The sequence below is a fragment of the Bradyrhizobium sp. MV1.5 genome, assembly GCF_055807615.1.
Window position 1 is genome coordinate 65,220 of sequence record NZ_JBVVPL010000024.1, and the last position, 51,967, is coordinate 117,186.

At 64.1% G+C, this 51,967-nt stretch carries 45 protein-coding genes and 1 pseudogene; 13 read left to right on the forward strand and 33 right to left on the reverse strand.

Annotated elements, in window-relative coordinates; genetic code table 11:
• Window positions 1-91: 91 nt before the first annotated feature.
• The 9 genes and pseudogenes from AC0L2J_RS22000 to AC0L2J_RS22040 form a co-directional block, all read right to left on the reverse strand.
• Window positions 92-538 carry a c-type cytochrome gene (locus AC0L2J_RS22000; RefSeq protein WP_473394242.1) on the reverse strand — a complete coding sequence of 149 codons (447 nt, stop codon included), beginning with the start codon at window positions 536-538 and terminating at the stop codon, window positions 92-94.
• Between the two features lie 89 nt (window positions 539-627).
• Window positions 628-2,937 carry a xanthine dehydrogenase family protein molybdopterin-binding subunit gene (locus AC0L2J_RS22005; RefSeq protein ID WP_473394247.1) on the reverse strand — a complete coding sequence of 770 codons (2,310 nt, stop codon included), beginning with the start codon at window positions 2,935-2,937 and terminating at the stop codon, window positions 628-630.
• Between the two features lie 321 nt (window positions 2,938-3,258).
• Window positions 3,259-3,537, reverse strand: a complete 279-nt coding sequence (locus AC0L2J_RS22010) for a DUF1127 domain-containing protein (RefSeq protein ID WP_473394251.1) — start codon at window positions 3,535-3,537, stop codon at window positions 3,259-3,261.
• A 300-nt stretch (window positions 3,538-3,837) separates the two neighbouring features.
• Window positions 3,838-4,254: an SRPBCC family protein gene (locus AC0L2J_RS22015; protein WP_473394256.1), complete on the reverse strand. Its 417-nt coding sequence runs from the start codon at window positions 4,252-4,254 to the stop codon at window positions 3,838-3,840.
• A gap of 163 nt (window positions 4,255-4,417) precedes the next feature.
• Complete coding sequence (murJ, locus tag AC0L2J_RS22020) at window positions 4,418-5,944, reverse strand: murein biosynthesis integral membrane protein MurJ (protein WP_473394261.1); 1,527 nt, start codon at window positions 5,942-5,944, stop codon at window positions 4,418-4,420.
• A 276-nt stretch (window positions 5,945-6,220) separates the two neighbouring features.
• Window positions 6,221-7,408 (reverse strand): DegT/DnrJ/EryC1/StrS family aminotransferase, encoded by a 1,188-nt coding sequence (locus AC0L2J_RS22025; protein ID WP_473394263.1) that lies wholly within the window; start codon window positions 7,406-7,408, stop codon window positions 6,221-6,223.
• Window positions 7,409-7,417: 9 nt separating this feature from the next.
• Window positions 7,418-8,422, reverse strand: coding sequence for a Gfo/Idh/MocA family protein (locus AC0L2J_RS22030; protein WP_007612455.1), 1,005 nt, complete (start codon window positions 8,420-8,422; stop codon window positions 7,418-7,420).
• Between the two features lie 184 nt (window positions 8,423-8,606).
• The gene (locus AC0L2J_RS22035) at window positions 8,607-10,019 is read right to left on the reverse strand and encodes a mannose-1-phosphate guanylyltransferase/mannose-6-phosphate isomerase (protein ID WP_473394267.1); all 1,413 of its coding nucleotides are present in this window, start codon (window positions 10,017-10,019) and stop codon (window positions 8,607-8,609) included.
• 7 nt (window positions 10,020-10,026) lie between these two features.
• Window positions 10,027-10,305 (reverse strand): annotated as a pseudogene (locus AC0L2J_RS22040) (UDP-glucuronate 5-epimerase); the annotation flags it as partial.
• Between the two features lie 266 nt (window positions 10,306-10,571).
• Here AC0L2J_RS22040 and AC0L2J_RS22045 point away from each other — a divergent pair.
• Together AC0L2J_RS22045 and AC0L2J_RS22050 are read left to right on the forward strand one after the other, a co-directional pair.
• The gene (locus AC0L2J_RS22045) at window positions 10,572-11,531 is read left to right on the forward strand and encodes a lysylphosphatidylglycerol synthase transmembrane domain-containing protein (protein ID WP_473394270.1); all 960 of its coding nucleotides are present in this window, start codon (window positions 10,572-10,574) and stop codon (window positions 11,529-11,531) included.
• Window positions 11,528-12,547, forward strand: a complete 1,020-nt coding sequence (locus AC0L2J_RS22050; RefSeq protein WP_473394274.1) for an MraY family glycosyltransferase — start codon at window positions 11,528-11,530, stop codon at window positions 12,545-12,547. The genes AC0L2J_RS22045 and AC0L2J_RS22050 overlap by 4 nt, the downstream gene beginning before the upstream one ends.
• Here the strand turns inward: AC0L2J_RS22050 and AC0L2J_RS22055 are convergent.
• The 6 genes from AC0L2J_RS22055 to rfaD all read right to left on the reverse strand — a co-directional run bounded on the left by AC0L2J_RS22055 (window position 12,535) and on the right by rfaD (window position 20,476).
• Window positions 12,535-13,482, reverse strand: a complete 948-nt coding sequence (locus AC0L2J_RS22055) for an NAD-dependent epimerase/dehydratase family protein (protein WP_473394278.1) — start codon at window positions 13,480-13,482, stop codon at window positions 12,535-12,537. The two genes, AC0L2J_RS22050 and AC0L2J_RS22055, sit on opposite strands and share 13 nt — an antisense overlap.
• Window positions 13,479-14,699 carry a glycosyltransferase family 4 protein gene (locus tag AC0L2J_RS22060; protein ID WP_473394281.1) on the reverse strand — a complete coding sequence of 407 codons (1,221 nt, stop codon included), beginning with the start codon at window positions 14,697-14,699 and terminating at the stop codon, window positions 13,479-13,481. Before AC0L2J_RS22060 ends, AC0L2J_RS22055 begins: the two co-directional genes overlap by 4 nt.
• A gap of 2 nt (window positions 14,700-14,701) precedes the next feature.
• A complete protein-coding gene (locus AC0L2J_RS22065; protein WP_473394285.1) occupies window positions 14,702-16,615 on the reverse strand; it encodes an SDR family NAD(P)-dependent oxidoreductase in 1,914 nt (637 codons plus the stop codon).
• An 83-nt stretch (window positions 16,616-16,698) separates the two neighbouring features.
• A complete protein-coding gene (locus AC0L2J_RS22070) occupies window positions 16,699-18,003 on the reverse strand; it encodes an O-antigen ligase family protein (protein ID WP_473394289.1) in 1,305 nt (434 codons plus the stop codon).
• The gene (gene rfaE1, locus AC0L2J_RS22075) at window positions 18,000-19,484 is read right to left on the reverse strand and encodes a D-glycero-beta-D-manno-heptose-7-phosphate kinase (protein WP_473394293.1); all 1,485 of its coding nucleotides are present in this window, start codon (window positions 19,482-19,484) and stop codon (window positions 18,000-18,002) included. The genes AC0L2J_RS22070 and rfaE1 overlap by 4 nt, the downstream gene beginning before the upstream one ends.
• Window positions 19,485-19,495: 11 nt before the next feature.
• Window positions 19,496-20,476 (reverse strand): ADP-glyceromanno-heptose 6-epimerase, encoded by a 981-nt coding sequence (gene rfaD, locus AC0L2J_RS22080; protein ID WP_473394297.1) that lies wholly within the window; start codon window positions 20,474-20,476, stop codon window positions 19,496-19,498.
• Between the two features lie 173 nt (window positions 20,477-20,649).
• On the opposite strand from rfaD, the gene waaF reads away from it, so the two are divergent.
• A complete protein-coding gene (gene waaF / locus AC0L2J_RS22085) occupies window positions 20,650-21,738 on the forward strand; it encodes a lipopolysaccharide heptosyltransferase II (RefSeq protein ID WP_473394301.1) in 1,089 nt (362 codons plus the stop codon).
• A gap of 9 nt (window positions 21,739-21,747) precedes the next feature.
• Here waaF and AC0L2J_RS22090 read toward each other — a convergent pair whose 3' ends face one another.
• The 3 genes from AC0L2J_RS22090 to AC0L2J_RS22100 all read right to left on the reverse strand — a co-directional run bounded on the left by AC0L2J_RS22090 (window position 21,748) and on the right by AC0L2J_RS22100 (window position 23,640).
• Window positions 21,748-21,942, reverse strand: a complete 195-nt coding sequence (locus AC0L2J_RS22090) for a type II toxin-antitoxin system HicA family toxin (RefSeq protein ID WP_007612469.1) — start codon at window positions 21,940-21,942, stop codon at window positions 21,748-21,750.
• A complete protein-coding gene (locus tag AC0L2J_RS22095) occupies window positions 21,939-22,220 on the reverse strand; it encodes a DUF1902 domain-containing protein (RefSeq protein ID WP_007612471.1) in 282 nt (93 codons plus the stop codon). Before AC0L2J_RS22095 ends, AC0L2J_RS22090 begins: the two co-directional genes overlap by 4 nt.
• A gap of 382 nt (window positions 22,221-22,602) precedes the next feature.
• A complete protein-coding gene (locus AC0L2J_RS22100) occupies window positions 22,603-23,640 on the reverse strand; it encodes a glycosyltransferase family 4 protein (protein ID WP_007612472.1) in 1,038 nt (345 codons plus the stop codon).
• Window positions 23,641-23,765: 125 nt separating this feature from the next.
• Between AC0L2J_RS22100 and galE the strand changes: the two genes are divergently transcribed.
• The 3 genes from galE (at window position 23,766) to AC0L2J_RS22115 (ending at window position 27,437) form a co-directional block, all read left to right on the forward strand.
• On the forward strand, window positions 23,766-24,779 hold the full coding sequence (galE, locus tag AC0L2J_RS22105; RefSeq protein WP_007612473.1) for a UDP-glucose 4-epimerase GalE: 1,014 nt from the start codon (window positions 23,766-23,768) through the stop codon (window positions 24,777-24,779).
• Window positions 24,780-24,897: 118 nt separating this feature from the next.
• A complete protein-coding gene (locus AC0L2J_RS22110) occupies window positions 24,898-26,700 on the forward strand; it encodes an ABC transporter ATP-binding protein (RefSeq protein ID WP_007612475.1) in 1,803 nt (600 codons plus the stop codon).
• A gap of 35 nt (window positions 26,701-26,735) precedes the next feature.
• A complete protein-coding gene (locus tag AC0L2J_RS22115) occupies window positions 26,736-27,437 on the forward strand; it encodes a fumarylacetoacetate hydrolase family protein (RefSeq protein WP_007612477.1) in 702 nt (233 codons plus the stop codon).
• A 77-nt stretch (window positions 27,438-27,514) separates the two neighbouring features.
• Here the strand turns inward: AC0L2J_RS22115 and AC0L2J_RS22120 are convergent, their stop codons facing one another.
• Window positions 27,515-27,973, reverse strand: a complete 459-nt coding sequence (locus AC0L2J_RS22120) for a YybH family protein (RefSeq protein WP_473394311.1) — start codon at window positions 27,971-27,973, stop codon at window positions 27,515-27,517.
• An 82-nt stretch (window positions 27,974-28,055) separates the two neighbouring features.
• Between AC0L2J_RS22120 and AC0L2J_RS22125 the strand changes: the two genes are divergently transcribed.
• Window positions 28,056-28,643 (forward strand): Spy/CpxP family protein refolding chaperone, encoded by a 588-nt coding sequence (locus tag AC0L2J_RS22125; protein WP_473394315.1) that lies wholly within the window; start codon window positions 28,056-28,058, stop codon window positions 28,641-28,643.
• A 6-nt stretch (window positions 28,644-28,649) separates the two neighbouring features.
• On the opposite strand, the gene AC0L2J_RS22130 is transcribed toward AC0L2J_RS22125, so the two are convergent.
• From AC0L2J_RS22130 to AC0L2J_RS22155, 6 genes are all read right to left on the reverse strand, one after another.
• Window positions 28,650-29,579 (reverse strand): aspartyl/asparaginyl beta-hydroxylase domain-containing protein, encoded by a 930-nt coding sequence (locus AC0L2J_RS22130; protein WP_007612485.1) that lies wholly within the window; start codon window positions 29,577-29,579, stop codon window positions 28,650-28,652.
• Between the two features lie 132 nt (window positions 29,580-29,711).
• A complete protein-coding gene (locus tag AC0L2J_RS22135; RefSeq protein WP_007612486.1) occupies window positions 29,712-29,867 on the reverse strand; it encodes a hypothetical protein in 156 nt (51 codons plus the stop codon).
• Window positions 29,868-30,180: 313 nt separating this feature from the next.
• Window positions 30,181-31,641 carry a flavin-containing monooxygenase gene (locus AC0L2J_RS22140; protein ID WP_473394321.1) on the reverse strand — a complete coding sequence of 487 codons (1,461 nt, stop codon included), beginning with the start codon at window positions 31,639-31,641 and terminating at the stop codon, window positions 30,181-30,183.
• 158 nt (window positions 31,642-31,799) lie between these two features.
• The gene (gene ahcY / locus AC0L2J_RS22145; protein WP_007601979.1) at window positions 31,800-33,221 is read right to left on the reverse strand and encodes an adenosylhomocysteinase; all 1,422 of its coding nucleotides are present in this window, start codon (window positions 33,219-33,221) and stop codon (window positions 31,800-31,802) included.
• 125 nt (window positions 33,222-33,346) lie between these two features.
• Window positions 33,347-34,543 carry a methionine adenosyltransferase gene (gene metK, locus AC0L2J_RS22150; protein ID WP_007612488.1) on the reverse strand — a complete coding sequence of 399 codons (1,197 nt, stop codon included), beginning with the start codon at window positions 34,541-34,543 and terminating at the stop codon, window positions 33,347-33,349.
• A 61-nt stretch (window positions 34,544-34,604) separates the two neighbouring features.
• Window positions 34,605-35,960: a hypothetical protein gene (locus tag AC0L2J_RS22155; protein WP_007612489.1), complete on the reverse strand. Its 1,356-nt coding sequence runs from the start codon at window positions 35,958-35,960 to the stop codon at window positions 34,605-34,607.
• 174 nt (window positions 35,961-36,134) lie between these two features.
• Here AC0L2J_RS22155 and AC0L2J_RS22160 point away from each other — a divergent pair, with 174 nt between their 5' ends.
• On the forward strand, window positions 36,135-37,853 hold the full coding sequence (locus tag AC0L2J_RS22160) for a caspase family protein (protein ID WP_473394325.1): 1,719 nt from the start codon (window positions 36,135-36,137) through the stop codon (window positions 37,851-37,853).
• Window positions 37,854-37,996: 143 nt separating this feature from the next.
• Here the strand turns inward: AC0L2J_RS22160 and AC0L2J_RS22165 are convergent, their stop codons facing one another.
• The 6 genes from AC0L2J_RS22165 to AC0L2J_RS22190 all read right to left on the reverse strand — a co-directional run bounded on the left by AC0L2J_RS22165 (window position 37,997) and on the right by AC0L2J_RS22190 (window position 43,860).
• Window positions 37,997-39,115 carry a cobalamin-independent methionine synthase II family protein gene (locus AC0L2J_RS22165; RefSeq protein WP_473394329.1) on the reverse strand — a complete coding sequence of 373 codons (1,119 nt, stop codon included), beginning with the start codon at window positions 39,113-39,115 and terminating at the stop codon, window positions 37,997-37,999.
• Window positions 39,116-39,135: 20 nt separating this feature from the next.
• Entirely contained in the window at window positions 39,136-39,852 is a 717-nt protein-coding gene (locus AC0L2J_RS22170; protein WP_473394333.1) for an ABC transporter ATP-binding protein, read from the reverse strand.
• Window positions 39,845-40,600, reverse strand: a complete 756-nt coding sequence (locus AC0L2J_RS22175; protein ID WP_007612502.1) for an ABC transporter ATP-binding protein — start codon at window positions 40,598-40,600, stop codon at window positions 39,845-39,847. Before AC0L2J_RS22175 ends, AC0L2J_RS22170 begins: the two co-directional genes overlap by 8 nt.
• Window positions 40,597-41,625: a branched-chain amino acid ABC transporter permease gene (locus tag AC0L2J_RS22180; RefSeq protein WP_473394335.1), complete on the reverse strand. Its 1,029-nt coding sequence runs from the start codon at window positions 41,623-41,625 to the stop codon at window positions 40,597-40,599. The genes AC0L2J_RS22175 and AC0L2J_RS22180 overlap by 4 nt, the downstream gene beginning before the upstream one ends.
• A gap of 8 nt (window positions 41,626-41,633) precedes the next feature.
• Window positions 41,634-42,503, reverse strand: coding sequence for a branched-chain amino acid ABC transporter permease (locus AC0L2J_RS22185; RefSeq protein ID WP_063995650.1), 870 nt, complete (start codon window positions 42,501-42,503; stop codon window positions 41,634-41,636).
• Window positions 42,504-42,669: 166 nt separating this feature from the next.
• The gene (locus tag AC0L2J_RS22190; protein ID WP_473394341.1) at window positions 42,670-43,860 is read right to left on the reverse strand and encodes an ABC transporter substrate-binding protein; all 1,191 of its coding nucleotides are present in this window, start codon (window positions 43,858-43,860) and stop codon (window positions 42,670-42,672) included.
• Between the two features lie 523 nt (window positions 43,861-44,383).
• Here AC0L2J_RS22190 and AC0L2J_RS22195 point away from each other — a divergent pair.
• Window positions 44,384-44,668, forward strand: coding sequence for a hypothetical protein (locus AC0L2J_RS22195; protein ID WP_473251048.1), 285 nt, complete (start codon window positions 44,384-44,386; stop codon window positions 44,666-44,668).
• A 39-nt stretch (window positions 44,669-44,707) separates the two neighbouring features.
• On the opposite strand, the gene purU is transcribed toward AC0L2J_RS22195, so the two are convergent.
• Entirely contained in the window at window positions 44,708-45,571 is an 864-nt protein-coding gene (purU, locus tag AC0L2J_RS22200) for a formyltetrahydrofolate deformylase (RefSeq protein WP_473394345.1), read from the reverse strand.
• A gap of 156 nt (window positions 45,572-45,727) precedes the next feature.
• On the opposite strand from purU, the gene AC0L2J_RS22205 reads away from it, so the two are divergent.
• Together AC0L2J_RS22205 and AC0L2J_RS22210 are read left to right on the forward strand one after the other, a co-directional pair.
• Window positions 45,728-46,567 carry a uroporphyrinogen-III synthase gene (locus AC0L2J_RS22205; protein WP_473394349.1) on the forward strand — a complete coding sequence of 280 codons (840 nt, stop codon included), beginning with the start codon at window positions 45,728-45,730 and terminating at the stop codon, window positions 46,565-46,567.
• Window positions 46,568-46,696: 129 nt separating this feature from the next.
• Window positions 46,697-47,959 (forward strand): MFS transporter, encoded by a 1,263-nt coding sequence (locus AC0L2J_RS22210; RefSeq protein ID WP_473394352.1) that lies wholly within the window; start codon window positions 46,697-46,699, stop codon window positions 47,957-47,959.
• 13 nt (window positions 47,960-47,972) lie between these two features.
• On the opposite strand, the gene AC0L2J_RS22215 is transcribed toward AC0L2J_RS22210, so the two are convergent.
• Window positions 47,973-48,647: a Crp/Fnr family transcriptional regulator gene (locus tag AC0L2J_RS22215; protein ID WP_035975127.1), complete on the reverse strand. Its 675-nt coding sequence runs from the start codon at window positions 48,645-48,647 to the stop codon at window positions 47,973-47,975.
• A gap of 332 nt (window positions 48,648-48,979) precedes the next feature.
• Between AC0L2J_RS22215 and AC0L2J_RS22220 the strand changes: the two genes are divergently transcribed.
• On the forward strand, window positions 48,980-49,801 hold the full coding sequence (locus tag AC0L2J_RS22220; protein WP_473394356.1) for an ABC transporter ATP-binding protein: 822 nt from the start codon (window positions 48,980-48,982) through the stop codon (window positions 49,799-49,801).
• Window positions 49,798-51,729, forward strand: coding sequence for an AMP-binding protein (locus tag AC0L2J_RS22225; protein ID WP_473394360.1), 1,932 nt, complete (start codon window positions 49,798-49,800; stop codon window positions 51,727-51,729). The genes AC0L2J_RS22220 and AC0L2J_RS22225 overlap by 4 nt, the downstream gene beginning before the upstream one ends.
• Window positions 51,730-51,967: the final 238 nt, after the last annotated feature.

Sequence of the window (51,967 nt, forward strand, 5' to 3'; positions counted from 1 at the left end):
ATGGAGCGCAGCGCAATCCGGGGCAGTCTGTCAGCTCGATAGGTCCCGGATTGCGCTGCGCTCCATCCGGGCTACGAATCTTTTTCTTCCGTCAGCCGTTCTTCACGCGAAACGTCTCGTGGCAGCCGCCGCATTCCTTGCCGATCGCGGGGAAATTCGCCTTGAGCGAGTCGATATCCTTGATCTTGCCCTTGGCCTCGCCAACGACCTTCGCGAAGCTCGCGACCTTGGCATCGAACCCGGCCTTGTCCTCCCAGACCTTCGGCGAGGCGCTGTAGTCGCCCTCGGGCTTCATGCCCTTTGCGCTCGCCGGAAACAGGTTCGGCAGCTTCTTGGCGGTGTCCTCGAACTGCGCCAGCGCGTTGTCCACCGTGGCCTGATCGTAGGGCTTCTCGCCCTTGACGATCGCCGCCACCGCGCCGGCGTTCTTGCCGTTGGCCTTCATCAGCATCTGGACCTCCTTGACGGAGTCCTGCTGCGCCCAAACCGCGCCCATACCGAGCAAAAGCGCGCCCCCAACAACCAACACTCGCTTCATTCGCAAAATCCCTTTCGTTGATACAGGATCGTGCCGACCCCTCAATGGGGCCAACACCGCCCGGCAGATTTCATTCCCGTGGAAGATTGTCACAGGCTGTGACGGCGATGGTGCTCGTTGACGGCGATCCACACCCGCTCCGGGGTTGCCGGCATGTCGATGTGGTCGATCTTGTACTCGCGCCAGAGCCCGTCAACGATGGCGTTGACGACGGCCGGGCAGGACCCGATCGCACCGGCCTCGCCCGCGCCCTTCACCCCCAACGGATTGGTCTTGCAGGGAACGTTGGCCGTCTCGAACACGAAGGCCGGTCCGTCCGCCGCGCGCGGTAGCGCGTAGTCCATGAAGGTCGCGGTGACGAGCTGGCCGTCGCCCGCGCCATAGACAACCTGCTCCATCAACGCCTGCCCGATGCCCTGCATGGCGCCGCCATGGACCTGGCCGGCCAGCAGCAGCGGATTGAGCGTCATGCCGAAATCATCGACGATCACGTAGTTGACGATTTTGATGATGCCGGTGGCCGGATCGATCTCGACCTCCGCGACATGGGTGCCGTTCGGATAGGTGCCGTCGGCGCTGGCGAAGGTCGCGCTCGCATTGAGCTTCGACGGATCGACGCCGGGACGCTTGGCGAGATCGGCGAACGAGATCGAACGGTCGGTGCCGGCGATGCGCACCAGGCCATCGGTAATCTCGAGGTCGCCGGCACTGGCTTCCAGCGCCTGCGCGGCGATCTCCTTGAGCCGCGCGCCGAGCTCGCGGGTCGCACGCTCGACGCTGACACCGCCTGACGGGATCGAAGCCGAGCCGCCGGTGCCGAGGCCCGTGGCGATCATGTCGGTGTCGCCCTGATGGACGTGCACGCGCTCGGGCGCCACGCCGAACTGCTCGGCAACGATCTGCGCGTAAGCGGTCTGATGGCCCTGCCCGCTCGACTGGGTGCCGATCAGGACGGTGATATCGCCATTGGGGTCCATCCGCACATTGGCGGTCTCCTCGCCCATGGTGCCGCAGACCTCGACATAGCTCGCAAGTCCGATGCCGCGGATCAGGCCGTTCTTCTTGGCCGCCTTGGCGCGCTTGCCAAACTCCTTCCACTCGGCGATCTCCATCGCGCGCTTCAGATGCGCGGCGAAGTCGCCGGAATCGTAGACCTTGCCGGTCGCGGTCTTGTAGGGCAGCGCCTTCGGCTGAATGAAATTCTTGCGGCGGATGGCATCCACCGTCATGTCGAGTTTCCGCGCGCAGGCATCCACAAGACGTTCGATGACGTAAGCAGCCTCGGGTCGCCCCGCACCGCGATAGGCATCGACCGGCACGCTGTTGGTGAAGATGGTGCGCACCCGGCAGTGGAACGCCTGGATGTCGTAGAGGCCCGGCAGCATGCCGGCGCCGCCATGCGGGATATAGGGTCCGAAGGTCGACAGATACGCGCCCATGTCGCCCATCAGGTCGCAATCCATCGCGAGGAACTTGCCGTCCTCGGCCAGCGCCATCTTCGCGGTGGTGACGTTGTCGCGGCCCTGCGCGTCGCCCATGAAATGCTCGGTGCGGTCGGCCGCCCATTTCACCGCCTTCTTCAGCTTTCGCGCGGCGACTGCCAACAGGGCGTATTCCCGATAGGGAAACAGCTTCGTGCCGAAGCCGCCGCCGACGTCGGGGCAGATCACCCGCATCTTGTCGGTCGGGATGTTGAGCACGTTCTGACAGAGGATGTCGCGCAGGCGATGGCTGCCCTGGCTGCCGACCGTCAGCGTCAGATGGTCGCGCTTGGCGTCGTATTCGCACACTGCCGCGCGCGTCTCCATGAAGTTCGCGACCACGCGCGGATTGACGATCGAGATCTCGGCCACCGCATGCGCTTTGGCAAACGCCGCTTCGGTCGCTTTCTTGTCGCCGATCGAGACGTCGAACAGGACGTTGCCGGGCTTGTCCGGCCAGACCAAGGCTGCGCCCTTCTTCACGGCGTTGACGACGCCGGTCACTGCCGGCAGCGGGCTCCATTTGACCTCGATCGCCTCGATCGCGTCGCGGGCCTGGTCGATGGTTTCGGCGACGACGAAGGCGATGGAATCGCCGACATGGCGCACTTCGTCCTTGGCGAGGATCGGGTAAGGCGGGCCCTTGAACGGGTCGGTCTCGAGATTGAACAGGCACGGCAGGTCGCCGAGATCGGCGACGTCGACCGCGGTCAGGATCAGCGCAACACCGGGCAAGCCGCGGGCGCGGCTCGCATCGATGGTGTATTTGGCATGCGCATGCGGCGAGCGCAGCATCAGGCAGCGCAAAGCGGCCTGCGGCGCATAATCGTCGGTATAGCGGCCCTTGCCGCGGATGAGCGCGTCATCCTCCTTGCGCAACACACTTTGGCCGACGCCGAACTTGATTGGGGCTGCCATTTTCTCATCCCGTTTCGCATGGTTGTTTTGCCGGCATATTGCCGTGGAAAAACTGGCAAGGCAAACGGGTTTAGGCGGTGGCACGTGATTGCAGGCAGGGGAACGCGCCGCGCCCGGTCACCCACCGGACTATCGCATATGGCAACCAGTGACCGTAGAACGAACTCGGCCTGCATGGTTCGAGACGCCCGCTTTGGCGGGCTCCTCACCATGAGGGTTTAACATCTCGCCGCAAAACGCGACCTCATCCTGAGGGCCCACCATAGGCGGGCGTCTCGAAGGATGGGCCGCGAAGAAGCAGTCAGCCAAGCTCCTCAAAACCTACATCCCTCCGCGGCTCCATAGATAGGTTGCGCTATTTCTCAACGTATCGATCGCTCGCTGAGGCGAGATATAGTCGACCTCGCCACGCGTCAGGCCCATATCCATCAGCTCCCTGTCACTCAGGTCCTGCAAGGCGATTTGTGGCCGCTGCCGCCAGCGCCACTCCTGGAGCGCACGCCAGTATTGCGCGAGCAAGCCTGGGATGCTGCGCGTCGATGCAAGTTCGAGCGGCAGCCTCTCAGTCTCGGAAGTGATGTTCGTCTGTTGGGGTGGCATCGGACGCTCCTGCAGTTGTGCCGGCAGGGAAGCGTGGCCAAACAAAAGGCCCCGTCCGATGCCGGCGGGGCCTGGTGAAAAGATGTCGTCGTCGAATTCTTAGCGCGCGACTCCTTCCACGGCCCAGCCGAAGCGGGTCACGTGAATGCAGTTGAGTTTGCGCACGGATTTGATCATGCGCTGCGATTACCACAGCAATCGCGCAAAATCAAGAGATGTGTAGAGGTTCGCTGCATCCTGGGGGCGAGTCCCTACCTGAGGGTGCCGGGCGCCGAAGCCGACGACGCCCGTCAACGCCCTTCAAGACTTCGTCTGCTTCGCTTCCAGGTATCGTGCGAAATTGTCGAGGATGGCCCGCCAACCGCCTTGCTGCTGCTCGACCGAGTGCGTCGATTCGCCATCGAAGACAACCCGGACCAGAACGCCCTTCGGGCCGGGCACAAACTCGACTTCGGCTTTTCGCTCACCGAACGCGTACTCGATCCGCTTGTGCTCGATGATTTTCGTGTAGGTACCGGCGAAGTCAAAGCCCATGCTGCCGTCCTTGGCCTCCATGCGCGATGAGAAGACACCGCCTTCTCGCAGGTCGACGGTCGCCTTGGTCGTATGCCAGTCGTCGGACGCGGCGTTCCACTTCATGATGTCGGCGGGCGTCGTATAAGCGCGCCAGACCTGATCGATGGCGGCTGCGACGTTGGTTTCGACGGTGATCCTCATAAACAGTGCTCCTGGTTCGATTTTTGCCGGCTCGAGGTGACGGCATCACGTCAATTGTGCAGGGTCCATCCACCGCACTTCCGAGATGTGTCCATCCAAGGACGATCGAGATTGGCCCGTGCCGACAAGGTCGAGCCGTCCATGCGTTGAAAATATGAAAAAGCTAGCCGCGCACCAGCGAGACCAGCCAGCGGCGGCCGAACAGCACAAGGATGGCGAGCGCATAGACGATGCTGCCCCCGCCGGCCAGCAGAAGCAGCGTCAATTCATCCCGGAAGTGCATCGCGCCCAACGAAGGACCACCGAAGCGCGCGATGAGCCAGAAGGCGGCGGCCAGGATGAGCCCCGTCACCAGGAATTTGACGAGCGACAACAGCCAGGCGCGGTCCAGCACGAGAAAACCTCGCCGCACCGCGAAGAACAGCACCAGCAGCAGGTTGGTCCAGACACCGACGGCCGTTGCCAACGCAAGGCCGATCTGGGCCAGCGATCCCATCAAGGCGACCTTGAGGGCGACGTTGACCGCGATGCCGGTCAGCGACGCCCGCACCGGCGTCGCCGTGTCCTTGCGCGCATAAAACGTCGCGACGGCACTGCGGATCAGCACGAAGGGGATCAGACCGATGGCATAGGCCGCGAGCGTGGCGCCGGCGGCGGCGGCATCGGTTTTCGAGAATGCCCCGCGGGCGAACAGCGCGCGCATGATTGCGTCGGGCACGGTGAGGAAGGCGGCGACGAACGGCACCGAGAACAGCAGCGTGAAATCGAACGCACGGCGCTGCGCCTTCATCGCGCCATCATGATCGTTCGCCGTGATCCGCCGCGACATCTCCGGCAGCAGCACCGTGCCGATGGCAATGCCGATCACGCCGATCGGGAGCTGGTTGAGGCGGTCGGCATAGTAAAGCGCCGACAGGGCGCCGGCGGGCAGGAAAGTCGCGATGATGGTGTCGGCAAACAGCGCGAGCTGCGTGCCCATCGAGCCCAGCGTCGCCGGCCCGAGTGCCCTGAAGAATGCGCGGACGTCTTCGTCGAGCTTGAGCGGCGCAAAGCGCGGCAGGCCGCCATGGCGGGCGAGATCGCCGGCGAGCAGGACATATTGCAGGAAGCCGGAGATCAGGACACCCCAGGCGGCGGCGTGGCCCGCGCTGGGAAACCAGGCGGCAAGCGCCAGCGTCATCATCATCGAGATGTTGAGGAAGATCGACGCGGCTGCGGCGCTGGCGAAGCGCTGCATCACGTTGAGCATGCCGCCATAGAGCGTCACCAGCGTGATCAGCAGCAGATAGGGAAAGGTGATCCGGGTCAGCTCGATCGCGAGCTTGCGTTGCTCGGCGTCCTCGGAAAATCCGGGCGCCAAAATGCTCATGGCCTGCGGCATGAACAGCCAGGCGACGATCAGCAGCACCACCTGGGAGGCCAGCAGCAGCGTGAAGATGCGGTCGGCGAACAGCCTTGCCGCCCCCTCCCCGCGCTCGCCATGGACGTGCGCATAGGCCGGCACCCAGGCGGCGTTGAAGGCCCCCTCGGCGAAGATCGCACGGAAATGATTGGGCAGCCGCAGCGCCACGAAAAAGGCGTCGGCCACAGGGCCGGCGCCGAGGATCGCCGCGAGCATGATGTCGCGGGCAAATCCCGTCAGCCGCGAGAGCAGCGTGTAACCACCAACCGTGAAGATACGTCCGAGCATGCGACTGTTTTAGAGACTTATCGAACAGAGGTCGATTGCATCTTGCGATGCGCATTGCTGTGCCCTCTCCCCTTGTGGGAGAGGGCAGCGCCGCAAGTAGACACAAACTCGATAGGGTGAGGGGTCTCTCTCCCAGCTTTCGATGCGGAGAGAGACCCCTCACCCGTCTCGCCGCTTTGCGATAGCCGATGCGATGCATCGGCGTCCTTAAGAACGGCGGCCGAAAGCCGCCTCTGCCACCCTCTCCCACAAGGGGAGAGGGTAAGAACGGCGAAATCAGGTTGAAAGCGCGCCGCGCACGGCCGCGATGATTCGCTCCTGATCGGCTTCGGTCAGATAGGCATGCATCGGCAGGCTGATGACGTCCTGCGAGAGGCTCTCGCAGCCCGACAGGCCGCCTTCTGCGACCGGGTACTGCTTGTAGGCGGTCTGCTGATGCATCGACTTGCCGTAATAGATCGCCGTCGGCACGCCCTGGGCCTTCAGCGCGGCGGCAAAGCCGTCGCGGTCGGTGCCCTCAGGAAGGCGGATCGTGTACTGCGCCCACACCGAAGTGTTGCCGGGAGCCACGCGCGGCACGGTGACCACATTGCTGAGACCGCGCGCGTAGCGCTCGGCGACTTTGTTGCGGGCGGCGATCTCGTCGTCGAAGATCTTCAGCTTCTCGATCAGGATCGCGGCCTGCATGGTGTCAAGCCGGGCGGTCAGGCCGAGGCGGACGTTGTCGTATTTGTCGACGCCCTGTCCGTGCACGCGGATGCTGCGCAGCGTCGCCGCGAGCTCGTCGTCATCGGTGAAGATCGCGCCGCCGTCCCCGAAGCAGCCGAGCGGCTTTGCGGGAAAGAAGCTGGTCGCGGTGGCGAGCCCAAAGGTGCCGAGCTTGCGGCCCTTGTAGCTTGCGCCAAAACCTTGCGCTGCGTCGTCGAGCACGAACAGGCCTTCGGCCTTGGCGATCTCGGCGATGGCGTCATGATCGGCGGGCTGTCCGAACAAATCGACCGGAATGACCGCGACAGGCTTGAGGCCGGCCTTGCGGGCGGTTGCGATGCCGCGCTTGAGCGATTCCGGGCTCATGTTGAAGGTGGCTTCGTCGACGTCGACATAAACCGGCGTCGCGCCGGTCCGCGCCACCGGCGAAGCCGTCGCGATGAAGGTGAAGGACGGACACAACACGGCGTCGCCCGGCCCGACATTCTTCGCCATCATCACCATCAGGATCGCGTCGGTGCCGCTGGCGCAGCCGATGACGTGCTTGGCGCCGCAATAGGCCGCAAGCTGCTTCTCGAGCTCGGCGACTTCAGGGCCGTTGACGAACTGACAATGATCGAGAACCCGCTTCACGGCGGCATCGAGCGAATCGCCGAGCCGGCGGCGCTGCGAGGCGACGTCGATGAAGGGAATGGGTTCGGAACGCAGATGCTGGTTCATGGCCTGGTTCTTGGAGCCTTCTTGGCTAGTCGACATGGAAAGTGTTCAGCCCGCGACGCGGCGCGGACCCTTGCGGGCAGACGACGTGGCCGCGGGCCGCGACGGCGTTTCCAGGCACTGCGTCGCGATCTCGAGGCTGGCGACGCCTTCGTCGCCGGTGACCGCCGGCGTCTCGCCGTGACGCACGGCCTTGAGGAACGCGATCAGTTCGGCGCGGAGCGGCTCGTCATGGCCGACCGGCAGATGCCGCATCGAATAGCTGCCGTCAGGCTTGAAGCCGAAACATTCGGTGACCTGGCGCGTCAGGAGATCGCCCATCACGTATTTGCCGCGGGTCGCGACCGTGACGCTGCGCGCCTTGAACGGCGTCAGCCAGTTGGTGTTGATGTGCGCGAGCACGCCGTTGGCAGTCCGGAACTGCAAGAGCGCGATGTCCTCGCGCTCGGCGACCGCGCTCGACAATTGCGGCTGCACCTCGACGATGTCGGACTCGGTGAACCAGCGGATCAGATCGATATCGTGCACGGCAAGATCGATGACGACGCCGACATTGGACATGCGCGGCGGGAACGGGCCGACGCGCGTGATCGCGATCGACAGAATGTCCTCGCCCGCGATCGCCTGCTTGACGGCGGCGACCGCCGGATTGAAGCGCTCGACATGGCCGACCATCAGCGTCACGCCGGCCTTTTGCGCAGCAGTGACGATCTCGCGGCCTTCCGCGACCGTGGACGCAATCGGCTTCTCGACCATCACGTGGATGTTCTTCGCGATGCAGGCGAGCGAGACCTCGTGATGCAGATGGGTCGGCGCCGCGATGGTGACCGCGTCGACGCCTTCGGCCAGCAGCTGGTCGAGCGTCTCGAAGCTCGCGCAATTGGCAAGCTCCATCGCCCGGGTGCGATGTGCCGGCGAAGGATCGACGACGCCGACGAGGCTGACGCCGGGAAGACCCGCGAGCACGCGCGCGTGGTTGCTGCCCATCACGCCGGCGCCAATGACGCCGACGCGCAAGCCGGCCTTTGCCGGTGCAGATCCTGTGGAACTCATTTGAGCAAACCCCGATTCAACGCAAATCCCCGGGGCGCTTCTAGCACGGACGCCACATTTGTGGCGAATGCGGAGCTAGCGGTCCGGACACGATTTGATTCAAAAAGTTACACGTTCCCCGGGCCTTAAGCCTCTGAAAGAGACCACTCTTTTGGCCCGGGTCGCGTGATTCGGAGTGTGCTGGTTACGACCTTTGGTAGTCGTCTTCAATCCGGATGATGTCGTCTTCCCCGAGATAGCTTCCAGTCTGGACCTCGATCAGCTCCAGCATGATTTTACCGGGGTTCTCCATCCGGTGCACCGCGCCCATCGGGATGTAGATCGACTCGTTCTCGTGCACGCTTTTGACGGTCTCGTTGACGGTGACGCGGGCCGTGCCGCGGACCACGATCCAGTGCTCGGCACGATGATGGTGCTTCTGCAGCGACAGCCGCCCGCCGGGCTTGACCACGATGCGCTTGACCTGGTGGCGCTCGCCATTGTCGACCGATTGGTAGCTGCCCCAGGGCCGATGCACCCTAAGGTGCTCCTCGGTGACCTTCGGTGCGACCGCCTTCAGTTTCGTGACCAGCCGCTTCAGCCCGTTGGCATCCTTCTGGCGCGAGACCAGCACCGCGTCCGCAGTCGCAACCACAATGAGATCGTCGACGCCTTCGAGCGCGACCAGCGCGGCATCGGTGGTGACGTTGCAGTTGCGGGAATCCTCGAACACGGCGGTGCCGTGTGCGGCATTGCCTTGCGCATCCTTGTCCGACAATTCCCACACCGCGTGCCAGGAGCCGACGTCGGACCAGCCGCACGACACCGGCACCACCGCGGCGCGCGCGGTCTTCTCCATCACCGCATAGTCGATCGAGATCGCCTTGGCCGCGCCGAACGCCTCGGGCTCCAGCGTCACGAAGCCGAGATCGCGGCCGGCATTGCTCACGGCATTGGAAATCGCCTCGACGCTCGCCGCGTCGACCTTGCGGTATTCGTCAAGCAACACAGTGGCGGGGAACATGAAGTTGCCGCTGTTCCAGAGATAGCCGGAATTGACGTAGTCGGCCGCCTTCACCGCATCCGGCTTCTCGACGAAGCGCGCGACCGCGTGCACCTCGCCGGAGATGACCTCGCCCGGGCTGATATAGCCGTATTCGGTCGCCGGCCGTTCCGGCTTGACGCCGAAGGTGACGATGCGCCCGGCGCTCGCGGCGGTGAGGCCTTCGCGGCACGCCGCGACGAAGGCGGCATTGTCCTGCACCACGTGGTCGGCGGCGAGCGCGAGCACGATCGCCTCACTCGAGCGGTTCTGCGCGAACACCGCGCCGGCTGCGATCGCCGGGCCGGAATCGCGCCGCATCGGCTCGAGGATCACGTCGGCCTCGATGCCGATTTCCGCGAGCTGCTCCAGCACCATGAAGCGATAGGACGCATTGGTGATGACGATCGGGCGATCGAACAGCGAGGCCTCCGAGACGCGCAACAGCGTGTCCTGGAAGGTCGAGCGCGTGCCGAACAACGGCAGGAACTGCTTGGGGCGCACCTCGCGCGAAGCCGGCCACAGCCGCGTTCCGGCGCCGCCGCACATGATCAGGGGGATAATGCGTTTGTCCATCGTCATTTCAAACCTTGAAGTCGTCCCGATACCAGGTGACAAAATTATGAACTCCGTGCGCGATCGGCGTTGACGGTGCAACGCCGGCGTCGCGCGTCAGATCATCGACATCCGCGAACGTTTCCAAGAGGTCTTCCGGCCGCATCGGCAGCAATTCTTTGATCGCCGTCCGACCCAGCTCCGGCTCCAGAACTCCGACGACGTGCGTCAGCTCTTCCGGATGGTGGTTGCCGACATTGTAGAGCTTAGACGGCGCATTTGCGGCAGCCGGGTCATCCGCGGGCACCAGGCCGGTGAAATCGGCGGCACCCGTGACCAAATCACCTGATCTCTCATCCTGTTCCCAAGGACTGCTTCGCCCGATCCGTCGCTCGATCTTTCACCCGCGGCGCCTCTTTAGCCTCCGCGTCGACGGGGTCGCAATAGCCCCGCCGCCCTGCATTCGGGCTCCTGATCACCGCTATTGCAAGATCGACGCCAAAACCATACCAAAGCGGCCGAATTCGGCGCCCTGCGTCGGGTTGCTCCAAAACCCTTGTTCATGCGGGCGAAATGCGCCGAATCCTGCTGTCGACGGCCAAGATCCTGATTTCCGGAGCGCTGCTCTACCTGGCGCTCCGCAAGGTCGATCTGTCCGAACTGTTTTCGCGCTTCACCGTGACCAGCCTGTTCTGGATCGGCTCGGCGATCGCCATTGCATTCCTGCAAATCTTCGTCGGCGTGTTGCGCTGGCGCGAGGTCAGCGCCGCATGCGGCGCCCCGCTCGAGCTCGGCCGGGCCATACGCTACAACGTGATCGGATCGTTTTTCAACCAGACCCTGCCGTCGGCGATCGGCGGCGATGCGGTCCGGCTGTGGCTCGTCGCGCGCGCCGGCGCCGGCTGGCGCGCTGCGACCTACTCGATCTTCGTCGATCGCGCGATCGGCTTGATCGCGCTCGCGATCATCATCGTCGCGAGCCTGCCCTGGAGCTACAGCCTCATCGCCGATCCGCACGGGCGCTCGGCGCTGCTGCTCGTCGACCTCGCGGCGCTCGCGGGTGGTCTCGGCTTCCTGGTCTTCGGCGCGCTGAAATGGCACTGGCTGAGAACCTGGTGGGCCACGCATCACATCCATGCCTGTGCCGTGATCGCCAACCGCGTGATCTTCAGCCGCTCGCGCGGACCGGCCGTCGTGATCCTGTCGCTCGCCGTGCATGTGCTGGCGGTCGTGGTCGCCTGGTGCGTCGTGCAGTCGATCGCTGCGCCGGTCGGATTCAGCGACGTCTTTATGCTCGTGCCGCCGGTGATGCTGATCACGATGATGCCGATCTCGATCGCCGGCTGGGGCGTGCGTGAAGCCACCATGGGCCTCGCGTTCGGCTTCGCGGGGCTGGCCGCCAACGAGGGGGTCAACGTCTCGCTGCTGTTCGGCGCCGTGTACTTCATCGTCGGCGCGATCGGCGGCCTGGTCTGGATCCTCAGCGCCGAGAAAGCCGCGCAGGGATCGGCGCCGCTCGGGGTGCCGGAGTGAACGCGGCCATCGATGCGCTCGGCGCCGTACCCTCGCTGCTTGCCGTTGCGATTGCCGCGTTGGTGTCGGGCGTCATCACCTGGACCAGCCGCCCCCTGCTCCAGCGTTACGCATTGGCGCGGCCCAACGCGCGGTCCTCTCATCGCATCCCGACCCCGCAGGGTGCGGGTATCGCCGTGATATCAGCGACGCTGCTGGTCGCATCAGCCTGGGCAGTCTGGGCGAACGTCGCGATTCCGCCGACGCTGATCGCTGCGACGGTGTTGATCGCCGTGGTCGGATTTGCCGACGACATCGTGTCGCTGCCGGTGCTGGTACGGCTCGTGCTGCAGGCCGCAGCCGTCGGCGCCGTCGTGTTCACCACGCCCGAGACCGCGCGCATCGTGCCGGCGCTGCCGCTCGCGCTGGAGCGCGGACTGATCCTGCTGGCAGGCGTGTGGTTCGTGAACCTCGTCAACTTCATGGACGGACTCGACTTGATGACGGTGGCGGAAGTCGTGCCCGTCACCGCGGCGCTGCTGCTGCTGGGATTGCTCGGCGAGCTGTCGTGGCCGGCCGCGCTGATCGCCGCGACGCTGTGCGGCGCCATGCTCGGCTTTGCGCCGTTCAACAAGCCGGTCGCAAAAGTCTTCCTGGGTGATGTCGGCAGCCTGCCGATCGGCCTTTTGCTCGGCTGGTGCCTGCTCGAGCTCGCCTGGCGCGGGCAACCCGCCGCAGCGCTGTTGCTGCCGGCCTATTACCTCGTGGATTCCACCATCACGCTGTTTCGGCGGGTCGCCAGGCGCGAGCAATTCTGGTCGGCGCATCGCTCGCATTTCTACCAGCGCGCCACCGACCACGGCTTCACGGTCTCTCGCGTGATCGGGGAGGTGTTCGCGCTCAATCTCGTGCTCGCGGGGCTTGCCATCGTCACCGCTCGCGCCGGCTTGGCGACGATCACGTTGATCGCGCTGCTGGCGGGCGCAATCGCGATCAGCATCGTGCTGCGGCGATTCTCCCGTCCTCAAGCGTCCTGAGCCATCAGCGCCAGCCGCAGCCCCTCGTCGAGAGACACCTGCGGCTGCCACCCGGTCGCGATCGCCTTGGCGAGGTTGAGCTCGAGCGAACCGATCAGGCTGTCCTGCGTATCCTGCCGGCCCATCACGCTCAGCAGCGTGCTGAGCAGCTCCGGCGGCATGCCGAACAGCCGCGAGTTCTTGCCGGCAGCCTTGGCCAGCCGCGCGATGAACTCGGGCGTCGAGACCTGCTCCCTGTCGGCCACCAGGAAGATCTCGAAATTGCTCGCGGGATCTGGATGAGAGAGCCGGCGCAGGATGAACGACGACAGGTTCTGCACGGCAAGGAAGGCGCGGTGATTGCGGATCGCCGCAAAGGGCAGCGGCAGCCCGAGGTTCACTGCGCGCGTCAGCAGCGCGAAATTGCCCTTGGCGCCCGCACCATAGACCAGCGGCGGCCTGATCACCGAGACCTTCATGGCGCTGTCGCGCGCCAGCGTCTTCAAGCCCGCTTCGGCCGCGGCCTTGGACATGCCGTAGAGACCGCGCGGCGTCAGGACATCGTCCTCGCTGAACGGCGCGCGGCCCTCATTGCTGCGACCGTGCACGAGAACGGTGCTGATGAAGATGAACTGGTGCACGCCGGCTGTGGCCGCGCTGCGCGCCAGGTGCAGCGTGCCGGCGATGTTGACGTTGCGGTAGAGCTGGACCGCATGCTCTTCGTGCTTGTGATGCACCCGCGCGGCGAGATGAACGACAGCGTCGACCCCTTGAAGCGCGGCTTGCCAGTCGGTTTCCGGTCCGACGGTTTCGATCACGACCTCGTCGTCCAAGCCTTCCGGTCTGCGCACCGCGCGGCGGATCGACCATCCCTCGCGCGCCAGCGCGGGCACGACATGACGGCCGACGAAACCGCTCGCACCGGTCACCAGCACGACTGGCTTGCGCTCGTTCATCGTTGCTCCGCCAGTTCGGGGTTGCGCAACAATTCGTCGATCAGGGCGGCATAGGCGTTCATCGCGGTGACGCGATCGAACTTCGCCGCCGCCTTCACCGCGCGCTCCGCAATGGGGACACCGTCGGAGCATGACGCCGCGCGGATCGCCTCGGCCAGTTGATCGGCACGGCCGGGCGTCACGACCCAGCCCAGCCCGTTCTCCACCACCGTCAACGCGGCCTCGGCCTCCGGTTCGGAGACCAGCACCACGGGACGGCCGACCGCCAGCAGATTGTAGAACCGGCTCGGCACCGACACCCCCGCAACGTCCTTCCGGTACGGAATGATCCAGAGATTGGCCGCCGTCAGGAAGGCCTCGAGCTCGGCATCCTCGACCCGCCCCACGAAGGAGACATTGGGCAAGTTCGCCTCAGTCTGCAACTGCTTCAACCGCTCGAAGCCGATGCCCCAACCGGAGAGCAGGAAGTGGATGCCAGGCTCGGCCCTCAAAAGGCGCGCCGCCTCGAACACGATCTCCGGATCATGGGTGAAGCCGAGATTGCCCGACAGGCCGACAACGAAATCCGCCGAGAGCGCTGTGCGGAACGGATTGTCCGCCGTCACTGGCCGGGGTGCGGCCGCGAGCGTCGCCCAGTTCGGGATGAAGCGGATCTTGTTCCGCGTCATGCCGGAATAGCTCAGCAGCGGCCGTTCCGCATCGCGGCCGATGGTGACGACGGCATTGAGCGCGCGGAACATCAGGCTGTTGGCGGCGCGCATCGTCATGGTCACGATGGAACCGGGCTTCAGCAGGCCCGCCATCACCAGCACGTCGGGGAAGAGGTCGTGCATGATCAGCGCCGAGCGCGCGCCCTTCAGCTTCGCCGCCGCCGCGACCGCGTAAGGCAGCATGAACGGTGCGGTGACGGTGAGCACGACGTCACCTCGCCTCAGCTCCCGTGTCAACGCCAGGAACGTTCGCACCGCGAACAGCAGCTCGGAGGCGCCGCGCCGCACCAGCGCCGCCTTGCCCGTCATGCGGTTCTTGACGGCGACGATGCGCGGCTTGCCCGGGCCGGTCTGCGAGGCCGGCAACGCGCCTGATGAGCCCGACAGCACAACGACCTCGTGATCCCCGGCGATGCGGCAGGCGATCTCGGCCATGATCGCCGCCGTCGTGCTCGGATCAGGCGGGTAATGCTGGCTCGCCACGACGATCTTGCCCCGAGGCTGCATGATCAGGCCGCGGTCGACCCGAATTCCGGAATCGCGTCCTTCAGGATGGTCCTGATGGTGGCCCGATCGTCGCGCGCGATCGCCTGCTCCAGCGCCGCAATCCATTTGCGCAGCGTCTGCATCGGCGGCTCGTTCGGCTGCGCAGCCATGATGCCGGGAACGCCGATCTCGCGGGTCGGCTCCTCGGAGGCGAACAGGATTTCGTGCAGGCGTTCGCCGGGCCGCATGCCCGTGAACACGATTTCGATGTCGTAGCCGGGTTGCAAGCCCGAGAGACGGATCATGCGCTCGGCGAGATCGACGATCTTCACCGGCTGGCCCATGTTGAGCACGTAGACCGACACGTCCGAGCGCTGCGTTCCGAGCGCATGCGTTGCCGCCGTGATGACGAGATCGCAGGCCTCCCGGATGGTCATGAAGTAGCGGACCATGTCCGGATGCGTGACCGTCACGGGACCGCCCGCATCGATCTGGGCCTTGAACTTCGGCACCACCGAGCCGTTCGACGCGAGCACATTACCGAACCGGACCGAGATCAGCCGCATCGACCGCCTGGCGCCGCCGTGAACCGCCGCAAGATCATGGTCGAGCGCCTGGCAATACATCTCGGCGAAGCGCTTGGTCAGGCCGAGCATCGACACCGGCTCGATCGCCTTGTCGGTCGAGATCATCACCATGGCTTCGGCGCCGGCGCTGTGCGCGGCATCGGCAACGTTGATCGAGCCGAAGATGTTGGTCTTGACGCCCTCGCTCCAGTCGCGCTCGAGAATCGGCACGTGCTTGAGCGCGGCGGCATGGAACACGATGTCCGGCTTGAACTCGGCCATCAGGCGCATGATGCGCTCACGGTCGCGGATGTCGGCGATCCGCCCTTCGATCGAAGCAGCGGTGCCGAGCGCCGCGAGCGTTTCGGTGATCGCGTAGAGCGCCGGCTCGGAATTTTCCACGATCAGAAGGCGCGCGGCGCCGAACGCGACGACACGCTCGCAGATCTCGGAACCGATCGAGCCGCCTCCGCCGGTGACGATCACCGCCTTGCCCTCGATCAGGGCCTCGAGCCGCGCATAGTCGATCTTTTCGCTCGGCCGCAGCAGCAGGTCCTCGACGGCGACGGCCGTGAGCCGTGGCGTATCGCCGCTCTCGAGCGAGGGCATGCGGCTCACGATCACGCCGAGCTTGCGCGCCCGCATCAGGATCGATTCGGGATGGGCCTCCGGCTCGAACGCCGTCGGCGTCATCACGACGCGCGCGATCGGCTTGCCGCGCTTGGTGAAGTCGGCGATGACATCCTCGATGTCGTCGACGCCGCCCAGAACCGGGACGTTGCGGATCAACTGGCCGCGATCGGAACTCGACGGCGAGAGCAGGCCGACCGGCCAGATGCGCTTGATCGCCCCGCTCTCGATTCCGCGCAACAGCACCTCGGCATCCGCGGCGCGGCCGATCAGCAGCGTCGGCGCGGCATCACCGGTGCGGGCGTGACGCCGAACCCGCGTATAGCGGAAATAGCGGTAGGCCATGCGCAACGCGCTGAGGAAGGAGATCTCGAGGAACCAGTAGAGGACGATGGTCACCTTGCCGAGGAAGAAGGCGCCGCGGACGTTGGGGGCGACGAAGATATAGTCGAGCACCAGGAGTGCAACCGTCAGCACGGTCGCGACGCGGATGATGTTCAGCGCGTCGGGCAGCGAGATGAAGCGCCATTTCGTCGTGGTCAAGTTGAAGACGAAGAACACGACCACGCTGAAGGCGAGGAAATAGGGCAGGATCTGGATCAGCAGCGGCAGGCGGTCGAAGAAGCCGTCGCCGCCCTCGAAGCGCAGATAGAAGGCGGCGAACAGCGCCGCCGTGGTCGCCAGCAGGTCGTGGAGCGCGATCATGAAATTGCGCAAGGTGAGATGCGAAAGACGCGTCATCCGCTGACCGAAAATCCAGTAAGATGCAACCTGATCGCGCTGATAACCCATCTCGGCCGGACATGCCAGTCAAGGCTTGCCGGTCAAGGTTTGCCGTCGGCCGGCCGTTCAGGAACCGTCTTCGCCCCGGCCTGCTGGGCCCGGATCACCATGCCGCCGGCAACGCCGACACCGATGACGTACATCCAGCCCTCGTGGAAGTCGAACAGATGGGAGTTGAACAGCGAGGTGAAGACGTTCTGGACCACGACCAGGAGGCCGACCCAGTTTGCGAGCCCGTCGCCGCGAAACAGCAGCAGGTGCAGGATCCAGATGGCGTAGAGAGCGGCGACCCCGATGATGCCCCATTGCACGGCCACGTTCAGCGTCTGGTTATGCGGGTTGCCGATCACCTCCGCGGATGCCTGATACAGAGCATCGCCCGGCGTCGCGGCACGTTCGAACAATCCGCGCGTCGAGCCCGTGCCGTGCCCCTTAACCGGCGCCTCCGCGAAGAAGCCGAGGGATTTTCGCCAGAATTCGAGCCGCAAGCCGGCCGAGGTCGGCGCGCCTTTTTCGACATAGCGCGTGTAGTCGCTGGCAAAGCTGTCGGCGGTCTTGCGCAATTGCGGCGAGGCCTGCCAGGCGAGAACCGCGCCCACGAGCAGGGCGGCGGAGATGATCGCGATGCTGCGCCATCTCAGATGAAGCAACGCAAACACACCGAACAGGATCGGAATGGTGAGGAGCGCGGTGCGCGATACCACCACGAACACCATGTTGACGAAGAAGGCGAGCGCAAGCGCCGTGAGCAGCCCGGCGATCCAGTAGCGATTCTGGCGCAGCAATTGCACGATCGGATAGGCGAGCGCGACCGCGCAGAGCGTGAACTCCTGGCTCTGGTCGATGTAGTTCTTGACGAAGATGCCGCGCTCGACGCGGTCGGATTTAAGCGCGAGCTCTGGGTAGAAGGCGACGAGCCAGGACATCACCGACAGCAGCGCGCAGGACACCAGGAAGGCGACGAACACCCAATGTCCGCGCGGCGAGCGCGCAAAATGATAGAGCAGGACCGGCAGCACCAGCAGCTTGACCGTCGGATTGACCGCGTAGAAGCGCGCGCCCCAGGCCGCGTCCGACCATAGCGTCCCGACCAGCGCGAGCAGGACCAGCGCAATCGGCGCCGCGCAGATCGGACGCTTGAGCGATTGCAGGAACTCACGGCCGTCGAGGAACGGCACCATGCAGAGCAGCATCAGGACATTGAAGATCGCCGCAAGCGACGTCGACCATGGCAGCGAGGCCGCAGTCAGGATCGCAAACAGATCGACCGTCTCGGACCAGGCCGCCGGACTGCGCAGACGCCGCCACAGCAACTGGCCGGTCGTCTCCCCGGCGAGCGTCGTCACTTGCCCTCTCCCCGCGCGCGATGAACCAGCGCCGTCGTGCTGAAGCCCTGGAGAATGTCGACCAGCACCACGGTCCCGCCCGCCGCCTCGACGACCTCATGGCCGACCACCTGTTCGCGGGTGTAATCGCCCCCCTTGATCAGCGCGCTCGGCTTGATGCGAGTGATCAGGTCGATCGGCGTATCCTCATCGAAAATGACGACGAGATCGACGGCTTCGAGCGCCGCCAGCACTTCCGCACGCGCTCGCTCGTCCTGAACGGGGCGGTCGGCGCCCTTCAGCCGCCGTACCGAGGCGTCGCTGTTCAGGCCCACGATCAGGCGGTCGCAGGCGGAGCGCGCCGCTGTCAGCACCTTGACATGGCCGGGATGCAGGATGTCGAAGCAGCCATTGGTGAAGCCGACGCGCTGGCCTTGCTTCTTCCATTCCGCAAGCTGCGCGTCGAGCGCACCGGGCTCGAGCACGATCTTCTCCTCGGCCGCGAGATAGGCATGCGGCAAGATCTTTCGCTTCAGCTCGGCCACACTCACGCTGGCAGTGCCCTGCTTGCCGACGGCGACGGCGGCCGCGGCACTGGCCATGCGCAGCGCCGTGTCCCAGTCCGCGCCGGTGGCAAGCGAGACCGCGAGCGCCGCGGCAACGGTGTCGCCGGCGCCGGAGACGTCGCGCACCTTGACGGGAAACGCCGGAACGTGAACGGCCTCGCCGTTGCGCGGCACCAGCGTCATGCCGTGCTCGCCTTGGGTGACCAGGATCGCTTCGCAATCGGCGAGCCGCATCACGTCCTCGCTGGCGTCGACGATGCTCTGCGGCGTGTCGGCGCGGCTTCGGGTCGCTTCCGAAAATTCCTTGCGATTGGGTGTGAGCAGCGTCGCGCCGCGATAGATCGCCCAGTTCAGGCTCTTGGGATCGACGATCACCGGCTTGCCGAGTTTTCGCGCGGCGTCAATGGTGTGGCGGATGACGCGGGCGGTCAGCACGCCCTTGGCGTAGTCGGACAGCAGCACGATGTCGGCGCGCGCGATCTGCGGCAGGATCGCATCGATCAGCTTGGTCTCGATCGTATCGGAAGCAGGCTGTGCCTGCTCCCAATCCGCACGCAGCATGTGCGTGGAAAAATGCTCGGAGACGAAACGCACTTTTCGCGTGGTCGGACGCGAGGGATCGCACACCAGCACGCTTTCGATGGCGCCCTGCTCCGCAAGCGTCGAGGCGAGCTGCCTGCCCGCATCGTCCTCGCCGACGAGGCCGACGAAGATGCAGCGCGCGCCGAGCGCGGCGACGTTGCGCGCGACATTGCCGGCACCGCCGATATGGATCTCGCTGCGCTGTGCCGCGATGACGGGCGCCGGCGCTTCCGGCGAGATCCGCGACACCTCGCCATAGACGAACTCGTCCAGCATGATGTCGCCGATGCACAGCACCGTGCGGCCCGAGATGGCTTGCGCGAGAGCATCGAAATCGAGAATGGGCGTCGGCATGGTGATGGGCCTCAACGGAAGCGGTCGGGCCGGTCGAGATAATCCCCGACATAGGCCTTCACCGCGTCCTCGAGCGTCGTGAAGCCGCCATTGTAACCGGCGCGGTGGAGGCGATCGACCTCGCTCTGGGTGAAGTACTGGTAGCTGCCGCGGATCTGCTCCGGCATGTCGATGTATTCGATGTTGGGGCTGGCGCCGAGCGTAGCATAGGCCGCGAGCATCAGGTCCCTGAAGCTGCGCGCCTTGCCGGTGCCGACATTGAACAGCCCGGACACCGACGGCGTCGCCAGCAGCCACATGATCACGCGCACGACGTCGTCGACATAGATGAAGTCGCGGCGCTGGTCGCCATCGGCGATGCCTTCGCGATGCGACTTGAACAATTGCACGACGCGGCCCGCTTTGACGTCGTCGAAGCGGCGCGCCAGCACGCTCATCATCGAGCCCTTGTGGTATTCATTGGGGCCGAACACGTTGAAGAATTTCAGCCCGGCCCATTGCGGCGGCAGCCTCTCGCCGTTCGCTGCGCGCTCGGCGACGGCGAGATCGAACAGGTGCTTGCTCCAGCCGTAGAGATTCATCGGCCGCAGTTTCTTCAGCGCAGCGACCGAGGAATCGTCGTCAAATCCTGCCTCGCCGTCGCCATAGGTAGCCGCCGAAGAGGCGTAGATCAACGGCACCGCATTCGCCGTGCACCAGTCCAGGAGGCGCATCGACAGGCGGAAATTGGTCTCGAACACCAGGTCGCCGTCGGTCGCGGTGGTCGCGGAAATCGCCCCGAGATGGATCACGGCATCGAGCTTGCGGCCCTTCAGCCAGTCCGGCAGCTCAGCCGGCGGCACGATATCCACAAGCTGCCGCTTGGCGAGGTTGCGCCATTTGCCCTCGTTGCCAAGGAAATCGCAGACCACCACGTCGCTGCGGCCGGCCTCGTTCAGCGCGGCGACGACATTCGATCCGATAAAACCGGCCCCGCCGGTCACCAGCAACATTCCAACTTCCCTGCCAGATTCCGCCCGCCCGAAGTTTTGCGGCCCGGTTCTGCCCTAGCGCATGATCCGCCAAAGTGTAAGCGGTTTTGGGATTGCCGCTCAGCCGGCTTTACCTGCCGGCCCGGAGCGGCTAACCGAACCGCCACATCAGCGCACCCCGGCCTTATCAACGAATGAACCAAGATTCGCAACTTAGTGGCGAGGCAGATCGGGGCGACACGCGCCCGATCCTGATCGTCCCCTACATGTGGATCGGCGATTTCGTCCGGAATCACACCGTCGTGCGGGTCCTCAATGAGCGCTGGCCGAACCGGCCGGTCGATCTGCTCACGACCTCCCTATGCGCGCCCTTGGTCGATTACATGCCGGGCGTGCGCGAAGCGATCGTCTGGGACCTGCCGCGCGGCCGGCTCGCCGTGGGCCGCCAGCTCGGCCTGGCGAAGCTCCTGCGCGAGCGGAACTACGGCACCGCCCTGGTGCTGCCCCGGACCTGGAAGGCCGCCATTGCACCCGCTTTGGCCGGGATTCCGGAAAGGGTCGGCTTCGTCGGCGAGTTCCGGTTCGGCCTGCTCAATCGCTGGCGCTGGGGCGAAAAGAAGCTGCCCCGCTTCATCGACAAGAACGCCGCCCTCGCCCAGCCCGATGGCGCCCCGCTGCCCCCGGAATGGCCGGTGCCGCAATTGCGGGTCCCGGCCGAGCAAATCGTCCGCTGGCGGCAGGCCAACGGCCTCAGCGCAGGCGCTGCCGTAGCGCTCGCCCCCGGCTCGGTCGGCGTCTCAAAACGCTGGACCTACTATCCCGAGGCCGCTCGCCTGCTCGCCGAGCGCGGCCTCGAGGTCTGGGTGGTCGGCGGCCCCGGGGAAAAGGGCCTGGCCCAGGAGATCGTCGCGGCTGGCGGCGCCGGGACCGCTGGCGGCCCTGGGGTGCGAGACCTTACCAGCAATGATCTGCGCAACGGCGTGCTGGCCATGGCCGCGGCCGGCGTCGCAATCTCCAACGATTCCGGCCTGATGCATATCGCAGCCGCCCTGGGCACACCGACCATGGGCATCTTCGGCCCGACCAGCCCCTATCTCTGGGCCCCTCTCAACGGCCTCGCCGCGACTGTGGTCCAGGACAAGAGCGTGCTCTCCTGCCAACCCTGCCAGAGCACGACCTGCAGGATGAACGACCACCGCTGCATGCGAGATATCGCGGCGAGCGAGGTGGTTGGGATTGCGGAGCGGGTGCTGGGTGAGGTGGGGATGCGGGCTTCGACGTGAGCGTGGAGGTCAAAACTGCTTGGGCAGCCCAGCCTGTTTCAGAACTGCGTTCGCTGTATGCCGAGATTTGATATTGTTATCGACCGTAAAGCGGATACCTGAGACCGGGCTCTCCCAAATGTCGTGGTCGCCGCGCCCACGTCGAACGAAGAAGCATCCCGCCTTCTCCAGAATTCGTTTCAATTCCGGAGTAAAGCTATTCATGCGGCTTCTTTTGCGGAGCCGATCTTTATGCGTTTGGAGAAGCTCGCAATCACCTCGACGGGGACTTCATACCCTTCAGTGGCGCCTTCATCCTCCAACAAATCGCGAATAAGATCGGGCAACTTCGCATCGAGCTCATCAAGGCTCGCAGCTTCCGTGACGAGTCCCGGGAGGTCGGAACTCTCGGCAGTCCACACAGACGCTTCGGTATCCCAATTCGCTCGAACGACGATGAGATGGCCCATTTTCAGCATTCCCTCTGCGGCGATTTCTTTCATCAAAGCAGCCCTCACTAGTCATGGCAACCGCATAGCAAGCAGAGTGCCAGACAACGCATTAAACCCTAGTTAGTCTCGCCAAGTTAGGAAAACCCGCCCCGCAACATAACACACTGATTTGATGCGCATTTTCTGTGCGCAACAATGTTGGATTGCTGTCGAGAGGAAAAGGGCTTCCCGCTCGACGGGGCGTACGCTGACAACGGGGACAGCGAACCTGCGATGATGAACTTTAGACCTGTTTTGCCCGACGAGTCAAATCCATTTCGTAAAATCAGCAGCCCACTACACCGGCCGCCAAACCATTGATTCCGCTAGCACCGGCTACTGTGCATGGGGTTGTTTTCGCGGTTTTTGTTTTTGATGCCGCTACGGCAGTGGCTCAAAGCAGCGGCCGATAGACGTCCCCGATCCGTGACGCCTCCGCATCGAGGCTGAATCGTTCGAGCACCCGTGCCCGCCCGCGCTCGCCCATCGCGATTGCGATGGCCGCATCCCGCATCAGCGGCTCCAGCGCTGCAGCCAGCGCATCCGCATCACCGGTCGGGATCAGCACGCCAGTCACGCCATCCTCGACCACGAGTTCGGCCGCGCCGGCGCGCGCGGCGACCAGCGCGCTGCCGGCCGCCATCGCCTCGATCAAGGTCAGGCCAAAACCTTCGTTGCGTGAGGTGAAGGCGTAGATCGTCAGCCGCTGATACCAGCGCTGCACGTCTTCGATCGGCAGTTCGCCAGTGATGACGATGCGCGATTGCAGGCCGGCGGCCTCGATCCGCTTCTTCAGATCGTTTGCAAAAGCGGTTTGCTCGGCTGTGACCTGGCCGACGATGATTGCGGTGAAATCCGGATAGCGCGGCAGCAAGCGGCACATCGCATCGACGAACACATCGGTTCCCTTCTGCGCGCGCACCCGGCCGAAGCAGCCGATCGCGTAGCGGCCCGGCAGTGCGGTTTCAGCGAAGGCAGCAGTGCGGTCGAGCGGCGGCGCATAGACGGCGGTGTCGACGCCGTGCGGAATCACCGTCGCCTTCACCTTCAGGAACGAGGCCGAAAGATCTGATGTCGCGATGATCGCGTCCATGCGCCGGATCAGCCAGCGCGTGATCCAGCTATGATGGCGTTGCGCCGCCGAGGTGAAGACGAGCTTGAGCGGCCAGCCGAGCGCGCTCAACAGCACGCCCGCGATCATCTCGTTGTTGCGGCGCGCGTGCCAGATCACCGGCGCCTTGCGGCGCCACAATCTCAGGAGATCGGCACCGCCCAGGCGCGCGATCCCCTCCGGCGCGTCGGAGCCGAACCACGCGGCGCGAAACAGCTTTGCCAGCCGCGGCGCCACCATCCGGTTGGTCGCGGTGACCCCGGAATAGCGCCTGTGCAGATTTGGCACGATCACTTCGAGATCGCCTGGGGAATTCGCCACGCCACGCTCCGTTTCGAAAGTCCCTATACGCAACATTAAGCATAGTGACCAGTTCAGCCGCGCCGATACCCCCTCTTCACCACGTAAACGTTAGCTTGGAGCGTTGATCGAAGACGGGTGAGATCATGACTGTGCTTGTCACCGGCGGTGCCGGCTATATCGGAAGCCACACGGTTCTGGCGCTGGCGGAAGCCGGCGAGGACGTCGTCGTGATCGACGATCTCTCCACCGGTTTCTCGGCCTATCTGCCCGAAGGCGTGCCGCTGTTCATTGGCGATGCCGGCGACGAGAACCTGCTCGAAGGCGTGATCGCCCAGCACAACATCGAGAGCATCATCCATTTCGCGGGCTCGGTGGTCGTGCCGGATTCGATGCGCGATCCGCTCGGCTATTACCGCAACAATTTCACGACCGCGCGCAACCTGCTCAATGTCGCGGTCAAGCGCGGCATCGACCGCTTCATCTTCTCCTCGACCGCGGCGGTCTACGGCGATCCGGACCAGGTGCCGGTGCCCGAGCATGCGCCGACACGGCCGCTGTCGCCCTACGGTTCGTCGAAGCTGATGACCGAGATCATGCTGCACGACGTCGCCGCCGCCTACGGCATGCAATACGTGACCCTGCGCTATTTCAACGTTGCGGGTGCCGATCCGCAGGCCCGCATCGGCCTTGCCACCGTCGGCGCCACGCATTTGCTCAAGATCGCGGTGGAAGCCGCGACCGGCCAGCGCGCCAAGATCGACGTGTTCGGCACCGACTATCCGACCCAGGATGGCAGCTGCATTCGCGACTTCATCCACGTCACGGACCTGTCGCAGGCGCATCGATCGGCGCTCGCCTATTTGCGCAACGGCGGCGCCTCGACGACGCTCAATTGCGGCTATGGCCGCGGCTACTCGGTGCTGGAGACCATCGACGCGGTGCGTCGTGTTTCGGGCCGCAGCTTCGCCGTGCAATACGCCCCGCGCCGGCCCGGCGACATCATGACCATGGTCGCCGACACCAGCCGCATCCGCGGCCTGCTCGACTGGAAGCCGCAATACGACGACCTCGAGACCATCGCCGCCCATGCGCTGGCCTGGGAGGACAAGCTGTTCCGCGAGCGTCACGGCGAGCTCCGCCACGCCGCCTCGGCCTAGATTCCATTCCAGCGCAAGCCCTTAATTGGGCTTGAAAAGCGCTGGCTTAGCGGGCACAGAGGCCGTTCGATCCCTGACGCGCGGGCAGGCTTATTCCTGTGCCGTCAATGGACTACGGATGGCTCAGTTTCCAAAGAAAATCACTGACGATCCCTATGCGGCAGCGGTGCTGATTCGCCGCCTGGTCACGGAACAGGGGATTCTCTACTGGCGGCGCTATCTGGTCGCCTTCGCGCTGATGGCGCTTGCCGCCGGATCGACCGCGGGCGCGACCTACGTGCTCGGCCAGGTCATCAACCAGGCCTATGTCGACAAGAACATCCCGGGCATCGCGATGTTCTCAGGCATCACGGTGATCCTGCTCTTCATCAAGGGCGTGGCGACGTACGGCCACATGGTGATCCTGACCAAGATCTCCAACGCCATCCTCGCCACCAACCAGCGCCAGCTGTTCGCCAAGCTGATGCGCGAGAGCGTCGGATTCTTCTCCGAGCGGCATTCGTCCGAATTTCTGGCGCGGCTGACGGCCGGCGCAAAGTCCATCACCGATGTCCTCAACATGCTGGTCAATGCGGTCGGGCGCGACCTCATGATGCTGCTCGCCATGATCGGCGTGATGGTGTGGCAGGATCCGGTGATGTCGTTCATCGGCCTCGTCGCGGTGCCGCCGGCGATGCTGGTGCTACGCAAGCTGGTCAAGCGCATCAAGGGCCTCGCCTACAACCAGTTCACCGGCACCGCCGACATCCTGGAGACGATGCAGGAATCGCTGCAGGGCATCCGCACGGTGAAAGCGTTCACGCTCGAAGACACCATGCAGACCCGCATCGACGAGAACATCGCGATCGTCGAGCGCAACGCCAACAAGATGGCCCGCGTCGCCAACCGCTCCAATCCGCTGATGGAGATGCTCGGCGGCTTCGCGGTCGCCGGCTGCCTGCTTTATGGCGGCTATAGCGTGGTCGCCCTCAACGCCACGCCCGGCGCGTTCTTTTCCTTCATGACCGCGTTCCTGATGGCGACCGAGCCGGCCAAGCGGCTGGCGCGGCTCAACATCGACCTCAACAGCCAGCTCGTCGGCGCCCGCATGCTGCTCGAAGTCGTCGACAGCCCTGCGAGCGAGCATTCCGACGACGACAAGCCGGCGCTGAAACTCTCGAATGCCCGTATCGAACTGCGCGACGTCAGCTTCTCCTATCGCAACGGCGAGACCGTCCTCAACCGGATGAGCTTTGTTGCCGAGCCCGGCAAGGTCACTGCGCTGGTCGGGCCCTCCGGCGGCGGCAAATCGACCGTGCTGGGGTTGCTGCTGCGCTTCTACGAGGTGACGCAAGGCGACATCGTGATCGACGGCCAGTCGATCGGCGCCGTCTCGCGAAAATCGCTGCGGGCTCAGACCGCCTATGTCGGCCAGGACGTCTATCTGTTCCGCGACACCATCCGCAACAACATCGCCTTCGGCCGCGCGGGCGCGACCGAAGAACAAATCATCGATGCTGCGAAAGCAGCCTGCGCGCATGATTTCATCATGGGCTTCCCCCTCGGCTACGACACGCCGGTCGGCGAGCACGGCACGCAGCTGTCCGGCGGCCAGCGCCAACGCATTGCGGTCGCGCGCGCGCTGATCAAGAACGCGCCGATCATCCTGCTCGACGAAGCCACCGCCGCGCTCGATTCGGAGTCCGAGCGCCAGGTGCAGGAGGCGATAGAGCATCTCTGCCAGAACCGCACCACCATCGTGATCGCTCATCGCCTGCACACCATCATGCACGCCGATGCGATCCTGGTGGTCGAGGGCGGCGAGATCGTCGAGCAGGGCCGGCATGACGAGCTGCTCCGCCGCGGCGGGCGCTACGCCTCGTTCTTCCGCCTGCAACATCACGACGCCGGCGCCCTGGCGCCGATCAGCGCAACCGCATAGAGTTCCTTTCACCTCAAGAGCAGCGAGATCGCACCATGAACGCCGCCTCCTACGTCATCCCGCTCCCGACCCAGGCTTCGCTTCCCGTCGTCGGGGAGAGTGGCCGTTATCCCGTGCGCCGCATCTGGTGCGTCGGTCGCAACTATCTCGAGCACATCCGCGAGATGGGCAATGACGAGCGCGCCCCGCCGTTCTTCTTCGCCAAGCACGCCGACATGCTGGTGCCCGACGGCGCCACCATTCCCTATCCGCCGCTGACCAAGGATCTTCATCACGAGGTCGAGCTGATCGTCGCGATGAAGAGCGGCGGCCTCAACATTCCCGCCGAGAAGGCGCTCGACCATGTCTACGGCTACGCCGTCGGCATCGACCTGACCCGGCGCGACCTGCAGATCGCCTCGCGCAAGAAGGAGCGTCCGTGGGAGATCGGCAAGTCGTTCGACTATTCGGCGCCTTGCTCAGCGGTGCAGCCGGCATCGAAGATCGGCCATCCCGCCAAGGGCAAGATCTGGCTGACGGTCAACGGCAAGGAAGCCCAGAAAGGCGACCTCACAGAGCTGATCTGGAACGTGCCCGAGATCATCTGGCAGCTCTCGCAGCAGGTGAAGCTCGCCGCCGGCGATATCATCATGACGGGCACGCCTGCCGGCGTGTCGCAGCTCCAGCCCGGCGACAAGCTCGAATGCGGCGTCGACGGCGTCGGCACGCTGAAGGTCTCGATCGGCCAGCCGGAGTAAGGCTCACGGTGGCTTTAAATAAGAAGGCCCCGGGCATGTCCGGGGCCTTTTGCATTTCGATGGCGGACGATGCCGATCTACCAGGCCTTCACCGGCCGATTGGCGTGGCTTGCCTGCGGCACACCGCGATTGAGCGACATGTGGGAATGCACGCACAGCCAACCATCGCCATGTCTTGAAAACACCATCGTGGCCCGGCCGGGGCGCGAAAACGCGCTGCCGTCGGGATGATAGCCCGTGCTCGTCCACGGCACGATCACGGTCGCCATCGTGCCATCGGACGATGCCAGGATCGAGGCCTGGTCGACGACGAAGCGGAAGTCGGCCGTCTTCGGCCAGACGTTGTCCCATTGCGTGGTGACCCATTGGTCGAGGCCGGGAATGACGTCGTTGTGCGTGCCGAAGGCCAGCACTTCCGGATGGAAAAGCGGCCGTGCCGAAGCATAATCGACCTCGCGGACATAGCCCGCGAAGGTCTCCAGCCACGCGCGGAAGAATTGCAGCAGCTCAGTGTTCGCAATTGGCAACGAGGCCATTGCCTGCTCCATGTTTGACAGCTCAATCAGCAATCTTGTTGCCATGGGGCGAACCGTCCAGCAAGATATGTGGAGAGCACCGGTGGAGATCGACGACGAACCGGGCCGATGTCATGGAGCCAGCCTCATGAGACGCCTTCTCCTGCTTGCGGCCACGCTTATCGTCTCGTGCAATATTGCCAGCGCGCAGTCCAGTCAGCCTTATGCTGGCCTTGAGCATCGCCCCATCAAGGCGCTGTCGCAGCAGCAGATCGACGATCTTCGGGCCGGACGTGGCATGGGCCTGGCGCTTGCCGCCGAGCTCAATGGATATCCCGGTCCGAGCCATGTTCTTGAATTAGGTGATCGGCTTGAGTTGACCGCGGATCAGCGCATCCAGGTTCAGCGCCTCTTCGACGCCATGAAGCAAGAGGCGGTTTCGCTGGGTAACAAGCTGGTCGAGCAGGAGACGGAGTTGGACCGGCTCTTCTCCACCCGCGTCGCGACATCGGAGTCACTCAGGGCGACCCTCGTTGCCATTTCGGAAACCCAGGCACTGCTCCGCGAAAGCCACCTCAAATATCATCTGTCGACAACTGCCGTGCTCGATCCGAGCCAGAAGCAGCGATACGCTGAGTTGCGCGGTTACCAACGCCCTGATGGCTCCGAAGGACACAAGCACCGTCACTAAACGCAATCACCGCAATGCCGACAGCACGATGAGGCCGAGAATCAGCGCCGTCAGCGAATATTTGAGCGTGTAGTAGACGTTGCGATTCCATGCCTTGACCTTGCGGCTCGCAAGATGGATCTCGTAGAGCTTTCCGAACACCTTGTTGAGGACGCCGACGCTCTCGCCGTCGACGTTCTGGGTTGCAGAGGCCTTGACGATGTGGTGGCTGACCCAGCGGTTGATCGCGGTCATGAAGCCGTACTTCATCGGACGCTCGACGTCGCAGAACAGGATGATGCGGTTGACGTCGGTGGCATTCTCCGCACTGTGGATGAAGGTCTCGTCGAACATGAAGGCCTCACCGTCGCGCCAGACGCATTCGACGCCGTCGACCAGGATGCGGCACTTGTTCGAGTTCGGCGTGACAAGGCCGAGGTGGTATCGCAGCGAACCGGCGAAGGGATCGCGGTGGGCGCCGAGCTTGCCGCCAGGCGGCAGCATTGCGAACATCGCACCATGTACGCTCGGAATGGAGTTGAGCAGCTCCACCGTCTTCGGGCACAGCGTGCGCGCCGAAGGCAGGAAGTCATCGTACCATTTCAGGTAAAAGCGTTTCCAGCCGCTCTTGAAGAACGAGTAGAAACCCCAATCGTTGTTCTTCGCCGCCGCGCGGATGAAGCCTTCGTCGAACAGGCGAACGGCCTCGTCGCGGATGGTCTCCCAATTCTCGCTGAGGGCTTTCAGTTCCGGAAACTGCTCGACCGGGATCACCGGCTTGTTCGGCACCGCCGAGCCCGCGTACATCAGCACATTGTAGGGCGCGAGATAGGTGGAGTGATCGCCGAGCTGCCGCGTGAAGCGCAGCCGCTGCTTGCCGCGGAAATGAACGTAGATCGTCGATGCCGCCAGCACATAGAGAATGACGAGTTGCGGCGCAAAAAGCTGTTTTAACATCCCCCGTTCCCCGGTGGTCCAACCGGGAACGTGATCTATCCTGACGCGGCCCGAGCGGCAAGATATTCACCGGAGGGTTGCAATCACGCTCCGGAGATCAGGGATGGCAACTTGAGGCCGAAACGAGCCGAATCAGGCCCGTGACAGCGCCTGGAGACCCTTGAAGGTCAGGCGCTTGGGGTCGGTGACGCCGGCGAGATACAGGCGGCGGATGAACGCGATGACGGCGTCGCGGTCGCAATCGGTCAACGCGACGACGGCGTCGACCGCGATTCTCTGGGCTTCCATTGGGCTCACCTCGGCCTTGCAAGTAACCCCGGCCGAGACAGGCTAGGACTCCGCGGTTAATCCGGCGTTAACCGTTCGGGCAACATGGCCGATTCACCCGAGCGGCCGTATACGCAAAACAACGCATTGGCGGTTGCGATTCTTGGCGAGCGCCGATGCTCTTCTTCAGGAGAGGAACGACGCCGGGTGCGGCGACGCTCACCGCGGAGGAGACCATCTTGTGCTGTTCCGGCTCGGCGGCGACGCAGTTGGTCTTGCGCTCGCGATCGATTTGAAGCTGGCGCTTACCACGCGCAAGACAAGACGGCGGCGATCACGAATACTGCATCACGCCATCGTCGATCCGGCCGAACCGCAAGGAGACGATGTCGAGCGCGTAGTTCTGGTAGAGCCGCCACGGCTGCTTCGAGCCTTGCTTCGGCATCTTTGCGACCGAGCGCTGCACATAACCCGAGGTGAAATCGAGCGACGGCTGCGCGGTAATCGTGGGATCGTCATTATGCGGCATGCACTGCCGGAAATTGTGCCGGTCCATGTAGTTGATGAGCCGACAGACATATTCGCAGGTGAGGACGCATTTCAGCGTCCATGATGCGTTGGTGTAGCCAAAGGCGGAGGCCATGTTGGGCACATCCGCATACATCATGCCTTTGTAGGTCAGCGTGTTGGCAAAATCGACGGCGCGGCCGTCGACGCTCACCTCCAACCCGCCGACGACCTGGAGCACCAGTCCCGTCGCGGTCACGATGATGTCCGCCGCAAGCTCGCTGCCGTCCTTGAGGCGGATACCGTCATGCGTGAACGTGTCGATCTCTTTGGTGACCACCGAGGCGCGCTGCTCGCGGATCGCCTTGAACAGATCGCCATCCGGCACGAGGCAGAGCCGCTGGTCCCAGGGATTGTAGCGCGGCGTGAAGTGGGTTGCGACGTCGTAATCGGGGCCGAGCGCCATCTGCACGCCCTTGAGAACCAGCTCCTTCACCTTCGCAGGGCGGCGCCGACTGAGCTGGAAGAAGAACATCCCCCACATCACGTTGCGCCAGCGGATCAGGTGATAGGCAAGCCGCGTCGGGAGATTGCGGCGCAATTTGTTGGCGACGGGATCCTGCGCCGGGCGAGACACCACGTAGGTCGGCGAGCGCTGCAGCATGGTGACTTGCGCGGCCGTCTTGGCGAGCTCCGGCACCAGCGTCACCGCGGTCGCGCCCGAGCCGATCACGACGACGCGCTTGCCCGCGCAGTCGATGTCGCCGGTCCATTTCTGCGGATGCACGATGCGGCCGGCGAAATCCGCGACGCCCGGAAACTCCGGCGTATATCCTTCCTCGTATTTGTAGTAGCCCGAGCACATGAACAGGAAATTGCAGGTGAAGCGCACGGTTTCGATTGCACCCTCGCCGGTAATGCGCTCGGCCTCGACGGCCCAGCGCGCCTCACTCGTCGACCACGCCGCACGCTTGACACGATGGCGGAAGCGGATGTGCTTCTCGATGCCGTTCTCGGCCGCGGTTTCGCGAACGTAGTTGAGGATTTGCGCACCGTCGGCGATCGCCTTCGGATCGGTCCAGGGCTTGAAGGAATAGCCCAGCGTGAACATGTCGCTATCGGAGCGGACGCCGGGATAGCGAAACAGGTCCCAGGTGCCGCCGATGCAATCGCGCCCCTCGAGGATGACGTAGCTCTTGCCCGGGCATTTGGTCTGCAGGTGGAAGCCCGCGCCGATCCCGGACAGGCCGGCGCCGACGATCAGCACGTCGAAATGGTCTTGAGCCATTGTCCCCTCCGCAGCCAAGGATTGTCTGACCGGGATCATCGCTCGTCAACTGGCAATCGGCCCCGACACAACCGCGAAGAGACACGTGTGTCGGGCTCAAGACAACAAAGCCCCGGATCGCTCCGGGGCTTTGCGTCGAAAATAGATACGCTCAGCGATCAGTAGCGGTAGTGGTCCGACTTGTACGGACCTTCCTGTTTGACGCCGATATAGTCGGCCTGGTCCTTGCGCAGCTCGGTGAGCTTGACGCCGATCTTGGCGAGGTGCAGGCGCGCAACCTTTTCGTCGAGCGACTTCGGCAGCACGTAGACTTCCTTCTTGTACTTGCCGTCCTTGTTGTTGGCGAAAAGCTCGATCTGCGCCAGCGTCTGGTTGGTGAAGGAGGCCGACATCACGAAGGACGGATGGCCCATCGCGTTGCCGAGGTTCACGAGGCGGCCTTCCGACAGCATGATGATGCGATGCTTGTCGGGGAACTCGATCTCGTCTACCTGCGGCTTGATGTTGGTCCACTTCAGGTTACGCAGACCCGCGATCTGGATCTCGTTGTCGAAGTGACCGATGTTGCAGACGATGGCGCGATCCTTCATCGCGCGCATGTGCTCGATCGTGATGATGTCCTTGTTGCCGGTCGCGGTGACGAAAATGTCGGCGCGGGGCGCGGCGTCTTCCATGGTCACGACTTCATAGCCTTCCATCGCCGCCTGCAGTGCGCAGATCGGATCGACTTCGGAGACCATGACGCGGCAGCCGGCCTGGCGCAACGAGGCGGCCGAACCCTTGCCGACGTCGCCGAAGCCCGCGACCATCGCGACCTTGCCGGACATCATCACGTCGGTGCCGCGGCGGATGCCGTCGACCAGCGATTCACGGCAGCCATAGAGGTTGTCGAACTTCGACTTGGTGACGCTGTCGTTGACGTTGATGGCCGGCCATAGCAGCGTGCCGGCTTTCTGCATGTCATAGAGACGATGCACGCCCGTGGTGGTCTCTTCGGAAACGCCCTTGATGCTCTTGGCGATCTCGGCGAAGTAGCCCTTCGGCTTCTCCTTGAGCTGCTTCTTCAGAAGCGCGAAGAAGACTTCCTCTTCTTCCGAACCCGGCTTGTCCAGGAACTTGGTGTCGCCGTTCTCGGCGCGCAGGCCGAGATGGACGTACATGGTGGCGTCGCCGCCGTCGTCGAGGATCATGTTCGGGTGACCGCCGCCGTGCCAGTCGAACAGCTTGGCGGTGTAATCCCAGTACTCGGTCAGGCTCTCACCCTTGACGGCGAACACCGGAATGCCGGCGGCTGCGATCGCCGCCGCAGCGTGGTCCTGCGTCGAATAGATGTTGCAGGAGACCCAGCGGATGTCGGCGCCGAGCGCGGCCAGCGTCTCGATCAGCACGCCGGTCTGGATCGTCATGTGCAGGGAGCCGGCGATACGCGCGCCCTTCAGGGGCTGCTTCGGGCCATATTCTTCGCGGGTGGCCATCAGGCCGGGCATCTCGGTCTCGGCGAGCGAGAGCTCCTTGCGGCCGAAATCGGCGAGCGAAATGTCCTTGACGATGTAATCGGTGAAGCCGGGCTTCGCGTTCATTGCGGGCGTCCTGTTGTTGAATTGGTCATTCCGGGTCGCTCTGGAGGGGCGAGCCCGGAATCTCGATACGATGGAAGAATTCCGGGTTCGCCGCTGTGGCGGCGTCCCGGGAACGACGTCGGCGATCAGACCGCGCGCTTGAGCGCTTCGACGAGATCGGTCTTCTCCCAGGAGAAGCCGCCCTCGTTGTCGGGGGTACGGCCGAAATGGCCGTAGGCGGAGGTGCGCGCGTAGATCGGGCGGTTGAGATCGAGATGGCTGCGGATGCCACGCGGGGTGAGATCCATCGCCTTGGCGGCGGCCTTCTCGAGCTCAGCCTCCGACACCTTACCGGTGCCGTGGGTGTCGATGTAGATCGACAGCGGCCGCGCCACGCCGATGGCGTAGGCGAGCTGCAGCGTGCAGCGGTCGGCAAGACCGGCCGCGACGATGTTCTTGGCGACGTAGCGTGCCGCATAGGCGGCCGAGCGGTCGACCTTGGTCGGATCCTTGCCGGAGAACGCGCCGCCACCGTGCGGGGCCGCGCCACCATAGGTGTCGACGATGATCTTGCGGCCGGTCAGGCCGGTATCGCCGTCGGGACCGCCGATGTAGAACTTGCCGGTCGGGTTGATGTGCCAGATGGTCTTCGCCGTAATCCACTCCTTCGGCAGCGCCTCGCGCACATAGGGCTCGACGATGTCGCGAATCTGCTTGGACGAGATGTCCTCGACCAGATGCTGATGCGACACCACGATCTCGCGCACGCCGACCGGCTTGCCGTTCTCGTACTGGACGGTGACCTGGCTCTTGGAGTCCGGGCCCAACACCTTCTCGCGGCCGGAGTGGCGTGCTTCCGAGATGAGGCGCAGGATCTTGTGGGCGTAGAAGATCGGCGCCGGCATCAGATCGGGCGTCTCGTTGGTGGCGTAGCCGAACATGATGCCCTGGTCGCCCGCGCCCTCTTCCTTGACTTCGCCTGGCTGCAGCGCATCGACGCCCTGAGCGATGTCGGCCGACTGCGGATGCAGCAGGATCTCGATGTCGGCCTTCTGCCAGTGGAAACCGTCCTGCTCGTAGCCGATGTCCTTGATCGCGGCGCGCACGACGCCTTCGATCTGCTCGTTGGTGACGGATGCGGGACCGCGGGTCTCGCCGGCGATCACGACCTTGTTGGTGGTCGCGAGCGTTTCGCAGGCGGCACGGATTTGCCAGGGATCGATGCCTGCTTTCGGTCCTTCGCGGTAGAACAGATCGACGATCTCGTCGGAGATCCGGTCGCACACCTTGTCCGGATGGCCTTCGGACACGGACTCGCTGGTGAAGAGATAGGACGCGCGCATCAGTAACCCCTTGTTCCGCCGCTAGATGGCGGGCGTTTGCGATATTTAGCTTTGAATGATGTCAATCACGCCGGCGCGAGATGACGTAGGATTCGTCGAGAAACCAGAGCCCATTGTACTTTCGCAGCACGTCCCTGGCGGCATCCAGAGTGCGGCCGTTTTGAGTCATTTCCGTCAACCGGTCGTCCTCAATCTGAGCGACGTACACCGCCGCATTCCACGCTGCAAAGGCCGTCGAGGTGCCGATAGAGCCTGTCACCTCGTTGGGCAGAGCTTCCATATCATACCTGAAGATCGAGCGGTTATCTGCGTAAGCATTAAAATTTAAGTCGCGGCCCACCGAGCCGAGCTCGTACTTCACCGCGCGCAATAGCTCATGACGGCTCACAGAGAAAGGGTTTTCTCCGGGCCAGATCGCCTGGATCATTTCCATGCCCGGATCCTGGCCGTGGGAGTGAATTCCGATCAGGCGGCCGCCTGCCCGCAAGGCCCGGGCCAGGGGCGCAATGATCCGTTTTGCCCGAAAATTGACCGAGGACAGCGCGCGGTATGGTTGGGATGCAATAACGAGGTCGAAATTGGCCTCGGCCTGGCCCGGCCGTGGAATTGTCGAATCAAGCAGAAACCGCTGGTCTTCACGGTAGAGCACCAGCACGACAGGCCGCTCATAAAGAGGCATCCCCGTGCGCGGGCTGACCGCCGCGCGCCAGTTCTGCTCCAAAAACGGCTTCAATTCCGCGATTTGCGTCTCGAACTCGCCCGAGGAAGCACCCCGCAGGGGAACCTCATGCCAGACGGTCGCGGCCGCCGCCGCGGGTGATGCCGGCGTGAGCCAGGGCGCCTCCGCGTAAAGCATGTTGGTAAAAACAAACACCGAGGCCGGATGCTCGAAAATGCGATCCGGCACCTTGTCCAGCGTCAGGCGGAGGTCCTCGAGACTGAGCTCCTTGCCGGCGACGTAGAACGGCATGTGCGGAAAGCGCTGATGCATCGAGCGCAGCACGCGCGCCAGCACCGTGCCGTCGCCAACGCCGGCATCGAACACGCGCAGCGCCGGCGGCCGGGGATGGATGCTGGCAAGCTCCAGCGCCACGCGCTCGGCGACCACGCGCTTCTCACTGCAAGTGTGGACGAACAGCAGGTATTTCTGCCGATTCTCGAAAAAGCGGAAATTGCCGCGCGGATCGCGCTTTTCCGGGGGCACCTGAAGCCCCCGCGGTGGCGGCACGCCGCCGGCCATCGATGCGGCCATGTAGGCCTGGATCCGGTCCAGCGTGTCGATCGTGATGCGCTTGCCCTCGCGCAGCCGGTGCACGAGCTTCCCATCGTTCACCGCGCGCCGGCCGAACGTCGACTCCGCCATGTCCGCCTTACGGCAGAACTCGGTGATTTGGCTCAGGATTTCGTCATTCTTCATGGAGTGGGACGCAGTGGGCAGAAGGATTGGGTAGCGCCTCCTAGCAAATTCTGCCCACTGAGGGAATAGGGATAGCGACACCCCCCGTTTGCCGTGTGCACAACAGCGAGGCCGTGAACCACCTTCCCCTCCCGGGCAACAAACAGACGCCTCTCCTCTACGGGACCACCGCCAATGCGTCGCCTGCTCGTCGCGCTCTGCCTGCTCGCCGCAACCCTGTGGTCGGCGCCCGCTTTTGCGCAGGCGCGCAACCAGCTTGGGCCGCTCTGCACCACCGACACCACGCCGGCAGACCAGATGATCGACGCCTGCAGCAAGATCATCGCGCTGAAGGTGTTCAAAGGCGAGCAGCTCGCGACGGTCTACTTCTGGCGCGCGGTGGGCTGGAATAAGAAGGGCGATTACGCCAAGGTCATCACTGACGCCACGGAAGCGGTTCGGCTCCATCCGAGCCAGGCAGTCTACAACCTGCGCGGCTCGGCGTATTACGACAAAGGCGACTACGAGATCGCGGTCGCTGATTTCGACGATGCGCTGAAGCTTGGCCCGCCTGATGGCACCATCTTCCACAACCGCGGCAATGCCTGGCGCGGCAAAGGCGATTACGCCAAGGCGATCGCCGACTACGACATGTCGATCAAGGCCAATCCAAGATCGGCGTTCTCGTTCCAGAACCGCGGTATCGCGAAGGAGGCACTTGGCGATCTCGACGGCGCGCTGGCCGACATCAACCAGGCGATCCGGCTCGACCCGACACTGCCGCAGCCGCTGATCAACCGGACCGCGATCTGGCGTGTCAGAGGCGATTACGATCGCGCGATTGCCGACGGCAGCGATGCGATCCGGCTCGCGAAGGAAAACCCGCCCGTCAATATCATGACGCCGCCGAACAGCGTGCTGATCTCGGGCTACACCCATCGCGCGCTGGCCTATGAGGCGAAAGGCGATTACGCGCACGCGAGCGACGACTACAAGGCCACGCTGGCGATCGCGGCGTCCGATGCCGGCAGCAAGGCCAATCAAGCCACCGCAAAGGTGCGGCTGTCGCTGATCACCGACGCAAGCGCACCGATCCCGCGCGATGCGCCGTCACCGACGACCGAGCCGGCAAACGCACCGGCTCCCCAGCAGACCGGTGCCGCGCCGCCCTCCTCGCCTGCCCCGGCCGCGCGCGGCACGCGCATGGCGCTGATCATCGGCAACGGCGCCTATGCGCATGTCAAGGCGCTGCCCAATCCGCCCAATGACGCGCGCGCCGTTGCCAGGGCCTTGCGCGATATCGGCTTCACTGTATCAGAAGGCGTCGATCTCGACCGCGCGGCGATGCAGAAGATGACGCGTGACTTCTTGCGGGAAGCGGCGCGGGCGCAGGTCGTAGTGGTCTACTATGCGGGCCACGGCGTGCAGGTCGACGGCCGCAACTATCTCATTCCCGTCGACGTCGAACTCAAGCCGGGCGCGAGGATGACGGACGCGATGATCGACATGGACACGATCATGGCCGGCCTCGACGACCAGGTCCGCACCAACATTTTGATCTTCGATGCCTGTCGCAATAATCCGATGGCACAGCAGGTCGCATCAGCCGGCACCAACCGCGCCATCGAAGCTGCCTCGGGCCTCGCAGCGCCAACGAGCCTGGGCGCCGGCGCGACGCTCGGCGCCGGCACGCTGATCGCTTTCGCCACTGCGCCGGGACAGGTCGCGCTCGACGGCGAAGGTGCCAACTCGCCGTTCTCCGCCGCGCTCTCCCGCCATCTCGGCACGCCCGGCCTGGAAGTGCAGCAGATGCTGACACGTGTGCGGGCGGAGGTGGTGTCAACCACGAAGAACAAGCAGGTGCCGTGGTCGAACTCGTCGCTGCTGGGCGAAGTTTATCTGGCGGAGAAGTGAGGGGCGCGTGCCTCACCCTCTCAGCTGTCATCGCCCGGCTTGACCGGGCGATCCAGTACGCCGAGAAGTCAGCGATTCTCCGAGAAGCCGCGGCGTACTGGATTCCCCGCCTTCGCAGGGAATGACAGTGAGCGAGTAGAGCCTTATTGGCCCCACACTTCCTTTGCGATCTCCACGGCGAGGCTGAGCTTGGCCCACTGCTCCTCTTCGGAGAGGACGTTGCCCTCCTCCGTCGAGGCGAAACCGCACTGCGGGGAGAGTGCGAGCTGCTCCAGCGGGGCGAACTTGGCGGCTTCCTCGAGACGGCGCTTGATGTCATCCCTCTTCTCGAGCTCACCGAACTTCGAGGTGATGACGCCGACCACGACGACCTTGTTACCCTTGGGCAGGAAGCGCAGCGGCTCGAAGCCACCGGCACGGTCGCTGTCGTATTCGAGGAAATAGCCGTCGTAATTGGTGCCGGCGAGCATGGTCTCGGCAACCGGCTCGTAGCCGCCTGACGAAATCCAGGTCGAACGGAAATTTCCGCGGCAGACATGCGTCGTCACCACCATGTCGGCGGGCTTCTCGGCTAGCGCGTAGTTGATGACGCGCGCATAGATCTGCTGGAGACCGTCGGGATTGTCGCCCCGCTCGCGCGCCTTCTGCAATTCGTCCGGCGAGCAGAGATAGGCCCACACGGTGTCGTCGAACTGGAGATAGCGGCAGCCGGCGTCGTAGAACGCCTTCACCGCCTTGCGGTAGGTCTTGCCGAGGTCTTCGTAGAAGGCATCGAGATCCGGATAGACGTCCTTGGAGATCGCCTTGCGGCCGCCGCGGAAGTGCAGCACCGCCGGCGACGGGATCGTCATCTTGGCGGTGACATGAGCCTGGTCGGCGACCTTCTTCAGGAAGCGGAAGTGATCCAGCATCGGATGGTCGTCGGGAAAATCGAGCTTGCCGATCACGCGCACCGCGTCGTGCCGCGTCTCGACACCCGCGAACTGGATGCCGGTATCGGGGTGGAACATTTCGCAGCCGGTGAGCTTGGCCAGGAAGTCGAAATGCCACCAGGAGCGGCGGAATTCGCCGTCGGTCGCGAGCTTCAGGCCGAGCGAGGCCTGCTTATGCACGACCTTCTCGATCTCCATGTCCTCGATCTTGCGCAGATCGTCGGCCGAGATCTCGCCCTTCTCCAGCCTGGCGCGGGCTTCCTTGATCTTGGCGGGACGCAAGAGGCTGCCGACCTCGTCGGCGCGGAAGGGGGCTTTGGTTCGTTGCATTCTTAACTCCCGTGAATTTTTTAGTGGGCCGCCGCCCCTGCAACGCCGAGGTGGCGCTCGAGGACCGACGGGTCGGCTTTCAGCGCGGCGCTCGGGGCGTCGTGGACGATCGTTCCGCGCTCCAATATCACAACACGGTCGGCCAGCCCCAGAATCTTTTGGGCATTCTGCTCGACGATGATCGAGCAGATGCCGCCCGCCCGCGTGATGGTCCCGATCGCCTTCAAGAGCTCCTCGACGATGATGGGGGCAAGGCCCTCGGTCGGCTCGTCCAGGAGAAGCACTTTCGGATTGAGGGTCAGCGCGCGGCCGATTGCCAGCATCTGCTGCTCACCGCCGGAGAGCTGGTTGCCAAAATTGCTCCGCCGCTCCTTCAACCGCGGGAACATCTCGTAGACTCTCTCGACGGTCCAGGGACCGGGCTGGGCCACTGCTGACATATTCTCCTCCACCGTGAGCGAGCGGAAGATATTGCGCTCCTGCGGCACCCAGCCGATCCCGGCACGCGCCCGCTGGTCGGGCCGCAAGGTCGTGACGTCGGTGCCAGCCAGCCCGACAGTGCCGGAGAAGCGACGGGTGACGCCGACGATCGAGTTGATCAGGGTGGTCTTGCCGGTGCCGTTGCGCCCCAAAAGTGCCAGCACCTGGCCTTCGGCGAGACGCAGGGACATGCTCGGCAGCACCACGGCCTCGCCGTAGCCGGCGCGAAGCGAGTCGATCGCGAGCAGGTCAGACATTGACCGCCTCCTCGCCGAGATAGACCGCCTTGACCTGCGGGTCGCGCGCGACCTGCTCGGGCGGGCCTTCGGTGAGCAGCGCGCCGGAGACCAGGACAGAGATGCGGTCGGCGAAGGAGAACACGAGGTCCATGTCGTGCTCGATCAGCAGCACGGTCACGTCGCGCGGCAGGCTGCCTACGACGGCGAGGATGTCGTGGCGCTCGCTCTCGGGCACGCCGGCGGCGGGCTCGTCCAGCAGCAGCACGCGCGGCTTGGCGGCGATCGCCACCGCAATCTCGAGCAGGCGCTGCTTGCCATAAGGCAGCGTCACGGTCTGCTCGTTCATGACGTCGAGCAGGTGGAAACGCGTGAGGAGGTCGGCGATCTCGCCGTTGACGTCGCTGCGCGTGCCCATCCGCCGCCACCAGTCGCCGCCATGACCGAGGCGCTCGGAGACAGCGAGACCGATGGTCTCGAGCGGGGTCAGGTCGGGATAGAGCTGGTTGATCTGGAAGGTGCGCGACAAGCCGCGCAACACGCGCTTGTGCACGGGCAGATCGGTGATGTCCTGGCCTTCGAGCAGGATACGGCCCGAGTTCGGCTTGAGCACGCCGGTAAGCTGGTTGATCACCGTGGTCTTGCCGGCGCCGTTCGGGCCGATCAGCGCGTGGCGGGCGCCTTGTTCGATTTTTAGCGACAAGTCGCGGGTGACACGCAGACCGCCGAATTGCTTTTCGAGATTCTGGGTTTCGAGCGCGATGGTCATGCGTCGCTCTCCGGCACGGCGACGACGGCCTTGCGCCCGGCTATGTGCCTGATGACCAGATTGGGCACATACAGCATCCAGCGATGCAGGCGCTGGCGGCCAACCAGGACGATCACGACCAGCACGAGCCCGATCCAGAACTGCCAATATTGCGGAGTGATGGTCGAGAACAATTCCTGCAGCATGCGAAACAGCACTGCGCCAATCAGCCCGCCGTAGAGATAGCCGGTGCCGCCGATCACGAGCACCAGCATCAGGTCCGCCGAGCGCTCGAAGGAAAACACGTCGAGCGAGGCGATCGCCGTGGTCTGGGTGAACAGCGCGCCTGCGATGCCGGCATAGAACGCCGCGAGCGTGTAGATCGCAATCAGCCGACGGTTGACGGGGATGCCGATAGCCGCCGCGCGCAGCGGGTTGTTCTTGATCGCGCGCAATGACAGCCCGAAAGGCGAGTGCACGACCCGGCGGGCGAACAGGAACAACAGAAACAGAACGGCGAGCGAATAGAAGAACCCGGTCTTGCCGAACATGTCGAACGGGATCTGGCCGAAGATCGGCTGCATCTCGATACCCTGCAGACCGTCGGTGCCACCGGTGATGTTGGAGAAGCGTTCGGCCAGCGCCTCAAGCAACAACGCGATGCCGAGCGTCACCATCAGCCGCGTCAGGTCGACGCCGCGGATCACTAGGAAGCTGGTGGCGAAGCCAAGCACCATCGCGACAATGCCGGCGACGACAAGCGCAAGCACGGGCTCGTTGATGATCCCGTGCAGCGCGAGAAGCCCCGCCGCGTAAGCGCCGACGCCGAAGAAGGCGGCATGGCCGAGCGAGACGATACCGGCGTAGCCGAGGATCAGGTCGAGCGACATCGCAAACAGCGCGAGCCGCAAGATGTCCGTCATGATCAAATAACGCGTGGGAAATACGAAGCCGCAGGCCAGCACGATCAGCCAGAAAGCGGCCTCGCCATAGTGCCAGCGTGCCTGGCGCTGGGCGTGATAGCCGACGTCGGAGGAGGCGCTCATCGGCGAACTCAACGCGCGGCCGTGCGGCCGAACAGACCGTTCGGGCGCCAGATCAGGATCACGATCATCATGGTGTAGATCACGAAAGGTCCCATCTTCGGGACGTAATATTTGCCGGCGACGTCGCCGATGCCGAGCAGCAGCGAGGCCAGAAACGGGCCGGTGATCGAGGACGAGCCGCCGACGGTAACCACGATCAGGAAGTAGATCATGAACTTCAGCGGAAAGTACGGGTCGAGGCCGAGGATCTCGGCACTCAGCGCGCCGCCGAGACCGGCCAGGCCGCAGCCAAAGGCAAATGTGAAGGCGAACACCTGCGGCACGTTGATGCCGAGGCCGCTCGCGGCGCGGGGATCGTCGACCGCGGCGCGCAGGCGGCTGCCGAACCGCGTCTTCGCCAGCACCATCTGGAGACCGATGGTGAGCAGCCCGCAGATCACGATGATCATCAGCCGGTAGCGGCCGATGCCGACGCCGAACATGTCGAACTGACCCTGGAGCGCCGCCGGCAAGTTGATGAAGACCCGCGAGGAGCCCTGGATGTAGTCGACGGCCGCGACCGACATGAACGTGAGGCCGATCGTGAACAGCACCTGATCGAGATGGCTGCGCGCATAGAGGTGTCGGTACAGCGTGCGCTCGAGCACGATGCCGATCGCAGCAGAGGAGACGAAAGCAAGCGGCAATGCAGCGAAGAATGGCCAGCCCATCCGGTTGACCAGCACCATGCAGACATAGCCGCCGGCCATGGCGAAGGCGCCATGGGCGAGGTTGACGAAGTTCATCAAGCCGAGCGTGACCGCGAGCCCGCAAGCCAGCACGAACAGCAGCATGCCGTAGGCAACGCCATCGAACAGGTTGGTGAGGATTGAGGTCATCGTCTCAGCTTGGCGTTATCGTCATGGCCGGGCTTGTCCCGTCCATCCACGTTCCTGGTTCGGCTCTCGCGTGGATGCCCGGGTCAAGCCCGGGCATGACGAGAGTGGCGGGCGAGATCCCCGATGCGCGGCTAGTGCGCGCTCGGGAATGACGGGCTTTCGCGTGTCACTTCTTGGTCTTGCCGAGATCCTTGACGGCCTCGAAGGTCGCGAACTCGACGTTGTAGAGCTCGCCGTCAACCTTCTCGACCTTCCGGATGTAGATGTTCTGCACGATGTCGCGGGTCTCGGGGTCGATCGAGATCGGGCCGCGCGGGCTCTCCCACTTCTGGCCCTTCATGGCTTCGACCAGCTTGGTGCCGTCGGTGTCGCCATTGGTCTTCTTCAACGCTTCGTAGATCAGGTGCATGCCGTCATAGCCGCTCACCGCCATGAAGCCCGGCCGGTTTCCGTACGCCTTCTTGTAGGCCGCGACGAAATCCTTGTTCATCTGCGAGGGATGCGCCGCGGAATAAAGGTGTGCGGTGACCGTGCCCAGCACGGCGTCGCCCATGTTGTTGAGGAGGTCGTCGTCGGTCACGTCGCCCGGTCCGATCACCTTGATGCCGGCCTTGTCGAGCCCGCGTTCGGCATACTGCTTCATGAAGTTGCCGCCCTGGCCGGCCGGCACGAACACGAAGATCGCGTCGGGCTTGGCATCCTTCATACGCTGGAGGAACGGTGCGAAATCGGGATTGGCAAGCGGCGTCTTCACCTCTTCGACCACCTCACCGCCACCGGCGGTGAAGTTCTGCTTGAAGAAGTTGAGCGCGTCATTGCCCGGCGCATAGTCCGAGGTCAGCGTCGCCACCTTCTTGATGCCGTTTTTCACCGCCCAGTCGCCGATGATGGTGGAGGATTGCGCCAGCGTGAAGCTGGTGCGCACGATATAGGGCGAGCGCTCGGTGATGATGGAGGTGCCGGCCGCCATCACGACTTCCGGAATCTTGGCTTGCGTGGCCAGCGGCGCCGCCGCGAGCGCGGCCGGGGTCACGCCGAAGCCGGCGATGAAATGGACCTTGTCGTTGACGATCAACTCCTGCGCGGCCGTCTTGGTCTTGTCGGGTATCGCAGCATCATCCTTGAGGATAATCTCGATTTTCTTGCCGGCGACGGTGTCGCCCTTCTGCTGCATGTAGAGCTTGATCGCGTTCTCGATCTGCTTGCCGGTCGAGGCTTGGCCGCCGGTCATCGGCAGGATCAGGCCGACCTTGACGCTGTCCTCGGCCTTGGCCGGAGCGACGGCCACAAGGCCTGCGATGGCGGCAGCTGCCGCGGCCCAAGCAGTCTTATGAGACAGTTGTTTGCGTTCGAACATCAGATGTCCCTCCCCTTCATTCCTGATCGCTTGTGCGCCGGACCGAGTGCCCGATCCTTGCCTTAAGTCTAGCTCACGCACGCGTGATGTCGCGCGCAACATGGCGTCTTTCGCGCTCTTATTGTCAATCGGACGTTTGGCGACCCTTCGGCGCAAGCCGAGCGTTCCGATTGCCGACGGCAGATGCGATATCGGGTCACGTTCGGGTAACCCGGGCATCGTGACTGTGATTGCTATCTTTTGTACGATTGTACAAAGAAAATGGACCTGTCAACGAAAAAGCCCCATCTCGGATGAAGCGACTTTGTCGCAAGCCCTGCTGCAGTCTAGAAACGCTGCCACCCGGGTGGATGGAGGATTTCGTCTTTTGTTTGCAGAATTTGAACATCGGCAGGGTCCAGGTCGGCACACCTCGGTATTAAATTACCTACCTCGAATAAGTCTATTTTACCTTGTTGAAAGCTACTCTCCCGGCGACAGCCTATCTGGCGTCCAACACGACTGACCTCGCGCCCTCCATACAATGCCCAGATCCTTGCGTTCCCTCCTGATCCTTCTCGCGCTCTCGGCGGGCCTGTCCGGCTGCGGCACCGTCAACGAAAAGCTCTCGTCCGGCATGGGCGACTACGTCCCGCAATGGGCCGGCGGCTTGCCGGCGGACGCCCCGCCGCGGGCGGGCACGCCGCAATACGATGCCTACATGAAGGAGCGCGAGCGCAAGCGACTGATGCCGGCAGCGGATCGCGAAAAGGAAGAGCAGGCGCAGAAGGGCGCAACGGGCTCGGCGTCCGGCACCGCGGCGCGTTAAGTCGCGCCCCCTCGCCGCTTGCGGCGAGAGCGAAGCAAATCAATCCACGAACACCACGGTCTTGCGGCCGTTGAGGATGACGCGGTCGTTGAGATGGTAGCGGATCGCGCGCGCCAGCACGCGGCGCTCGATGTCGCGGCCCTTTCGGACGAGATCCTCAGGCGTGTCGCGATGGCTGATACGCTCGACGTCCTGGTCGATGATCGGGCCCTCGTCGAGGTCGCGCGTGACGTAATGCGCGGTGGCGCCGATCAGCTTGACGCCACGCTCATGAGCCTGGTGATAGGGTTTTGCGCCCTTGAAACCCGGCAGGAACGAGTGGTGGATGTTGATGCAGCGTCCCGACAGATTTGCCGAGAGATCGTCCGACAATATCTGCATATAGCGGGCGAGCACGACGAGATCCGTCCCGGTCCTGGCGACGAGATCGAGGATCTGCGCCTCCTGCTCGCGCTTGGTCTCTTTCGTAACAGGCAGATAGTGGAACGGAACCGCGCCGAAATCGAGCCCGTCATAGACCTCGCGCGGATGGTTGGAGACGATTGCGGCCAAAGTCATCGGCAACTCGCCGGTGCGCCAGCGATAGAGGATGTCGACCAGGCAGTGATCGGACTTCGACACTAAAAGCATCACCTTGCGATGCGCGGCGCGATCTCGCATTTGCCAATCCATGCCGAAACGCTCGGCGATCGCGGCAAAGCCGGTCTGCAGCGCCGACAGCTCCACGGCGAGATCGGCGGCGGTGAACACCACCCGCATGAAGAACTTGTTGGTCTCGATATCGTCGAACTGTTGGGCGTCGAGGATGTTCTGTCCGGAATTCGCCAGGAAGGTCGACACCGCCGAGACGATGCCGGGACGATCCGGACAGGACAGGGTCAGGACATATTGATGATCGGGCATGGTCTTTGAAACAATGGGCCTTGATGAAGGTTTGGGCAGCGGCTGCGGAACGACCCGCGATTTGCGCCCTGCTCTATCACCGACCCCACCTTGCGCCAATCCCGACCGTGGAGTCAGGATAAACGTATGATTGCTTTGACTGACCGGAGTAGGCTCATGGCCGACCGCTTGAACGGCACCCGCATCCTGATCCTGGAAACGCGCGAGGAGGCGCAGTTTTCGAAGCTGCTGGCCGAGCAAGGCGCCGAGGTCGTGCAATGCCCGATGTTCACCATCCAGGATGCGCCGGACCCCGCCCCGGTCGAGGCCTGGATCCGCCGCGCCATCGACAAGCCCTTCGACGACCTCGTGCTGATGACCGGCGAAGGACTGCGGCGGATCATGAAGCTCGCCATCGCGCGAGGGCTCGACCAGGCTCTCGTGGCGGCGCTTGCCAGGTCGCGAAAATTCACCCGCGGCCCGAAGCCCGGCAAGGCACTGCGCGAAGTCGGGCTCGAGGCGCAGCAGACCACGGAACAGCCGACCACCGAGGGCGTGATCGAGATGCTCGGCAATCTCGACTTGAAGGGGCACCGCCTCGGCCTCCAGCTCTATCCCGACAAGGATCACAGCGCGCTGACCGGTGCGCTGTCGGCGCAAGGTGCCGAAGTCGATACCGTGCTGCCCTATGCCTACGATTCCAAGGCGGCGGATGCCAGCATCGTCGCCGCCATCGACGACATGGCCGAAGGGCGGATCGATTCCATCGCGCTGACCAATCTCGGCCAGGTCCGACGGCTGATCGAAGCCGCGAGAGCCCATGGCAGCGAGGCGAAGCTGCGCGCGGGCCTCGAGCGGACGCTGATCGCGTCGGTAGGACCGGCGGTCTCGGCCGAGCTCACCGCGCATGGTTTGCGCACGGACGTTTCGCCGCCTGAGGAAGCCTATTTCATGCGACCCTTGATCTCGGCCATGGCGGCGGCGCTGGCGCAGCGGAAGCGAGCTCCTGCGCGTTGATCGCGCGTCGTCGGCGAGCATGGCACTATGCGGCAGCGCCGATTGACACGGACATCGCCGGGGTTACCCTGCGACCAGAAAAACGAATAACAAAGGGCAGGGAATCGCCGTGATACCCGTCGTCGAGACTTGAGCACGACCATACGTCTTTCCGCGCTCGCGCCATTCCGCATCCGCAACTATCGCTTCCAGTGGCCGTCCGATCTGCTCACCTCCTGGGCATTCGAGATCGAGACGCTGGTGCTCGGCTGGTACATCATGGTCGAGACCGGCTCGGTGCTGCTGCTCACCGTGCTTGCGTCGCTCCAGTTCGTCGGGACATTGGTGGCGCCGGTGTTCGGCATGATCGGCGACCGCATGGGTCATCGCGATCTCCTGGTCGCGATGCGTCTTGCCTACATGGTGCTCGCGTCGACCATCATGACTCTGGCACTGACCGGTCACCTGACGCCGCCAAGCGTGATGATCATCGTCGCAATCATGGGCCTGATTCGCCCCTCGGACCTCGGCGTTCGCGGCGCGCTGCTCGCCGAGATCATGCCGACCGAGCAACTGGTGGGCGCGATCAGCGTTGCGCGCACGACCCAGGACAGCGCGCGCATCGCTGGCGCGTTGACAGGCGCCGGACTGTTTGCCGTCCTCGGCATTGGCCTCGTTTACGTGGTGATCGTCTGCCTCTATCTCGTGGCCGCGCTTCTCATGCTCTGCCTGACCCGGCCGGAACGGACCATTGCCACAACTGATCTTCCGGCAGACAGCCGCGTCGTTTCAAGATTGCTGGGCGATTTGAAGGAAGGGATCGTCTACGCCTGGAATGGTCCGGGGATGCGCGCGGCGCTGTGCGTCGCCTTCCTGGCCAACCTGACCGCATTTCCTTTCACCGGCGGATTGCTGCCCTACATCGCGCGGGACATCTTTCATACCGACCAGACCGGCCTCGGTTATCTCTCCGCGAGCTTCGCCGTCGGCTCGCTGATCGGCTCCATCACGCTCAGCCTCGTCAGCGGAGTGCGCATTGCCCGGCTCCTGATCGGCGCGACGCTGGCGTGGTACGCCATGCTGCTGGTGTTCGTCGAGATCAGGACCATGCCGGTGGCGATGGCCTGCCTCGTGCTCGCCGGCATCGCCCAGAGCATGTCGATGATATCAGCTGCCGTCATCCTGATGCGCACGGCCAGCGCACACCTTCGCGGCCGCGTGATGGGCGTGCGGATGATGGTGATCTACGGCCTGCCGCTCGGATTGCTCGCGGCCGGCAGCCTGATCGACATCATCGGCTATTCCGCGACGGGTTCGCTCTATGCCGTATCGGGGTTCATCGCGATGCTGGCAATCGCGATCCGCTGGCGCGCCGACCTCTGGCCGGTGCACGCGCCGGCCAATACGCGATGACGAACGAGGAACTCTAGTCCCCGTAACCCCGCAACCGCTCGATATCGAGGATGGTGACGCCGCCATATTCGAGCCGCAGCAGCCCCTCTTTCTCCAGCCGGTTCAGCGCACGGTTGGCATTCTGGCGGGACATGCCAGAGAGCGCGCCGATCTCCTCCTGGGTGATCTCCAGATGCGCGGTGGATTCGGGATAGAGGATCGGATTGAACAGCGAGGCGATGCTGCGTGCAAGCCGCGCGGTCGCATCCAGCGTGCGGTTGACTTCGAGCATGCCGATGAACTGGCCGAGCCGCTCGTTGAGCTGGCGCACCAGGAAGCGGTTGAAGCCGACGCTGTTCTCGAACAGCCACATGAAGGCGCTGCGTTCCATCAATGCGACGCGGCTGTTGCGCAGCGCGACCACGTCATAACGGCGCGGCTCGTTCTTGAGCACGCTGCCCTCGCCGAACCAGGCCCCTGCCGTCAGCCCGGCAAGACTCGTCTCCTTGCCGTCGCGCGAGACTCCGCCCATCCGGGCAAGGCCGAAGACCATGCCGGCCCAATAGTCGAACGTGTCGCCGCGCATGAAGACGGTCTCGCCGGTGCCGTAGGATCGCTCCGTGATCCCGCCACGAGCGACCGCGATCTCCGCTTGCGTGAGCTCGCGCGACCAGGCAGCGACGCGCTTCAGTTGATCCTCTGAAATCATGATCCTGAAGCCAGCGGCACCATGCGTCACTCCTTATTCTGCTGCAATGCAGCATGACCGTTCCGACCACCGTCCGACGAAAGATGGAGGATGATCCCATCCAAAAACTTTGTCGCAGAATTGTCAGGCGGGAGACATTTCAAAATAGCGCTTTCCCCTATTGAGGACCACCTCGGGCGGTGCGGCTTTTGATCCCAAACGGGAACGAGAGCGGCGCGGGTCCGGTCGAGACCATCTGCTGCATGGCCTCACCGGCACGGCCGTACTAGGATCGCACGACAGGAACGGAAAGAGCGCCACTGAATGCGCCATCACCGGGAGGGATCTGTTTGGTGGCTACCAGTCTTGAAGTGCGCGGCGTGTCCTTGCGATTCGGCGGCGTTCGTGCGCTGAGCGATGTCGGCTTCGCCATCAGGGAAGGCGAGCTGTTCTCGATCATCGGCCCCAACGGCGCCGGCAAGACCTCGATCGTGAACTGTATTTCCGGCCGCTACAAGCCGACTGAAGGCCAGCTTTTCTACCGGGGACACGACATCACCGGCCTGACGCCCAACGCGCGCGCTTCGCTCGGCATCGGCCGCACCTTCCAGAACCTGGCGCTGTTCCACCACATGAGCGTGCTCGACAACGTCATGGTCGGGCGCCATCACCTCCTGAAGAACAATTTCCTCACGGGCTCGCTGTACTGGCTCACCGGCGCGCGCAAGGAAGAGCTGGAACATCGCCGCAAGGTCGAGGAGATCATCGACTTCCTCGATCTCCAGTCGGTGCGAAAGGCGCAAGCCGGCACCCTCTCCTATGGCTTGCGCAAGCGCGTCGAGCTCGCGCGCGCCATGGCGCTGGAGCCGCGCCTCATTCTCCTCGACGAGCCGATGGCCGGCATGAATTTCGAGGAGAAGGAGGATATGGCCCGCTACATCGTCGATCTCAACGAGGAGTTCGGCATGACCGTGGTGATGATCGAGCACGACATGGGCGTGGTGATGGACATCTCCCACCGTGTCATGGTGCTGGATTTCGGTCGCAAGATCGCCGAGGGCGATCCGGCCGCCGTGCTCGCTGATCCCCACGTCAGGCGCGCCTATCTCGGCGAAGAGGACGAGGTGCTGGTCGATCCTGACGATGCTCCGCCGGCGCAGGAGAGCGCGGCATGATGGATTACGCAGGCCGCGTCGCGCAGGCCGACACCTATCCGAAGATGCTCCGGCTCAATGCGAAGGAGTACGGCAACGAGATTGCGCTGCGCGAGAAGGATCTTGGGCTGTGGCGCCCGTTCACCTGGAACGCCTACCAGAGGCGGGTGCGCGATTTCGCGCTCGGCCTCGTCGAACTGGGCCTTGGGCGCCAGGACGTCATAGGCATCATCGGCGACAACCGGCCGGACTGGGTCGCGGCGGAAATTGCCACTCATGCGGTTGGAGGCTTGAGCCTCGGGCTCTACCGCGACGTGCTCGACGAAGAAGCCTCGTATCTCCTCAATTATGGCGAGGCGCAGCTCGTTTTCGCCGAGGACGAGGAGCAGGTCGACAAGCTGCTCACGCTCGCCGACCGCGTCCCAAAGCTGAAGCACATCATCTATTCCGATCCGCGCGGCATGCGGAAATACGACGATCCGCGCTTGATGTCGGCGGAGACGTTTGCCGAACTCGGCCGGGCGCGGGCTACGCGCGAACCGGAACTTTACGACCGGCTGGTGGACGCGACCAAGGGCGAGGACGTCGCGATCCTCTGCACGACGTCTGGCACCACCTCGCATCCAAAGCTCGCGATGCTCGCCGCCGGCCGCGTGCTCGGCCATTGCGCGACGTATCTGGCTTTCGACCCGAAAGGGCCGGATGACGAGTACGTGTCGGTGCTGCCGCTGCCCTGGATCATGGAGCAGGTCTATGTGCTCGGCAAAGGCCTCTTGTGCCGGATGAAGATCAACTTCGTCGAAGAGCCCGAGACCATGATGAACGATCTGCGCGAGATCGCACCGACGTTCATCCTATTTGCGCCGCGCGTTTGGGAATCGATCGCCGCCGACGTTCGCGCCAGGGTGATGGACGCAACGCCGTTCAAGCAACGCCTGTTCGACATCGGCATGAAGAGCGGGCTTGCCGCGCTCGAACAGGGCGAGCGTTCCGGCTTTGCCGACGCGATCCTGTTCCGTGCATTGCGCGACCGCCTCGGCTTCACCCGCCTGCGTTCAGCCGCAACCGGCGGCGCGGCGCTCGGCCCCGAGACCTTCAAGTTCTTCCAGGCCATGGGCGTGCCGCTGCGCACGCTCTACGGCCAGACCGAGCTGCTGGGGGCCTACACGCTGCATCCCGCGGGCAAGGTCGATCCCGACACCACTGGCGTGCCGATGGCCGACAGCGTCGAAATCCGCATCGACAATGCCGACGTTCACGGGGTCGGCGAAATCGTGGTGCGGCATCCCAATATGTTCCTCGGCTATTACAAGAACCCGGAGGCGAGCGTCGCCGACATCAGGGATGGCTGGATGCTTTCCGGCGACGCCGGCTATTTCAACGAAGACAAGCAGCTCATGGTGATCGACCGCATCAAGGATCTCGCCGAGACCTCGCGCGGCGAGCGATTCTCGCCGCAGTTCATCGAGAACAAGCTGAAGTTCTCGCCCTATATCGCCGAAGCCGTGGTGCTTGGCGCAGGCCGCGACGCGCTCGCCGCAATGATCTGCATCCGCTACTCCATCATCTCGAAATGGGCGGAGAAGAACCGGCTCTCGTTCACGACCTACAGCGACCTCGCCTCGCGGCCCGAGGTTTATGCGCTGCTCAAGAAGGAAGTCGAGACCGTCAACGCGACTCTGCCGCCGGCACAGCGCATCTCCCGTTTCCTTTTGCTCTACAAGGAACTCGACGCCGATGACGGCGAGCTCACCCGCACGCGGAAAGTGCGCCGCAGCGTCATCAACGAGAAATACGAAGGGATCATCGACGCGATCTACCGCGGCCAGGCCGACATCCCCGTGGACACCGTGATCCGGTTCCAGGACGGCACCACGCAGCGCGTACGAACAACGCTGAGGGTCGTGGACCTGGACGGGCACGGGCACATGGCGGAGGCGGCGGAGTGAGCCTACTTCGAACCGAGAGCGCGATGCGGGTCGATGCGCCCTCTCCCCTTGCGGGAGAGGGCATCTCCGCTATTAGCCAAGACCCCACTAGGGTGAGGGGTCCTCTCTCCGCACCATCGCTGCGGAGAAAACCCCTCACCCGGCTTCGCTTCGCGAAGCCACCCTCTCCCGCAAGGGGAGAGGGCGCACCGTCATCGCTTCTGCATTTTACGCGGACATCCGCATGAACACCGCCTTC

What these genes read in the sequence shown, in the direction of transcription:
- AC0L2J_RS22000 (WP_473394242.1), bottom strand. Translation starts at nt 538, where the DNA reads ATGAAGCGAGTGTTGGTTGTTGGGGGCGCGCTTTTGCTCGGTATGGGC.
- AC0L2J_RS22005 (WP_473394247.1), bottom strand. Translation starts at nt 2,937, where the DNA reads ATGGCAGCCCCAATCAAGTTCGGCGTCGGCCAAAGTGTGTTGCGCAAG.
- AC0L2J_RS22010 (WP_473394251.1), bottom strand. Translation starts at nt 3,537, where the DNA reads ATGCCACCCCAACAGACGAACATCACTTCCGAGACTGAGAGGCTGCCG.
- AC0L2J_RS22015 (WP_473394256.1), bottom strand. Translation starts at nt 4,254, where the DNA reads ATGAGGATCACCGTCGAAACCAACGTCGCAGCCGCCATCGATCAGGTC.
- murJ (WP_473394261.1), bottom strand. Translation starts at nt 5,944, where the DNA reads ATGCTCGGACGTATCTTCACGGTTGGTGGTTACACGCTGCTCTCGCGG.
- AC0L2J_RS22025 (WP_473394263.1), bottom strand. Translation starts at nt 7,408, where the DNA reads ATGTCGACTAGCCAAGAAGGCTCCAAGAACCAGGCCATGAACCAGCAT.
- AC0L2J_RS22030 (WP_007612455.1), bottom strand. Translation starts at nt 8,422, where the DNA reads ATGAGTTCCACAGGATCTGCACCGGCAAAGGCCGGCTTGCGCGTCGGC.
- AC0L2J_RS22035 (WP_473394267.1), bottom strand. Translation starts at nt 10,019, where the DNA reads ATGGACAAACGCATTATCCCCCTGATCATGTGCGGCGGCGCCGGAACG.
- AC0L2J_RS22045 (WP_473394270.1), top strand. Translation starts at nt 10,572, where the DNA reads ATGCGCCGAATCCTGCTGTCGACGGCCAAGATCCTGATTTCCGGAGCG.
- AC0L2J_RS22055 (WP_473394278.1), bottom strand. Translation starts at nt 13,482, where the DNA reads ATGAACGAGCGCAAGCCAGTCGTGCTGGTGACCGGTGCGAGCGGTTTC.
- AC0L2J_RS22060 (WP_473394281.1), bottom strand. Translation starts at nt 14,699, where the DNA reads ATGCAGCCTCGGGGCAAGATCGTCGTGGCGAGCCAGCATTACCCGCCT.
- AC0L2J_RS22065 (WP_473394285.1), bottom strand. Translation starts at nt 16,615, where the DNA reads ATGACGCGTCTTTCGCATCTCACCTTGCGCAATTTCATGATCGCGCTC.
- rfaE1 (WP_473394293.1), bottom strand. Translation starts at nt 19,484, where the DNA reads ATGCCGACGCCCATTCTCGATTTCGATGCTCTCGCGCAAGCCATCTCG.
- rfaD (WP_473394297.1), bottom strand. Translation starts at nt 20,476, where the DNA reads ATGTTGCTGGTGACCGGCGGGGCCGGTTTTATCGGATCGAATGTCGTC.
- waaF (WP_473394301.1), top strand. Translation starts at nt 20,650, where the DNA reads ATGAACCAAGATTCGCAACTTAGTGGCGAGGCAGATCGGGGCGACACG.
- AC0L2J_RS22090 (WP_007612469.1), bottom strand. Translation starts at nt 21,942, where the DNA reads ATGAATAGCTTTACTCCGGAATTGAAACGAATTCTGGAGAAGGCGGGA.
- AC0L2J_RS22095 (WP_007612471.1), bottom strand. Translation starts at nt 22,220, where the DNA reads ATGAAAGAAATCGCCGCAGAGGGAATGCTGAAAATGGGCCATCTCATC.
- galE (WP_007612473.1), top strand. Translation starts at nt 23,766, where the DNA reads ATGACTGTGCTTGTCACCGGCGGTGCCGGCTATATCGGAAGCCACACG.
- AC0L2J_RS22110 (WP_007612475.1), top strand. Translation starts at nt 24,898, where the DNA reads ATGGCTCAGTTTCCAAAGAAAATCACTGACGATCCCTATGCGGCAGCG.
- AC0L2J_RS22115 (WP_007612477.1), top strand. Translation starts at nt 26,736, where the DNA reads ATGAACGCCGCCTCCTACGTCATCCCGCTCCCGACCCAGGCTTCGCTT.
- AC0L2J_RS22120 (WP_473394311.1), bottom strand. Translation starts at nt 27,973, where the DNA reads ATGGCCTCGTTGCCAATTGCGAACACTGAGCTGCTGCAATTCTTCCGC.
- AC0L2J_RS22130 (WP_007612485.1), bottom strand. Translation starts at nt 29,579, where the DNA reads ATGTTAAAACAGCTTTTTGCGCCGCAACTCGTCATTCTCTATGTGCTG.
- AC0L2J_RS22135 (WP_007612486.1), bottom strand. Translation starts at nt 29,867, where the DNA reads ATGGAAGCCCAGAGAATCGCGGTCGACGCCGTCGTCGCGTTGACCGAT.
- AC0L2J_RS22140 (WP_473394321.1), bottom strand. Translation starts at nt 31,641, where the DNA reads ATGGCTCAAGACCATTTCGACGTGCTGATCGTCGGCGCCGGCCTGTCC.
- ahcY (WP_007601979.1), bottom strand. Translation starts at nt 33,221, where the DNA reads ATGAACGCGAAGCCCGGCTTCACCGATTACATCGTCAAGGACATTTCG.
- metK (WP_007612488.1), bottom strand. Translation starts at nt 34,543, where the DNA reads ATGCGCGCGTCCTATCTCTTCACCAGCGAGTCCGTGTCCGAAGGCCAT.
- AC0L2J_RS22155 (WP_007612489.1), bottom strand. Translation starts at nt 35,960, where the DNA reads ATGAAGAATGACGAAATCCTGAGCCAAATCACCGAGTTCTGCCGTAAG.
- AC0L2J_RS22160 (WP_473394325.1), top strand. Translation starts at nt 36,135, where the DNA reads ATGCGTCGCCTGCTCGTCGCGCTCTGCCTGCTCGCCGCAACCCTGTGG.
- AC0L2J_RS22165 (WP_473394329.1), bottom strand. Translation starts at nt 39,115, where the DNA reads ATGCAACGAACCAAAGCCCCCTTCCGCGCCGACGAGGTCGGCAGCCTC.
- AC0L2J_RS22170 (WP_473394333.1), bottom strand. Translation starts at nt 39,852, where the DNA reads ATGTCTGACCTGCTCGCGATCGACTCGCTTCGCGCCGGCTACGGCGAG.
- AC0L2J_RS22175 (WP_007612502.1), bottom strand. Translation starts at nt 40,600, where the DNA reads ATGACCATCGCGCTCGAAACCCAGAATCTCGAAAAGCAATTCGGCGGT.
- AC0L2J_RS22180 (WP_473394335.1), bottom strand. Translation starts at nt 41,625, where the DNA reads ATGAGCGCCTCCTCCGACGTCGGCTATCACGCCCAGCGCCAGGCACGC.
- AC0L2J_RS22185 (WP_063995650.1), bottom strand. Translation starts at nt 42,503, where the DNA reads ATGACCTCAATCCTCACCAACCTGTTCGATGGCGTTGCCTACGGCATG.
- AC0L2J_RS22190 (WP_473394341.1), bottom strand. Translation starts at nt 43,860, where the DNA reads ATGTTCGAACGCAAACAACTGTCTCATAAGACTGCTTGGGCCGCGGCA.
- AC0L2J_RS22195 (WP_473251048.1), top strand. Translation starts at nt 44,384, where the DNA reads ATGCCCAGATCCTTGCGTTCCCTCCTGATCCTTCTCGCGCTCTCGGCG.
- purU (WP_473394345.1), bottom strand. Translation starts at nt 45,571, where the DNA reads ATGCCCGATCATCAATATGTCCTGACCCTGTCCTGTCCGGATCGTCCC.
- AC0L2J_RS22205 (WP_473394349.1), top strand. Translation starts at nt 45,728, where the DNA reads ATGGCCGACCGCTTGAACGGCACCCGCATCCTGATCCTGGAAACGCGC.
- AC0L2J_RS22215 (WP_035975127.1), bottom strand. Translation starts at nt 48,647, where the DNA reads ATGATTTCAGAGGATCAACTGAAGCGCGTCGCTGCCTGGTCGCGCGAG.
- AC0L2J_RS22225 (WP_473394360.1), top strand. Translation starts at nt 49,798, where the DNA reads ATGATGGATTACGCAGGCCGCGTCGCGCAGGCCGACACCTATCCGAAG.